Below are 57,671 nucleotides of genomic sequence, written 5' to 3'. Positions count from 1 at the left end.
TGTCGAGCTCGTCCCGCTCTATGAAAAACAAGAGGAGGTCGAAAGGGCCTTCGAACTGGGGCAATTTTATCGTAAACGAAGATTCGCTCATCGGTCCGGTCAAATTTTGGCAGTACAGCGACGAGTGACATTCATTTCTCAGGCTGCTGCATTATGGCTACATTTGGAGCTCCACAAAAGTAACAACTTTACTGCTGCTATGGCGAACAAAGGAAAGCTTTACCTCATCCCTACCCCGCTCGGGGAAGGGGCTGTCGAAACCCTGCCGCAACAGGTCATCGAAATCTTGCACAGCCTGGATGTTTTCATCGCAGAGCGGGCTAAGACGGCACGCCGGTTTATCAAAGCGACCAGCCCTGTAAAACCTTTCAGCGAGCTGACTTTCTACGAAATCACTAAACATACCCCGGCAGCAGAGCGGCAGCAGTTCTTGGCTGATGCCGATATGGGCAGGAACATTGGCTTGCTTTCCGAAGCTGGCTGCCCCGGCGTAGCAGACCCCGGCGCCATTGTGGTACAAACTGCACATCAACGAGGGATAGAGGTCGTACCTCTTGTTGGGCCCTCCTCCATCATCCTCGGGCTGATGGCCTCAGGCTTGAATGGACAGCACTTCTGCTTCCATGGCTATCTGCCCCCCAAGAAGCCTGAACTGCAGAAAGAGCTGAAGTTTTTGGAACAACGGGTTTTCAAACACAGGCAGACACAGATTTTTATCGAAACGCCTTACCGGAACACCGGGCTTATCGAAGCTGCTCTGCAGGCCCTTTCCCCTGATATGCTTTTCTGCATCGCAGCTGACCTGACCCTGCCCTCTGAATATGTACGCACCCTTACTATTGCCCAATGGCGGAAAACGCCCCTGCCTGACCTTCATAAACGCCCAGCTATTTTCCTGATTGGCAAGTAAAAGCTTCTGTACTTCGGCAAAACCAACCCAAACCTTTGCTACACAAGGACTACAAAACCCCACAAACAACTATAAATCAAAAGATTAAGTTATTTTCCATTTTTGCCGTTTTATTGGCTTATCTGCATCAGGCAACTTAACTTTACAATTGCAATACAACAGGTATCACCTTGCCTGCACCACTCCCCCCCCATCTGTTAGACGAGGTGACACACGAAAAGGTGGTTTTCCATCTATGATCGAGCGAGGTTGCTCTTTTGCCCCCAATTTGGGGGTGATGGCAGCTCATTCTGCTCATTGTATTGTGCCAGAAATCTAATATTCCCTTTCAAAATTGTCACCAACAGCATTGCTCCCTTGACGAGCAATGTCCTAGTCTGGCCGCATCAGGAATAATCAGTTGTAGAAGCCTGCCCCAAGCTTCTAGCACACTTGATTTTCCTAAGCCCAGCCAAGCTGGCCATCTTTTGCTTTGAACCCTCTCTACGAAGAGGCTATCATAAGTTCCAATATTTTGTGCATATGTGTGTTCCGCCGGGCAGTTCGGGCTGCCCGGCTTTTTTTTGCTACAAACAAGCCTTCCTACGTAGGGCAAGGCAACAGCTACAAAGCAAAACACCACTAAAAACAGGCCGCAAGAGCGCGCCGCCCATGGCAAAAGGGTCAACAGGAGTACCACAGATTACCACAAAAACTTGGTTAACAGATAATTAAGCAAAACCAACACAAGCTGTATTTCTTTGCAATATAGAAGCGTTGACACTTAACTTTGTAACAGGTAACACAGTATAACCCCAAAAAGCGAGGCGGTGCGCCGCCTTCTACAACTGAGCGTACCCCCAGAGATGTCGCAAGCCTTTAGGACAGACCGGCTATTGGATAGGATCGGCCTAGCGCTGCGAAGGGGTGGCCAGCCCGATAGGGCCGAGCGGATAGCGAGCCCCGGAGCATAGCGGCACCTGCCAGTCGGCAGGGGCAGGCCCCAAAACGACAATCTGGCCTACGCTCTTTCAAGGTATATTTTGTGCATATGTGTGTTCCGCCGGGCAGTTCGGGCTGCCCGGCTTTTTCCTTAATCTACAAGCAGGCGCATTTTCTTGGGGTAGCGCACAGCGTACTTCAGGCTGACCGTTTCCTGAGAACGTGGGGCAAGGGGCAATCGCCAAGTCAGCTGCCCAGTCTGCTCATTATGCACAGCCCCGCTGTGCCCCAATTGCACCACTTTAATCTCATCCTGCTGAGCCAATGGGTATTGATCTTCGATCTCTAGCTCGACACTATAATCATTGGTATTCCGTACCGTGATCTCCCAATGTTTTTCAACCGTTCGGGTGTTTCCAAGAAAAGGGACACTGCTTTTGCTCTCGGCCAACGCTCTTTTGATCAGAATGCCCTCATCCCGGCCCAGAGATACGGTGAGCGTATCACCTGTTTGGCTTAAATCGAGGGGCACTTTGCCTTGGTACCCTCCTTTGAAAAAGAGGTTGGCCTGCCCACTGAGGAGGTTGTACTGCTCCCAGTCTGGCAGCCCGGCAACCAGGTATGCATATTGCGAGCGCTTAGGGACAGCAGCAAGGTGATAAACCGCAGGCACCTCATGCTGCGCGAGCTGAACGTCATAAGGTTTATTGTCAGAAGGGATGGAATACGGCAGCTCGATATCGAAGGTTGTGCTGGTAGAATGCTTCTCTATGGCGACAGGCATGGCCTTAGGCTTGGCAGGTGCCTGCTTCCGGCTTGACTTTGACCTCATCCCCGTTACTACGATTTCATCTAGCAAGGCTGTAGCCCCCTGCATCGTTATGGTCACATTGGAGCCGGAGACTTGAACTTCCTGGCTCTCATAGCCTATATACTGCACTTCCAAGCGAGCAGTGCCTACAGGTACTTCCATTTGAAAACGGCCGTCAATCCCCGTCACAGCACCCTGATTGGTACCGGCAAGGACAATGCTAGCCCCGATCAGCGGCTCGTTGGCCTCTGCATCTAATACCAGGCCGGAAAGCTGCCGCGTAGCCCCGGAAATAGCAGGCTGGGGAGGTGGGGCATAATAATTGTTGAAGGTGAGGCGGTAAGGCGGCAGCTCTGGTTTGGCGTTGCTGATATTGGGGTTGCCCGTAGAAAGCGTAAGGGCTACCTTTTCCCAGTCTTCCCCTGAGCGCTGGTACACGTGTGCACGATAATCCAACATCAGTGGAGCTTCTGTACTGTGTGCCCTAAGGTTGTAAAAAGGCTCCCAACCGGCATCCGGTATGACATAAGACAACTCCAGCCTAGCCTGCATGGGCTTGGGGGCCTGCACCACTGCGATGGCCATTCGTTCCGGCAGCGCCTCCGTTTGTGCGTTCAGCTCCAACAATTGACGGCTGAGCCGGACGAGCGCCAACTTGAACTCCCGCCCCCGCAGCTGCAGCCTTTCTGTCTGGGCTGCGATATCCATAAGACGGCTGCGGTACAGTTCGGCACCCCGCTTCAGCTCTTCCACAGAAAGCCCGTTATTGCCCCCGAGCTCTTGGTTGCGGGCGAGCATTTCTTTTTCCGCTTCATAGACTTGCTGTTGCTGTTTCAGCCACCGGATGCTGTCTTGAAGCGCCAACTGTGCTTGCTTCAGTCCTGCGGCAAGGCTGTCTGCCTCCCCCTCGTTTAGGTAATCGACCTGCTGGGAAAGCGCGATCAAGAGCGCCCCTTCTGGCACCTTAAGCTGTATGCTGTTCTCATCGAGCTGATAGGGCAAAGGGCCGAGCCTTAAGGTTTGTACGCCCTCCTGCAGAGCAGCCTGTGCAGACCTGACCACCTGTGCCCCCTGCCGGTAAACCGCCACTTTAACAATCTCTGAAGGTACAGGCTCAGGCTGTTGGGCCAGGATAAAGAAAGGCAAGGAGAAAAAATAGAGCAATAAACATATTCGTTCCATAATCATTCAGGGGTAAAAAAAGCTGCACGGCCAGGCATGTCCCCAACCGTGCAGCTTATTCGGTACAGGCTACCTTAAACAAGCAGGGGCACCCCTGCCAGGCAGCAAATTAAGCGAATTATCCTCCGGCGTCAACCTTGTTCACGAATCCGATGACGCCTTTGAAGTAATTGTCTGCGTCGTCGTACATGGCCCAATGCGCGCCATTCGGGCAGTAGTGGTACTCCCCTTTGGGCAGCTTGCCAGCCATCATCTCCATGAAGCGAGGGTCCATTGTATCGTACTCCGCCCCAACGCTCAAGGTAGGCACGGTGATTTTCGCCAAATCTTCTGTACGGTCCCACTCTTTTAGCGTAGCATCGCCCACCACACCAAATTCGCTTGGCCCCTGCATCATCAAGTAGATGGAAAAGTTGAGGTTGCCCAAGGAGCGCACCACAGGGTCTGGCCATTCTTCCAAAGGCATCCGGAGGACGTGCTTAGGGTAATAGTGGGCTTCCACCAGCTCGAGATAGCGTGCATCCGTGTATTTGCCGGCAGCTTCCAGCTCCCGGATTTCCGCAAGGGCATCTTCCGGCAGGCCTGGCGCCAGTTGTTCTTCTGCGTACTTCACATATGCGGGTATGGAGGACATCATATTCGAGATGATCAGCCCTTTGAGGTTCTCTTGGTACTTTAGGGCATACTCTATGCCCAGTATCCCGCCCCAGCTGTGCCCCAGGATGTAGAAGTTGTCTTTGTTCAGCCCCAATGCTTTCCGGACCTGCTCTACTTCCTCCACAAACCGGGGGATATTCCACAGGGAAGTATCCTCCGGCTGATCGCTGAAGTGTGAGCCAAGCTGATCGTAATAGTAGTACTCTATGCCTTCTTGTGGGAAGTAACTGTCAAATACCTCGAAATACTCATGGGTTGCGCCGGGGCCGCCGTGCAGCAATAAGACTTTCTTGGTGGGGTTGTTCCCCACCCGCTTAGTCCAGACCTGAAAATCGCCTTTGGGCGTGCTGATGTTGATTCTCCGGGCACCGCCACTGATTTTATCCTCCATCCCATCATAATCCAGGTAAGACTCGCAGGGCGCAACCGTATTGGCTGCTGCCCCCTCGGGCGGAGCTTCGGCTGTACAGTTCCAGAGCAGTAGGGCGAGCCCAAAGAGCCAGATTGTGTTTTTCATTTTGTTGGTTGTTGAACTGTTCACGTCGCTAAACAATAAACAGTTGGTTAAAAAAAGGGAAGCACCCTGTTCGTTTGGCACCTTCCTGGTTTGCAGCTTTGAAATTAGTAAAATCCCCTTTGCTGCAAAATGTTCAACCTCACCCTTTCCTCCTGTTTGCTTTGGCTTCCTGCTTGAAGAAATCTGCCAACCGGTGCTTCCCATAACGGGGCGCCACATTGTCCTGCCCCATCATCGTTAGGAAAAATTCAATAGGCCCGTAGGTTTTGGGAGAAAGGGATAAGCGCATTGCCTTTAGCAACCCCCGCCGCTGTACATCGCCCCAGAAAATAATCCCGGACGTTTTGGCATCACCAGGCTCCTAACCGCTGCAGGTGGGCCTTCACCCGCTGACGGTAAGACTGGCTCACCGGCTCTTGAGCTTGCCGAAAACCGCAGCCCCGCCGCTTTCCATATCATCATTTAGCCAAGTGGAAGGGCAATACCAACCGTTGACGATCCGAAAAAACCGGCTCTTTGACTGAGCTGCTGCACCTGCCACAAGGATAGGGGCCTGCCCCTGCCTGAGGGCAGGTGCCGCTATGCTCCGGGGCTCGCTGTCCGCTCGGCCCCTCGCCCTACAGGCGTCGGGTCTGGCCTTCGGCCACCCCTTCGCAGCGCTAGGCCAATGCCAGCATAAAGCCCAAAAGCTTAAACGCCTGCGACATTTTGGCCTACGCCCATGCTCCACTACGTACGAAAGCCCGGTACCGCTTTAAAGCAGCACCGGGCTTTGCACACAAGGCCCTAAAGCCTCATCTATGATTTCACTGCACCAGGCAGGTCGTTTTCAGAAACGCGCTCAGCCTCATGCTTACGGACGATACCGTGCAGGTTCTGCCCCACAAAATCCTGAGGGAACTCCTCCACTCCAGGAAAGCCCAACCGGATATCTCGGCCGTTGAACGGAATGTATGCTGTCCCAAAGATATAGTCCCAGCAAGCCAGGGTGAGCCCAAAATTGACACCGTAACGGTGCTCTTCCGGCAAATCATAAGAATGGTGCCAAATGTGCATTTCGGGGCTATTGAAAAGCACTTTCATGACGGGCGCCAGTACGAGCGCGCCAACAGCTACGCTACCGCCAACAACCATGAGCTGTGTGCTAAAGGAAGGGTCCTGCAGCAAGCTTACCTCAAAACCGCTGGTAGCAATGACCAACCCGACCAGCAAGCCCAGCACACCTCCAGTCACATAACCCGGCACGGTGATGTTGGAGTGGTTGTAGTGGCCCACTGCCAGAGTGAAAATGTGGATGATGAAGAAGTCGTACAAGCCTACGCCCAAAAGCGCAAGCGGGATGTACTCCAGTGTACGGTAGACCACGTTTTCCATCCAGTGGTAGCGCAGGTGAGCCGCAAAGCCCATTTGCTCTACAGAGTGGTGTACCTTGTGGAATTCCCACAGCGTGTCGCTGCGGTGCAGCAGCCGGTGCACCCACCACTGCACAAAGTCGCGGACAACAAAGCCTACCAGCAGTACCGCCCACATTGGGGCTCCATTGAGAGGGTTGGAGCCCTGCAGGTCAAACCCGCCCGTAATGAACTTGATCCCGTCATTGAACAAGTTGACGACCACATCGGAGGCGGCGTTGTAAATGACCAATGAAAACAAAAAGAAGTTGAAAAACATGTAGAAGAAGTCCAGCCAAAAATCTTTGCGGAACTTCGGCTGCTCCTTGCGCCATGGCGTGACGACCTCCATCAGGAAGAAGAAAGCAGAAACGGCCAACAGCCAGTAAAAGTAATTGTGCCACCCCGGATGGGTGATCTCGTACCACAGGTAGCTAGCGTAGCCTTGGTACCCTTGGACAAAAATATCCCAGTATTTCATAACCATCAGAATTGATATAGTTTACCTAAAACATTAAATCTCATCATCATCAAATAATCGGCGAGCCTGCTATAAATCGAGGATGTACCACTCGATAGCATCCATATCCAAGTTTGCCCGCCGGCTCGATTCCTCCGGCGCGTAGTTGGCTGCCAGATAATCCAGGATTTCAGCTTCCTTATCGCCCAAATCCCATAGCCCCTGCGTTTCCTGCATCCATACGATCATGGTCTTCCAGCCATCGCGGGTAGCTTTGTTCTGTGTTACGAGCTTGGCAGAATGGCAGGCGGTACAGGTAGCCCGGACCGTCTCCCAGCCTTCCGCTGCGATCAGGCCTGTCTCTAGGTGCACGCCCCCTTCCACACGGTCTAGGTCGCTCTCCTTTTCTGCAATCCGGCGCTGAATCTCCTCGATAGGGATAGGCTCCGGCCCTTTGTCGAGCCACCCCATCATGGAGTGGCCAAAAATAGCGTATACAAACAAGCCCACTGCAGCAAAAAAGATGGCAGTAATGGCCTGAATAATCAGGGACATCGTGCCCAGCCAGTTTTTGCGGTAAGCGGCTTTTTGTTTCTCGTTCAGGTGGTCAGGAATGTCTAACATAGCTTAAACGACTTTTACTGCAATTCGGTGGCAAGCGTTGTTCAGATAGCCTTTCGGGTTCCAGCCCGGAAGGATCATAGGCTGAGCCCGGCCCTCGCTGTCGGTAGCACGTGCCCAGACTTCATAGTAGCCCTGCTCCGGCAATTGTACGCTTGCGCTAAAATGCTGCCATGCCGAGCGGTTGCTAGGCTTTTCTAAAGTGGCTGCCTGCCAGGTTGCCCCAAAATCCGTAGACACTTCCATCTTGCTGACTTCCAGGTCGCCAGCCCATGCATGCCCCCTGATAGGCAGCTTCTGCCCTTTTTTGAGGGTCGCCCCTGTTTTGGGGTAAGTAATCAACGACTTGACGGGCATCGCCTCGATGATGCACATGTCCTCGTCTTTGACTTTTTCGCCCGGCGCGACCGGCTTGCAAGGCACCCGGTATGCGGGCGCAGCCATCTTAGCGCCATCGTGCACCCGGTCGCGGACCAAAATCTTGGTCAGCCATTTCCCAGAACAAGAAGCGGGCCAGCCACCAAGCACCAAGCGGAGGGGGTAGCCATTTTGATGAGGGATAGGCTGCCCGTTCATAGACCAAGCGATCAGGCTCTCGTCCATCATAGCTTTATCCATTGGGACACCTCGGGAGATGGGCTTCTTATCCGGGTTGCCGCTCACGTGGCGGTCCATACCCTCATATCCTATATAAACCGCATTGGACTTGATTCCGACATCCTGCAGGACGTCCTTCAGCCGTACGCCTGTCCAGGCAGCACAGCCGACAGCCCCCACTTCCCACTGATTCCCCTTGGCAGGAGGGCTGAACTCCTTCCGGCCGTTTCCGCCGCACTCCAGCACCAGCTCATAAGTGTGGTGTTTGAATTTAGACTTTAAGTCCTGTATGGAATACGTTTTTTTCTGGCTGACGGATTCCCCTTCTATGGTCAATGTCCATGTATTGGCGTCAATTTCATCCATCTCAGGCGGGATGCCATTATTGCGGATGAAGAATTTATCCCCGGGCGTCAGCTTATCGTCCAGCAGATGCGCCGGCGTCTCCACATTGAGCGGCCGGTCGTTGAGGACGATCAGGTCCGGGTGCTTGCCCGGGATTTGAAACGGCTGATCAGAATTAGCCAGCCCGGCAGGGATCATGCCCGCAGGGAAATGACGCGCATGCACCATAGGCGCGCCCAAAGCAGCGCCAATGGCCAGCAGTGCCCCTTTCCTCAGGAAGCCCCGGCGCGTTTCCGGGTCGCTTTCGCGGCCCCAGAGCAGGCGGTCGGCCTCTTCAGGGCCCTTGGCGTACAGCTCGTGTATGCCGACCTTCTTCTTGTTGTCGTTATTTTCCATCATCAGCGTAATATCATCAAACAAATCAAATTTATTCTTCAGCTGCCAGTTTAGCTGCTGCTTCAGCCTGCAAAGCGGCTAAGCGGATTTGGTGCTCCGCTTCGTCTATTTCCCGCTCAACAGGTACGTCTCCTTGATTGACATACCGGTGGCTCCACTCTATCCAAGAGCCGTCATAATTGCGTACATCAGGGTAGCCAAGGAGTTCTGTCAGTACGTAAGTGGTATGAGCTGAGCGCACCCCCGACTGGCAATAAGCGATTATTTTCTTATCTGGCGTGATGCCCGCTTTTTTGAAGTTGTACTTCAAATCCTTAAGCGATTTGAAGCGGTGATCGCCGTCCAAATCTACCGCATCCGACCAGTTGAGGTGTTTGGCCCCAGGGATGCGCCCAAAGGTAAAGGCCCCCTTTTTGTAAGGATAACAAGCCCCTTTGTCTACATAAGGTACGCCCTGATATTCCTCCGGCTCCCGGGTGTCCAAAATAATGACATTGGTATCCTGCAGCGCCGCCACCATATCGTCGAAGCTGGCCAGTTTGGCCGTTTGCTCCGGCTGCTGAAAGGTATACAGCACAGGGGCCGCTTCAGGGGCCGCCTCTGTAGTCAGTTCGTACCCATCTGCCGCCCACGCGGCCTTGCCGCCGTTCATGATGGCTTTTTTGGAGTGGCCGTACAAATCTAGCATCCACATGAAGCGGATAGCATCCACACTGCCTTTGGTACAATAAACAAGGATGAAATCGTCCGGGCTGATGCCGTGGCTCCCAAGCAAAGCAGCCATTTCATCAGCAGAAAGGCGCATGCCGCTATATTCGTACCCCCCTCCTTCGTAATCTGGCCTCCAGAAATTGATGGCGCCAGGAAGGTGGCCTTTCTCGTATTTATCCGCTTTGCTGATTTCAATGACTTTGAAAGGCTCCCCGCTGTCGTAAAGCGCCTTCACTTCGGCCGGCTCCAGGAGATGCGGGCCTTTCACAGAAGCCTTGAGCGACTCGTCAACAGGGGCAGCAGTTGTTTCCGGGCTGGTTTCAGGCTTCTCCGCCCCGGGCGCCTCCGTTTGGCAGGCGGTAAAGAACAGTGCTAGGGATAGCCCTGCCCACGCCCATTTTTTGGTAAGGGTCAAAACGTTCATATCTGAGTTTGGTTTTTAAAAAATAGCGTTGAGCCCCAGGCCCAGCCAATTCCCGCGCCGGATGGCCCCTACGCCGCTTTGGCTGAAATACTGATTGACCGTTGCGCCATCGCCTGCTGCTCCCGGATCGCCATCGCGCCAAGTATAATGCAGGCTGAGTTTCAAGTTTCGTTTGTCGAGGTATAGGTTAAAGCCGAGGTCGTAAGTCGTTTCTGCGCCAGAAAAGGCACGCACAGCGGCAGCATTGGCCTGTTCTTCTGCCGTGGTACCTCCCTGAAAGCGCATAATCATGCCTGTAGGCTCCAGCACAAACCGCTTCAGGTCTATGTTGTAGCCGGCTCGGATGTGGCCCGTTTCCGACAGGTAGTCAAATTCTCCAGCATCCAGCCCTCCAGAGCGGGACATCCAAAGCCATTCGCCATCGAACGTCCATTTCTTCAGGTTGAGCAAGAAGCCTGGGCCGAAAGTCCAAGCCTGCTCAAAGATATCGGTCTGCCCCTGATAGGTAGCGTTGAGGTCGAGCGACAAGCCGGTACGGGAGCCCAGATAATTGCCCTGATAACCGATTTTATAGCTTTTCATTTCTGGCTCGCCCAAGTAAACCGTGGTACGCGCCGCAATCAATGGGGCATAATTGCGCCCTACGGTATTGGCGACATCCCCAGTGTACAATGGGTTGAAAACACCTAAGTTATAATTGAGCCCTACCTTTTCCCCTTGCAAAAGCCCTCCTATGTTGAGCCCGCTCGCCCGGCCGGGCCCAGTGCCCACCAAATGCCGCCGGAGATAGTTCTGGGACATCGATTTTTCAAAGGAGTTCACCGACCAAGCCGAAGTGATGCTCTCCCGCTGTATTTGAGGGCGGAACCACCCTCCTGTGAGCCAGGCTGCTTCGCTGCCCTTGATCAGCTGATACTGAAAGAAGGCATCCCATATGCCCAGATTGGGCTGAGAGGGATTTGCGCCGCCAACGCTAGCACTATAAACATCTCTGCCAGCCAAGTCATAGAAAAACACCAAATTGAACTTTAGCCGGTCGTAGGGCCGGGCTTTCATCAAAAAACGGGCGCGCCGTAAGTTGACGTTCAGCCGGTCATCTACTGCTTCATACTGCCCGAGCTCGCCGTTGTACACCTCTTGGTTTGTCGTGTACAAGGACCAGAGCTGCACCATCATGCCGGTCTCGATCTTGTAGTCCTTCTTTCGTTTTAGCCACTTTTCTTTTAAAGTAGCCGTTTCTGCATCTTGCTGCGCCATCAATAGAAATGGCAACAATAGGAACGGCAGGAGCCCTGTCCGCTTGATTGTCATATCTGAATCCTTTTTATTTGATTTTCTGTATGGTACACGCTAAAGGTAGCGCTTCCCAGCTTCGGCTTGAGTGACTCGGAGCACACAAGCCCAGCTTGGAAATATATGGCTTTCAGATATTGTCATGCAGATAGACACAAAGCTATGAAATTATGTTCATAAGTTTTATAAAGAATCTCGGCCATACCAGAATTAAATATCAAAAATACAGCATTATCCAAAAAAGTAAGCTGACAAGGCCACACGCCATGCTAAAAAAAGCTACCAAAAGGACATAATACCGAATAAACCTATTGAGTATATAGGCATTAGTTTATTCCCCTTTTAGCAGGTAGAGTTATTTGGATTTTACATACAATGCTACAAGCAGGGGCCTTCCGAGAGGATGGGGCCTGCACCTGCCGATAGGGCAGGTGCCGCTATGCTACGGGGCTCGCTGTCCGCTCGGCCCCTCGCCCTACAGGCGTCGGGGCTGGCCTTCGGCCACCCCTGCGCAGCGCTAGTGCCTTAAGTCATAAATCTCTGATACTTAAGTTGAAGTTATTTTCCGGCTAATCAAGGCGAAGGTTCGCGACTTTAGCCTGAGCTAAAGGAGCGGTTCTTTAACGAAGAGTAGGCGGAAAAAAACGAAACTTGGGGTGGCAAGGATTTATGGCTTGAGGCACTAGGCCAATGCCAGCCAAAAGCCTGAAAAATATAAATGCCTGCAATATTTTGATTTACGCCCTATTTATTCCACTTCGCGGAGGGTAGCATAGTAATCCCGGACAAGGGCCACCTCCCCTTTCTTTTTAACTTGGGCAGCAGCCCACTTGGTAGAGGGAGAGAGCAGCAAGGTGCGCTCTCCAACTTGCAGTCCGACGGGCATATCGAAGTGGCTGAGGCAATCTGCCCATCGGTACTCTAGTGTTTTCCCTTTGCCCCAGCGGTACTCGAGCACAGGTATGCGCACGTCGCGCAGATACTGATCCAATACAGGCTGTAGGGCCAGGCCGCTGTGCTCAATGAGGTAGCCTTCTATTTCCTGGGTCGTTACGGTTTTATGATAGAAAGTTTGATTGAGCCCTCTCAGTATACGGGCCCACTGCCCGTCATCCCCGATCAGCGTACGGATGGTATGCAGCATATTGGCGCCTTTGTAGTACATATCCCCGGAGCCGGCCCGGTTCACGCCATAATCCCCAATGATGGGGCGGTCGTTCATGACGTTGCGGCGGGTGCCAATGACGTAGTCCGCTGCTGCTTCTTTGCCAAAGTGATAGTCGAGGTATAAATTTTCTGAATAGGCCGTAAACCCCTCGTGCACCCACATATCTGCAATGTCCTTATAAGTGATGTTGTTGGCAAACCACTCGTGGCCAGACTCGTGTATGATGATGAAGTCGAACTTTTTGCCCCACCCCGTACCGCTAAGGTCCATGCCCCGGTAGCCATTCTGATAGCCATTGCCGTAGGTTACGGAGCTTTGGTGCTCCATCCCCAGGTAAGGCACTTCCACAAGCTTGAAGCCGTCTTCATAGAAAGGGTAAGGGCCAAACCAATGCTCGAAAGCTTCCAGCATCATAGGCACCTGCTTGAACTGCTCCTTTGCTTTTTCCAAGTTGCCCCGCAGCACGTAATAATCACAGGGCAGCTCGCCTTCCTCCCCGTCGTAGGTTTCTCCAAAGTGGACATAATCCCCAATATTGATGTTGACCCCATAGTTGTTGATCGGGTTGCCAACAAACCAGTGGAAGGTACGTGTGCCTGCGCCTGTATCCGAAATGCCCCTGAGCTGCCCATTGGACACCTCAAACAGCGTATCTGGCACGGCTACACTGATGAGCATGCTATCGGGCTCATCGTACATATGGTCTTTGCACGGCCACCATAGGCTTGCGCCTTCCCCCTGACAGGAAGTGGCCACGAAAGGCTTTCCGTTTTCATCTGTTTTCCAGCTCAGGCCGCCATCCCAAGGGGCCCTTACCGCTTCTCTTGGGTGCCCACTGTAATTCACCCTGACTTCATACACTTGCCCGGGCACCTGCACCTCATTGAGCTCTAGGTAGTATACGTTCCCCTCCTGTTCGAAGCTTACGGGCTGGCCGTTTTGCACTGCTGCGGTAAGCTGCATGGGCGGCTGCAAGTCTATCTGCATCCGCTGCCCGGGCTTGAGCACCCGGTACTGAATGGTATTAGCCCCTTCTATGAACTTCTGCCCGGGATCTACCCGGATATCTAAGTGGTAATAGGTCAAGTCCCACCAAGCGCGCTCGGGCGTCACGGAACCACGGAGGGTATCTTGCCGGGTATACTGTGCGGAGAGCTGAGCGCTGAAACTGATGGCCAGAAAGAGGGCCCAAAAGAGCCGGAGATGTGTCGAGTCCATTATAATGTCATTTTAGAGCTAAAGGAAGGGGTTGTGCTGTTTTTCGTAACCGATATTGGTAGCCGGGCCATGCCCTGGATAAACGGTGACATCATCGCCTAGCGGCAGCAGCTGCTCGGTGATGCTCCGGAGCAAGGTCCCATGATCACCGCCAGGCAGATCGGTACGGCCTATGCTGCCGAAGAAAAGGACATCTCCTGCGATCAGGAAGCGGCCGGCTTCACAGAAAAAGGACAAGCTGGCCGGGGAATGGCCTGGGGTGAAGATAGCCCGCAGTACGGTCTCACCGAAAGCGATGGTGTCCCCTTCAGCAATAAACGCTCCGGGCTCTGGAGATAGCTTACCCTCAGGCACTGGCAAACCGAACATCCTTGCCGAATCTGGCGCTGCCTGTAAGACAGGCAGCTCCCCTTTGTGTATCTCCAATGGCAGGCCATAGGTGTCTGCCACGAACTGATTGCCGAAAACATGGTCGATATGGCAATGGGTATTGATAAGGCGCACCGGCTTCAATTTGTGTTTGCCAATAGCTGCGATGAGCATCTGCTGCTCCTGCCCGGAAAAACAGCCGGGATCAAAAATCACGCACTCGCCAGTGCGATCATAAACGATATACGTGTTCTCCTGAAAGGGGTTGAACGTCAGTTTGAGTACTTCCGCCATTTTTTCTGCACAAGTTAGTAAAGCTCTGGTTGTATAAGGGGGCGGTGCAGGGGTTAATTCCTGTCAAGCTGGGCACAAACCAAAATATCATAGGCGTTTATGCTTTTCGGGCTTTCTAGCCTGGCATTGGCCTAGCGCTGCGAAGGGGTGTCAAGCCCGACAGGGCCGAGCGGATAGCGAGCCCCGCAGCATAGCGGCACCTGCCCTCAGGCAGGGGCAGGCCCCTCCAGAAAAAAAACGGCAACCGGGTTGGCGCACGTCAAGCTTGGGCTAGGAGGCAGGGCCTTTTGTCCTCAAAACGCCTAAAAGGGGAAATAAAGCCCCCGCCCCGGAATAACCGGCCTGAATATTAAACCCCGGCCCCGGGTCTGCTGTCTTCTTATTGGGCAAATGCGGCTGGCAGCCGGGCCCCTTCAACAGGATTTGCTTCGGCTGGCCCGCACAACAGCCAACCGAAAATCCGCCACGTCCAGCCAACAGCATATTTTCGTAAATACGTATATTACTCCAAATACGGCCTTAAAAAAAGCCCCTCCGGCACGTAGCCTGCAGTTTCTCCGTTCTACCTTGACTGCGGGCCGAATCCGGGACGGGGCCCCTTAAATTTCAATTCCATGCGCCTGTACCTACGACTTCTCCTTCCTCTCTTTTTGGCCGGTGGCCTGCACGCGCAGGGCATTCAGGTTGAGTTCGGCAAAAACCGAGTGCAATACCACGACGACTTTGCAGAATGGGCTAAGTATGAAAGTGATAATTTTATCACTTATTGGTACGGCGAGGGCCGGTTCATAGGTCAGGCCGTCGTGCAGCTGGCAGAACAAGACTCTAGGGAGATACAGAATGTGCTAGAGCACCGCATCAATGAGAAGATACAGCTCATCGTTTATACCGATATCACAGATGTCAAGCAGAGCAATATCGGCAGCGAGGATACCTTTATGAGCGCCGCAGGGCAGACCAAGATAGTGGGCAATAAGGTTTTTGTCTATTTTGACGGCAACCACCGCAACCTTAGGAAACAGGTCAGGGAAGGCATTGCCAGCGTGTACCTCAACGCCATGCTTTTTGGTTCGAACATCCAGGAAATTGTACAGAACGCCGTAATGATGAACCTCCCGGAATGGTTCAAGGATGGGCTGATCGGCTATGTAGGCGAACGGTGGAACCCCGACCTGGACAATGAGCTGCGCGATTACATCCTCTCCGAAAACTTTGATGGCTTTGAGGGGCTTGTCGCAAAAGACCCCAAACTTGCTGGCCATTCCCTTTGGTATTACATAGCCGAGAACTACGGCCGCTCACAGGTGTCCAACCTTTTATACCTTACCCGCATCAACCGCAGCATCGACAACGGCTTCCTCTATGTGCTCGGCACGCCTTATGAGCGGGTAGGCGATAGCTGGGCCATATTTTTCCGGCAGCGGTATGAGCAAGACGCCAGTCAGCGGGACAGCCTGGGCTCGGCCCCAGTCCCTTTCAAAAACAAACGGGGCCTTCCCGTCACTCAAGTCAAACTCAGCCCGAGCGGGCAGCAGCTTCTGTATGTGCTCAATGAAATTGGAAAATACCGCGTATACCTCTACGACTTGGCAACAGGCAAGCAGGAAACCATTTTCCGGCAGGGGTTCCGCAATGCTTTCCAAGCCACAGACTACAATTACCCTCATGTGGCATGGAACCCCAATGGGCAGCAGGTGGCGATTTTGTACGAAAAGCGTGATATAGCTTACTTGCGGCTTTATGAAGTGCGCAACGGGAAACATCAGGAAGAGCCGCTTTCCTCTGAGTACCAACGGGTATACAGCATGGATTTTGTCAACCCGATCACCATGGTTTTCACCGCAGCGGTACGGGGGCAGTCCGATCTGTTCCTCTATTACACCAATACCCGTCAGACCCAGCGCATCACCAATGATTTCTGGGATGACTTGGATGCCACTTACGTGGAAATCGATAACCAGAAAGGCATACTGTTCGCTTCCAACCGTCAGGATACCCTGATCGAGCCAGCTAAACTGGACAGTATCCTTCCTATTGATGATTTTGACATCTTTTATTACGATTTGGAAAACCGAAGCCGGGAGCTGGTCAGGATCACCAACACGCCCTATGCCAACGAACGGCAGCCAATGGGCGTAGACACCACTTGGTTCTCTTATCTCTCTGACCGGTCTGGCATTTATAACAGGGAGTCCGGTTATCTGGAAGAGTACCTCCATCATTACGACCAGCTCATTTACCTGGAGGACGGCTCCGAAATCCGCATGCACGCTGACTCTGCCCTAGAGTCATTGGACACCTCACTGATCGACACCATTATCCTAGAGCCCATCATAAAGAAACGGGCCATTACTCAGCCTAACACCAACTACGGCCGGAATATCCTGAGCCAGCATAAAAGCCGGATTGCCAACCGGGCGGTACAGCTTGCCCTTGTCAATGGGGAGCATCAGATCCACCTGTTCCAACCAGAGCCTGAAGAGCAGATTGCCGCACTGGGAGGCACCTCCTTCCAGGAAAAACGATCGGCAGAAATCAAAAAAGCAGTTGTGGTGCCCGATGACGGGCGGCGCAATGTGCAGCCGGAGCTTTCCTTGCTGCAAGAGAGCTCCCCCATCATCACCGTTGACACGGTACCTGTGAAAGAAGCTCAGCGGGATACTGGCAGGGTGGATATAGACAATTATCTCTTCCAAAGCGAATTTGACGACGAGGACGATGACCCGGCCATCATCATTGTAGAAGAGTCGGAAGAAGCTGATGCACCGCAGCAAGTCCGTGTCATTACCAACCCTAGCCAGATTTCAAGCGTACTGAACAGCAACCGCCCTTCCACTAAAAAAGCTTACGATTTCAACCCTTCCCGGATCACCAACTACCGTTTGGAATTCCGCACAGACTTCGTCACCACACAACTTGACAACAGCCTTTTGTTTGATGGGCTCAACAGCTTTGCCGCCAACCCGGATGGGTTCAACCTGCCCAACCCTGGCATTTTGCTCAAGGCTAACTTCAAAGACCTCTTTGAAGATTATGAGTTCGAAGGGGGTGTACGAGTGCCAACGACTTTCAATGGCACAGAGTACTTCATCACTTTTGCGGATAAAAAGCGGCGCCTCGACCGCCACTATGCTGTCTACCGTCGTAATCAGCGCTTTTCTTACGAAAGCCTATCTTTTGTGCCCAACCGCAATGAGGTGAACATCCTGCTCGGGCAATATGGGGTCCGATACCCCCTAGACATCTTCCGCAGCCTCCGGGCCACGGCCACCCTAAGGCGCGACCGGGTCACACAGCTTGCCACGGAGCGCGCTTCGCTGGAAGTACCAACTAGAAGCGATGAACGGGCTGGGATACGCTTGGAATATGTGTTTGACAATACGCTGGACGTGGCGCTCAATATCAAAAATGGCAGCCGCTATAAGGTCTATGTCGAAGGTGTGAAAAAGTTTGACATCAACCTCTCCGATGGCGCTTCTTTCGACCTTGCCCGGGGCGCTATGGGGATTATCGGGTTTGACGCCCGGCACTATCAGCGTTTCCTCAAGCATTCTGTCATCGCCTTGCGGGCAGCCGGGGCAACATCTTTTGGGTCTGAACGCATGATTTATTTCTTGGGCGGGGTGGACAACTGGCTCTTCAACAGCTTCAACAACGAGATCCCCATACCATCTGCTGGTGCAGACATCGCATTCCAGGCCCTAGCGACCAATATGCGGGGGTTTGACCTCAACATCCGCAACGGCAATTCCTACCTCTTGTCCAATATAGAGCTCCGGATGCCCATATTCAAGTACTTTTCGAACCGCCTGCGCTCCCCTTTCCTCAGGAATTTCCAATTGGTTGGCTTCTTTGATGTAGGCACAGCTTGGGAAGGGCGGGACCCATATAGCATAGAGAACCCGCTCAATACCTCTATCGTCGACAACTCTGGCTTAGTTTCCGTAAAGGTCAACTACTTCCGTGACCCGCTCGTAGCTGGATACGGCGCCGGAGTGCGGGCCATGCTATTTGGCTATTTTGTACGGGCAGATTATGCCTGGGGCATAGAAACCCGACAAGTGCAAGACCCTAAGTTCTACCTTTCGATCGGGACCGACTTTTAGCGGGCTGGGCACAGCGCCTTCTGCCATCTGCCGGCTTAAGGAACCGCCCAAAATTGAATAGCCCGGCAACCTTCAGAATGGTTACCGGGCTATCATTGTAGTGCCATTATGCTCCACGTACGGAGCAGCCCAAGCTGCTACGCGGTAGTCGTTACTTTAATTTTCTCTTTGATTGATTGTATGAGGGCGGGGGAAGGCTTCCGGCGATGTATTTTGCTCTTGATAAACTCCCGGAAGGATTTTTCCTGACTAAGGACTTTCAGGTAGGCGGGATTGGACTTGATCTCCATCAGTAGTTCTCGTTCAGCGCTCTCACTGAGCTCGTTGTCTAGGTACATCGTGACTTTACGGACGAGGTGCTGATAATTCTGATCTCTCATGGTCATGCGTTTTTTACCGTTCTGTATGCCCGCCCTATGCTTGCCGGGCATGAACAACAAAAAGGGATGAACGCACACCAACCACCATGCTGCAGACAGCGCTCTACAGCGCGAGTGCCTGTTTTCCAAGAGTTGTAGTAAACGTCAGTGCCCAATTTCCAGTTCATTATAGCCCTATTGTTTGATGGCCTCCCCGGCCAGGGCTGAAACACAATTGAATGCAGCAGACTGCGCGGTATGAGCACGCAGGCAGCAAGGGCAACAACAACGAAGCTGTTGCCATTCAATAATGTTTCATGGGATCGTACTACAGAACAGTAGTAGTTAACGAATTTACGATTGAGAAAGCCCGGTACATGCCCTGTATTCAGGTCATGACCGGGCTTAGCTCTTATTGACGATTGTCCTTGTAGCCCAAGGACTCAGCGTAAGTTTTCAGCTGCTCCTTGAGCAGGTTCCTTGCCCGGTACAGGCGCGAACGCACTGTGCCCAGCGGGATATTGACAATTTTTGAAATTTCTTCATAAGTAAAACCTTCCACATCACACAACAACAATACCACGCGGAAATCGACAGGCAGGCTATTGATAGCATTAGTCACTTCATCGCCCATCATCCCCTGAAACATCTCCTCCCGCAAGTCCATATAACTGGAGAAGTTGGTGTCTTCTTCATCGTGATAATTGACGATCTCTTCGTAGTCAACCTTGGTGGGCTGCTTGCTTTTTTTCCGGTACTGATTGATAAAGGCATTTTTCAGTATCCGGAACAGCCAAGCCTTCGCGTTGGTACCTGCGTGGTAGCTGCTGATAAAACGTACTGCCTTGAGGTACGTCTCCTGCACCAAGTCATTGGCATCCTCTTCATTGTACGTCAGGTGATACGCAAAGGTGTACAGGGCATCGAGATGCGGAAGAAACTCCTGCTCGAAAATCTGTTCCTGCTCTTTGGTCATACCTTTATGTTTCATCGTTTGCACCATGAAGATACTATTTTTTCCAGAATGCCAAGTAGTCAAACCAGGCAGGAACCGGGGTGAAGCAATAGAAGATAAGTTACTGTTAGGCAGCCAGATCGACACTCATGACGCGTCAGCTGCCAATCAGTACCCCCATCAACTCCCCGGCAGGAAAAATAGTTTCCTAGCGGCAAAAATAATTTCTGCGCGCAGCCTTGCTGCCGGCAAGCTCTGCCTAAACCATTTAGCACGGCCGTTGTTCCAAACCCGTCAGACAAAGCTGGGGGAATGGTCTCAAACCCAATTGCCGTCAGGGTGGGGCCTGCACCTGCCAGTGGGCAGCTGCCGCTATGCTCCGGGGCTCGCTATCCGCTCGGCCCTGTCGGGCTTAACACCCCTGCACAGCGCTAGGCCAATGCCAGCCTATAACCCAGAGCGCTTAAGCACCTGTGATATTTTGGTTCACGCCCGGGGAAATAGACAAGAAATATTGAATATCAGGCGCTGTTTCCTGTCAAAAACAAGAAATTTATGACCTTTACCAGCAAATCTGTAACTGTGGATACTTTGCCCCAATCGAATGACCCGACGGCTGCTGCCCGTAAGCGCGACCACATTGAACTGGCCTTCCGCTCACAGGTAGAAAGTGGCACGCTGGACAATCGTTTTTTTTACGAGCCGGTATTGGCTGCCCACCCTGAAAAAGGCAGCCTAAAAAAATTCCTATTCCTTGGCAAAACGATGACGGCGCCGGTCTGGGTCTCGAGCATGACGGGAGGCACTGAACACGCCAACACCATCAACCACAACCTTGCCCGGGCCTGCAAAGAATTTGGCATGGGCATGGGCCTGGGCTCCTGCCGGCCGCTCCTTTATAGCAATGACAGCCTCGCCGACTTCAATGTCCGCCCACTGATTGGAGATGACCTTCCGCTCTTTGCCAACCTAGGCATAGCCCAGCTCGAAGAGCTTATCGACAAAGGCGAGCTGTACAGGGTCCAAGACTTGCTCTCCAAATTACAGGCTGATGGGCTCATCATCCATATCAACCCCTTACAAGAGTGGCTGCAGCCGGAAGGCGACCGCTTTAAGCGGCCCCCTTTAGAAACCATACAACGGGTCCTTGAAAAAACTGAGGCCCCGGTCATTGTAAAGGAAGTTGGACAGGGCATGGGCTACGAAAGCCTCAAAGCACTGATGCAGCTCCCCCTGGCTGCTATCGACTTTGCCGCTAACGGCGGCACCAATTTCTCCAGGCTGGAGATGCTCAGGGGAGACGCCCAGAAAGCAGCAACCTACGAGCCCTTGGCTTATGTAGGCCATAGTGCCGAAGAAATGGTAATTTTGGCAAATCAACTACTGCTGGAGCTCGGCAACGCTGCACAGTGCCGGCAGTTCATCATCAGTGGCGGCGTACAGCACTTCCTGGACGGCTACTATCTGATCAATAAAATACAAGCCCCTGCCATATACGGGCAGGCTTCCGCATTTTTGCGGCATGCACGGGGCAGCTACGAAGCCCTGCAGGAGTACGTGGCCGCTCAGGTTGAGGGGCTAGAACTGGCCAATGCTTTTCTGAAGATAAAGCCCGTCTAATTGACCGGGCCAACATTCGACTTTGACGGTATGCAGGATAATATCATAACTGGTTTTTCCAGGTTCACTAAAGAGGAAAAACTCAATTGGGTCGCTGCGCGCTTTCTTCCCGACGCTCAATCGGATGCAGAAGCCCTGCGCTCTTTCTGGCACACAGATGAGGGGCAACAGCGTATCCTAGACGGCTTCAGTGAAAACACCATCAGCAATTACCCTTTGCCCTTTGGGATTGCGCCCAACTTCCTGATCGATGGGCGGGTTTATGCTGTGCCTATGGTCATAGAAGAAAGCTCCGTAGTAGCCGCCGCATCAAGTGCTGCTAAGTTTTGGCTCTCAAGGGGAGGCTTCCGCACGGAAGTGCTGGATACGGAAAAAATAGGCCAGGTGCACTTCAGCTGGCAGGGGGATGTAGCGCTGCTCCGTCAGCACCTCCCAGCTCTCAAAGCACAGCTCCTGGCAGATGCAGCCCACCTTACTGCCAATATGGAAAAACGTGGCGGTGGCGTAAAAGGCATTGAGCTCATTGACCTTACCGGGCAGGAGCCCGACTACTATCAGCTTCGGGTAGCATTCGAGACTTGTGACTCCATGGGCGCCAACTTCATCAACTCTGTACTGGAAGAATTTGGGCAGGGGCTGCAGCGCTACCTTAAAGCATCGCCCGATTTCCAAGGCTCCTCTGCCCGTGCAGAAATCATTATGGCCATCCTTTCTAATTATACCCCCGACTGTGTGGTGCGTGCCACAGTGTCTTGCGAGGTGGAAACCCTGAAAGGGGTTTGCCCAGATATGGCACCGGAAGAGTTCGCCGGGAAATTTGCCAAAGCAGTGCGTATTGCCCGCTTAGACCCCTACCGCGCAACAACCCACAACAAAGGGATTTTCAATGGTATTGACGCTGTTGTCCTGGCTACTGCCAACGACTTCCGGGCGATAGAAGCATGCGGGCATGCTTATGCTGCACGGGACGGGCAATACCGCAGCCTAAGCCAATGCACTGTTGAGGATGGGGCCTTTACCTTTTGGCTAGACCTTCCGCTGGCGGTAGGTACTGTTGGTGGGCTGACCCGCCTCCACCCGGTAGCCCGGCGTGCGCTCGACATACTAGGGCAGCCCTCTGCGCGTGAGCTGATGAGCATCATTGCCGCTACCGGGCTTGCTCAGAATTTCGCCGCAGTGCGCTCCCTTGTGACCACAGGCATCCAAAAAGGGCATATGAAAATGCACCTGATGAACATGCTCAACCACCTGCAGGCTACTTCAGAGGAGCAGCAGTCAGCCATTGCTCATTTCGAAGATAAAGTCGTTTCCTTTACTGCCGTCCGTGATTTCCTGGAGCGCGGCGGGAAGCACCTGGCTTCTTAAACCTCATCCCCATCGAACAAGCAATCCATACGAAAGGCAAACTCCTGCTAACCGGTGAATACGCCGTACTCGACGGTGCATTGGCACTCGGCCTGCCTACCAAGCTAGGGCAATGGCTCAGGGTAAAACCATTGTCTGAAGGGAGCCGCCACCAATGGCGCAGCCTACTCCCAGATGGCACCCCTTGGTTTGAGGCCACCCTTTCTTCGGGCGGCACCCTACTCAGCGCTACCCATCAGCAGGCGGGCAAGAGGCTTGAAGCCCTGCTAGCCAGCGTAGAAGCGCAGCGCCCGGGCTTTTGGTCGCATCAGCCTTTGCTGCAGTTCGAAACACAGCTCGAATTTGAAAGGGAATGGGGGCTTGGCAGCAGCTCTACCTTGGTAGCTGGGCTTGCCCGCTGGGCTGGCATAGACCCCTTCGAGCTCCTGCGGGGCACCTTTGGAGGCTCTGGCTACGATATCGCCTGTGCGCTTGCCAACAAGCCTGTGCTCTTCCAACGGCATCAACAAAAACCAGCCTACGTTGAGATACCCTATGCTCCTGCTTTTTCCAGCCATATCTGCTTCGCCTACCTAGGGCAAAAGCAGGACAGCCGGGCCGGCATTAAAGCGTACCGAGAACGCGGAGGAGCAGCCCCTGCTGAAATCCGTGAAACTTCGGCACTTACCCTGGCGTTTTTACAAGCCCGGACGGCAGGAGAGGCTATCTTGGCGCTTGAAGCACATGAATCTTTGATGAGCAAAATACTGGGGCAGCCTACTGTTCAGCTAAACCTTTTCCCCAACTTCCCGGGGGTCGTCAAATCGCTAGGTGCATGGGGCGGCGACTTCGTGATGGCCATCAGCGACAGGCCGGTGGAAGCTATACGGCAATACTTCCGGGTAAAAGGCTATCCTGTAACTTTTGCTTTTGACGAATTGGCGGCTTACTCCGGATAAGCCTTCAGGAAAAAGAGAAAACGCTCGGGGTATTTCCTTTTTCCTGCCCTCGTTCGTATTTTTGCCGTAAATAAATTTCTGACATGGAAGTGAACACGAATAGCAGCTCAGCAATGGATTGGATCCTTTTCCTAGTTTCTACCGCCGTCATGGTATTCATGCTGATTTATATGAATGAGTGGTTCTGGGTCGCATTGCCGTTCTCACTGACCTACTTGGTGAAAGCACTGCGCGCCATGTAACCTCCCCCTGCTAAAGCAGGCTTTAGATGGGCTTCAGCACTCAGTGCTGTTATTGCCCTGCTCAAAGAAATGAATAGCGGCAGCCGCCCGGCACTTGTCTGGCAGCTGCCCTTTCCATTTTATGCTATACCGAAACCTTGTGCGCTGCCTGCTGATCAAGGAACCAATGCAATTGCCCGTGGGCAGGCTTGATGTGTGCGGCAGGATACTGCTGTGCACGCTCCCCTCCTTCTCCCAAAATCTCCTGCAGCCGTTCCTGCTTGCTTTTGCCCGTAACCAAAAAAACGACGGTCCGTGCGTTGTTGATGACCGGGCCGGTCAGGGTGATCCGCTCCTGCCCGGACACCGGATGCTTTGCTAATGCGCAGATCTCCTGACTTTGCAACAGCTCCATTTGCCCGGGGAAGATAGACGCCGTATGACCGTCCCCCCCCATTCCCAAGATGATCAAGTCGAAAACAGGGAGGCCGTTGATGAGCGGCAGATTGTCTTTGAGCTCCTCCCCATAGCGCCCCGCCTCTGCCTCAGGCGGCAGCTCGCCCCTCATGCGATGTATATTGCAAGAAGGGATTTGCAAAGGGGAAAGAAAAAGGTCGTCGGCCATTTTGTAGTTGCTCTCCTCGTCGTCCGGAGGCACACAACGCTCATCGCCCCAATAAAAATGCAGTTGCTCCCAATCCATGAGGTCCGCAAATTCTGCAGCCCAGAGCCGGTAGAGCACTGCAGGGGTACTCCCACCGGATAAGGCGATGTGCAGGGGGCCCTGCTTTTCCTTCACCCAGCCTTCAAAAAACTCAGCAAAGGAGCGGGCAACTTGAGCAGGGCTGTCGGAGATATGAATGTGCATGCGCAGCGTATTTTAAGGTTGTGAAAGGGCAATATACTGGGCTTTCCAATACCACCCAGCAGCTTCAGGTACCGGGCTAAAGTTCGCAAAAATTTTGGGAGTCTGTCAAATTACGGCAAGGGTTGCGCCAGCTCACCCGTTCCCCTTCAATGAGGGCATCTGCCACTTCCGGGCCCCATGTGCCTGCAGGATAACCGAACAGCTTTATGTTTTTGTCCTCTTTCCAAGCCTTGAGTATAGGGTCCACAAAACGCCAAGCCTCCTCCACGCTGTCCCCACGGGAGTAGAGGGTGGCATCGCCCTTCATGGCATCAAGGATGAGGCGCTCGTAAGCATCGGGCACATCGGCATCGGTGAGGTCTGAGTAATGGAAATCCATCTCTACGTTCTTTACAACAAAACCAGCGCCCGGCACCTTCATGCCAAATTGTAGCAACAGGCCCTCATCTGGCTGAATCCGGATGATGAGCTGATTGTTGACATTCATCATGTTCTCGTGGCTTTGGAACAAGTGATGGGGCGGCGATTTGAAGTAAACTACAACTTCTGTGGCTTTGGTCGGCAGCCGTTTGCCGGTCCGGATATAAAAGGGGACTCCCGCCCAGCGCCAGTTATCGATATAAAATTTCAGTGCCGCATAAGTTTCTGTCATCGAGCCTTCGGGGACGCCCTCTTCCTCCCGGTAACCTTTGAGCTCTTCCCCCCTTACCTTAGCTTCAAGATATTGGCCGCGCACTGCATATTGCGCTACCTCGCTCCGCTGAATAGGGCGGAGGGATTTGAACAACTTCAGCTTTTCCCCACGGATAGACTCAGCATCTGCATTGATAGGGGGCTCCATCGCAATGTGAGCGACAATCTGCAGCAGGTGGTTCTGTACCATATCCCGCAAAGCACCTGAGCTGTCATAATAGCCGCCGCGGCTTCCGACCCCAATATGCTCAGCAGAAGTGACTTCAATGTGATGGATATAGTTCCGGTTCCATAGCGGCTCGAATATGCCATTTGCAAACCGTGTGACGAGCAGGTTCTGCACCGTCTCCTTGCCGAGGTAATGGTCTATGCGATAGATAGCCTCTTCTGGGAAGTACTGCTGCAAGGAACGGTTGAGCTCGACAGCCGACTCCAGGTCATAGCCGAACGGCTTTTCAATAATCAGCCTCCTGACCTGCCCCTCCCCCGTTTTGTTCAGCCCTACCTTTGCCAGGAAAGCCGGTATCTTAGTGTAAAGGCTTGGAGGGGTGGAAAGGTAAAATAGGTAGTTGCCATCGGTCTGTTGTGCCCCGTCAAGTTCCGCCAAACGAGATTTGACCTTTTCATAGCCTTCGGGCTGAAGGGTATCAATCGGTTCATAGAAAAGTTTTTCGGCGAAAGCCGGATCTTTCTCCCCTTTGATAAACTCATTTTCGGCAAAAGCCTCTTTACGGAAGGCCTCATCCGAAAACTCAGTACGGCTCACGCCCAACAAAGCAAAGTGCTCAGGCAGCAGCTGCTCCCGGTGGAGCTCGTAAATTGCAGGGATCAGCTTGCGCTTCGCTAGGTCGCCAGAAGCACCGAAAATGACAAATACCTGAGCTTTCATAGTTGTTGGTTTTCCAGTCCGTAGCGCACCGGGCCCAGCAGTGAATTGTAGTGGGCGGCAAACTCCGCCGCCGCTCCGCTGTTCTATCCAAAGTGAGGGCGCCTGATGCCCAATACTGTTTTTTTTGTATACTTTAGAAAGTGCAGCAAGCCAGCTAAAGTTTGGCCAAAGCCAAGAATAATTAGCCAAGAGGCCTGCTCAGCCCCTTAAATTATTGAACCGCTAAAACCGGATTCGCGCCAGCGGTGCTTAACTTTACCGCTGAAGGCACCGGCCGGCTCTAGCATTAATCACTGCCGGGGGAAAGCCCCGGCAAAATCAGCAAAAAAGGATGAACCAACAATATGATTTCGGCATGATCGGCCTCGGCGTGATGGGGCGGAATTTTATCCTCAACGTTCTGGACCATGGCTTTTCTGCAGCAGGGCTGGACCTGAACCACGAACAGGTAGAGGCTTTGAAACAAGAAGCTGAAGGCAAAACGGTCTTGAGCACCTCAGATACTGCTGAGTTTGTGAAAGCCCTGAGCACTCCCCGGAAAATCATGCTTTTGGTGCCCGCTGGCAAAGCAGTGGATACAGTCATTGGTTCTCTCCTCCCCTACCTTCAAGAAGGGGACCTCATCATTGACGGCGGCAATACTTTTTTTACAGATACCGACCGCAGGTTCAACAGCCTTAAAGAAAAGGGCATCCGCTTCATGGGGATGGGCGTTTCAGGGGGGGCAGAAGGGGCCCGCCGTGGGCCTAGCATTATGCCGGGCGGCGACCCCGAGGCTTATGATATCGTAGCCCCAATACTGGAAGCTGTAGCCGCCAAAGCGAAAGGGGAGCCCTGCGTGGCCCACTTGGGCAACGGAGGGGCTGGCCATTATGTGAAAATGGTACACAATGGTATAGAGTATGGCCTGATGCAACTCCTGGCTGAGGCTTATGACATACTCAAGCACGGAGCTGAGCTGAGCAATGAGGCTTTGGCAGAAACTTTTGAGGCCTGGAACAACGGAGCACTGGAAAGCTTCCTCGTTGAAATCACTGCTGCTATTTTCCGTCAGCCAGATGCACTGTCGCAAGGGAGCCTCATTGATAGCATTCTGGACAAAGCCAAACAAAAAGGGACTGGGAAGTGGACCTCGCAAAATGCAATGGACCTCGGTATACCTGTGCCAACCATTGATGCTGCAGTCACTATGCGGGGGCTTTCTGCCCTCAAAGCAGACCGCGCAAATACTGCCCCCAAATACTCGCGCAGCATTGAACAGCTGCCTCTATTGGACAAAGAAGCTTTGATCAACCAAATGGGGGAAGCACTGCACTTCGCATTCCTCATGACTTATGCACAGGGCATGCACCTTCTGCATGAGGCCTCTTCGGCATACCAATTTGGGCTCAACCCCGAAACCATCGCCAAGATATGGAGGGGCGGGTGTATCATCCGGGCAGAAATCCTCGAAGATATGCGGCAAGCCTATCAGCAAGAGCCCAGCCTGGCCAACCTCGTCAATTCTGAAATATTCCGCAGCCCTCTGCTTTACGGACAACGGGCTGTGCGTGAGGTCCTTAGTGCAGCTCATCAACTTGGGCGCCCAATGCTCGCTATGGCTTCTACCCTGCACTATTTTGATGCCATCCGCGCAGAGCGCCTCCCCCTCAACCTGGTACAAGCACAGCGGGACTATTTTGGTTCACATACTTATGAGCGCACCGACCGAGAAGGCTCTTTTCATACCGAATGGGGGGCCTAGCCCGGGCGCATTTCTGGGGCCTGCCCCTGCCAGCGGGCAGGTGCCGCTATGCTCCGGGGCTCGCTGTCCGCTCGGCCCTATCGGGCGTACCCCCCTGCGCAGCGCTAGGCCAATGCCAGGCTAAAGGCCGGAAGACTTAAACGCCTGCGGCATTTTGATTTACGACCCCTGACACCCTAATATCCTATTGCGATGCAGCCCATTCCATATTTATTTGATGAGCAATCTTCTTTCCCTAGGATTGAAGTAGAGGGGCAGTTTTTGTTTATCGAATACCGGGCCTACCAAGCTTCCAGCCGGGTACAAACTTGGTCGGAGCAGCATTTCATCGTGCTTGTCCTGCAAGGGCATAAAGAAGTGACAGCAGGAAGCGGGCACTTCCCCCTCAAAGCAGACGAAGCGCTTTTCCTGAGAAAGGGCGCTTACCTGATGTCGGAAATACCTGAAGGCAGAGGGCTGTATCAGAGCACTCTTTTTTTTATGAGCGAAGCCTTCCTGAAACGTTTCGCACACCGGCACGCCGACTTGCTGCCCAAGCCCAATCAGGCTAGTGCTGCGCCGGCTATCCACCTTCCCGAATCTGCGCCGGTTGCACAGTTTTACCACGCGGTGCTCCCCTATTTCAACACCCCTCTGCCCGAAGCACGCCGCCGGGCGTTGTGCCTCAAGTTTGAGGAGCTCCTGCTCAACCTCATTGCGGAGCCTGCCAATGCCACTTTTGCGCTTTTCCTGAACGGGCTGCTGCAAGACAAGCCCGCCATCGCTTCCGTTATGGAACAAAACTACCGGCTCAACGTGCCACTCCATGTTTTTGCCCAGCTGAGCCAGCGGAGCCTGTCGGCGTTTAAGAGAGATTTTGCCGCGGCATTCTCCATGCCCCCGGGCCAATGGCTTAGGGTACGCCGGTTACAGCATGCCGCCCACCTCCTGCAGTCCACGCCCTTCCCGGTCAGCCAGATTTGCAGCGAGGCCGGGTTTGAATCGCTTTCCCACTTCAGCCGGGCCTTCCACCTCCACTTTGGAGCAACCCCCACAGCTTACCGGGCTGCTGCCCAAACAGAATGAGCTGCTCAGGCAAACTGCCATACCCTTTTTGAAGTAACTTAAGGGGCACAAAAACCCGTTGCCCAATGACAACTCCCCCACCCGAAGATAGCCGCCTCCTGAGCCTGCTGAAATTATTCCGCTATTATAAAAAACTAGGCGAACAAGCTATGGCTCAGGTCCCCGAGGCCGAGCTTTTCCAAACAATTGCCCCCGGAGCCAACTCGATTAGCATCATCGTGGGGCACCTGAATGGGAACATGCGCTCCAGATGGACCGACTTCCTCAATACTGATGGGGAGAAGGCCTGGCGGCAGCGCGACCAAGAGTTTGAAGAACAGTACAACAGCCGGGAGCAAATCCTGGAAGCCTGGGAAACTGGCTGGCAGTGCCTCTTCAGCGCTCTTGAGGGGCTGGACAGCCAAAGCCTTACCCAAACGGTCTACATCCGGGGGCAGGCACACTCGGTTGAAGGAGCCATACACCGCCAATTGGCACATTACAGTTATCACTGCGGGCAGATCGTACTGCTCGCAAAATGCGCTGCGGGAAACCATTGGACTTCCCTGAGCATCCCAAAAGGCGGCTCCGACGCCTTCAACCAACAGCGTTTTAACGCTCCGAGAGCCGAGGGCCACTATACGGATAACCTGAAATAAAATATAGAACAAATAATTATACATGAACACATGAAGAAATAAGGGTTTATGCCCCTATTACACATTTCATTTATGTGAATATTTTTTTACTTTTGTAGAGTAAAACCGATTTTACTGCGGGAGATTCAAGCCCCCAATACTTTTTGGCACGGTATTTGGCATTCACTATAACGAATTTCCTTAATATGTAAAATGCCAAGACATGAGAAAACAAAAGAACGAAAGCGTAACACTCAATCAGGGCGACCAAGATATCAAGCTCGATTATGCCGAGCTGCGCAAAGCCGTTTTAGTGCTCCGGGCGATCAACCATAAGCTTCGCCAACGGATCATTAACCTATTGGAGGAAAGCGACAGCATGACGGTGACAGATATCTATATCAAACTCCGCTTAGAACAATCTGTTGCTTCTCAGCACCTGGCGATTCTTCGCCGTGCGGGGGTTGTCGATACAGAACGGCAAGGCAAATTTATCAACTACTCTCTCAACCGTGACCGGCTGGCCCAAATTTCCCGCTTGGTCGATGAGCTAGCCTCCTGATTTTTTCCGGGGGCGCTGCTCTCCCCTTCAAACCGCTTGTAGCCTAGCCAAAAAGCACCTTGCTTTTTCAGGTACGCTGCCGTGCCAAAAACTATGGCTTATCATTGCCGGGCTTTTTCTGAATATTACTTGCTCTAGGCTCAACCCTATCTGATGTCAGGCTAGAATGCTCGATATGTGTGGCTATAGAGCTAGATGGGAGCCTACCTTCGGCTACCTTAGGCTTTCCCTGGAAGATCATGAGCGGGAAGAAAGAGCCTCGGTCTGCCACCACCATTCCTGTCAGCGCTCTTTGTTGTGCAGGCGTACCCCTTGGCAGGGAGCGCTTGTAAGCCTTATACTGGGCATCACACAAAAAAATCGGTACCGAATTCCTTCGATACCGATTTTTATATATGGTAAAAGTCAAAAGGCTGACCTGCTACTTGTGGGTAGGCATCCTGCTCAAGAGGAGCAAGCCTAAACACCTATCAGTAGGTCCACAAGTCGTGCTCAAAGTTGAAAATCTCTTGGCGGATTTGTTCTGACTGCATCAGCAGATCGACGCCAGAAAGGTAATCTTCAAGGCGGCGGTCGAACACGTTAGATTCTTTATAGATATAGCTGGAGAAGAACCTGGCCTCAAAAAGGTCTTCATAGCTCATCGGGCTGGAATCATTGGCAATGTTAAACACCCGCTCCCTGGCCAGTACCTCACGTGCTTCCGGATAATAAACCCAGAACATCGGAGCTTCGTACTTGAAGTTGCCGTTGTCATCAAACTCCTCCAAAAGAGGCGCGATACCCAAGATACGGACCTGAAGGCTGGAAGACTCTTCATCGAAGAACCACACCTCTTTTACGCGGAAGCGTTTCACATCGAGCGGGTTGACCTCATTCCGTACAATCTGGTATACCTCTTCGTACGTTTCCGGGTCTACCGTTGCGACGGTATCCACGCTAGCCCCCATAGAAGCGACCTCATCGGGGGTAAGGGGCACAGAAAACTTATCATCTTCAGTGCTATAGACGGTAATCTCGCCTGCTTCTGCTGCTTCCATAAGGATGGTAAAGAAGGGGCGCTCGGGGTAAGCGAAAGCCAAGTTCATTTTCTCACGTACATCAATGACGCGCCAGATACGCTTTTCCCAAAAGATGTCCGCTTCCCGGATATGGTCATAAGGTAGCACACGCTTTTCCAAGGTGAGCCGTTTTTCTACGATGTCATCGAGCGGCTTATCTGTGTTCATCTCGCCCGACTCGGTCATGATAATATTGTCCGGAGTTTGGGCCAAAGCGGGCCCGGCGAGGCAGAACATCAGCAAAGCAAAGCTGAAAAATCTCAGAGCGATCTTCATGGCTGAATGTTTGATTTGAATTTTTAAACGAGAATTTGACCACGGCCAGAGCAAAACTTGCCCCGGGAGAGCGAAAAATACCCTTTTTATAGGAAGAGGCGAAACAAACCCACCGATAACACTTCGGTGGACAGGGAGTTTGCCTCTTCGGGCATCAGGCAACACCACGTTAGCCCTTCGCACTGCCATTTGACCGCAAAAATTGGGAAAGGGAGGAGAAATTCTTGGGAATATATTCCGGCTGAAAAAGATGTGCAATTTTCTCACTCCGCCCTTTCTCAAATTATCTGCTTGAATAACGAGCAGAGCGCCGAGGCTATTTTGCCCGGGCGCAAATTTAAGGCACTGCCAGCAGCTTAAGTTGTGCAGCGGTGCCTTTTTCAGGCAAAGCAACTGCCAGGCTGCTCATTTGCAGCCCGGCAGTTGCCTGCATTTTATCTGATGTTGAACACCATCGAGTTGATGGGGCGCCCAACTTTATCACCTGGGCAACGCGCTTTCACGTCGTCGAAGTAATAGATATCGCCGGGCTTAGCCTGATTGACCAGACGGCGGGCCTGATCGTTGTAGCGCGCGCCGGAATTGACCACAGGGATTGGGTCTTGGCGAGAAGCTACATAAACGAGCTTGAAACCTTGGATTGTGCAGTTGGCATCGAAATCGAAGCCATCGAGGTAAGCGCCTACACCACCTTGTGCTTTGAACTCTCCGTTGCCCATAGCACCGCCGCTGCTCTTAGAAAGGCGAGCGACAGGATCCGGGATACGCTTAACGCGGAAGTCGAAAGTGGTTGAAGGCAGGCCTCCGCCAGAAAGGATGATCTTGGCGTCTCCGGGGCGGTCTGCGGTTACCATATACTTGCCAGAAGCCCGGTTGACCGGCTGAATGGTACAGCCAGAAGCCCGGACAGTGAGGTCGTTGGAAGAAACTCCGGATGCAGAGACAGAAATGGGGTTTTCCACACCGATGTAGAAAACGTTCATTTTATCTGCGGAAACGGTTGCGGAGCGCGTACCTACCTCGTATTCGTAAACGCTTTCGCCCTCCGACACTTCGCCAGTAAGCGGGTTGCGGACTTCCACTTTCAGCTGCAGCTGTTTGTTGCCCGTGGAGGTCGTACGAGTAGAGTACTCTGCTTTTCCATCTTCGCCAACCGGTATTTTAGAGCCGTTCACGAAGACGTTGATGTCGTCAGGGTTGATCTGAGAGCTGTAAGTACCAACTGAGATTTTCGCATTGAAGGGGTCCCCTTTGATCACGTAAGCTTTCTCTGCCTGAACAACCGGGAAGAAGGAGTCGAACTCGACTACACGCCCGCCGGCCAGCTCCGCCATACTATTGACGAGTGCAGCCTCAGAGCTTTTGGCATCAGACTGCATTTGGCTCAACAGGGGGAGAACTGCAGCAATCGGCATTTGGCGGAATTTGAAATCTGCCCAGCTCGCTTTGTCTGTACCTTTCCAAGTTTCGTCATCAATGCCGAAAGGCAGGTTGTTCGCGATGTTCTTGATCCGGTTTTCGATTTCCGGCTTTTTGAGGCCGAAAGTTTCTCCATGCTGATTGAGGAGATCGGTGTAAATTTTAACAAGGGCTTCCTTGGTCTTGAGGATTTCCGCCTTGAGCTCCTCGCCCCGGCCTTCGTCCACCAGCATCCGGGTAGTAACGTCCTTGTTCTTTTTGCCTTTAGGCACACGCTTACCATAGCTTTCGATATAGTCTTCCTCGTTTACTTCACCGTCTTTGTTGCCGGATTCGTCGATGAGGTCGTCACGTAGTGTATTAACGTATGCATTGAAGCTGCTGATGGTAGAGCGCACTTGGTCTACAGCAGGCTCGATAGGCTTGTATTTCAACTTTGATTCTTCGGCCAGGAGGTTTTTCAGCCCTGAAACGGTTTGCTCAAGCTGCGACTCTACGGTCGCTATACTGGCTTTGTTACCATCATCAAGGGTAAAGAACGCGTTCATCACCTCCGCCGATACGTTAAGGGCAAGCAGCGCGGTCAGCACCAGATACATGAGGTTGATCATGAGCTGCCGCGGTTCCTTAGGTATTGACATGCTAAATCGCTTTTAATTTGTCAGAAAATAGATACGCAAGTGTGGCATTCGGGCTAGCGGCCAGCATTAGACATGGCAGAGATTACATTGCCATATACATTATTGAGCTGATTGTAAGTGTTGTTCAGCTGCCCGATGTTTTGGTTCAGCGCAGAAAGCTGATCCTTGTACTGCTTGGTATCTTCCAGAGAGTCTGACAAGTCAGCCATCGCTTCGTTGAGCTTGGAGTAGAAGTTGCTCATGGCTTTGATCTGATCGCTTGTCCCAGAGAAGTCGACCTCTTGCAGAGCTTTGAGCGAAGAAAGGCTTTTCGACATCGTCTGCAGCTCTGCAAGCATACCGCCAAGCTGCTGTTCCACTACTTCCCCGTTCAGAGGCTGTGAGGCCGGAAGGTTGGAGCCGCCGCCAGCTGTAAGCGGCTGCAAGTTGGATCCATAATCGCTAAGGCCAGGGTAGAGCTTGTCCCAGTAGTAATCGGGCTCTGGCCCGATCAGGCCGAGGAAAAGGAAAATGAGGGCCTCAACAGAAAGCCCGATGATCAGCATTTCAGATGCACCTTCCCAGCTTTCCAGCTTAAAGAGCGCGCCCATCAATACTGTTGCTGCACCGATACCGATGAACAGGTTCTTAACGTACTTAAAACCTTTTGACTTCAAGAAACTCATCTTGTTCTCTTTTAAAGTTTGGTTATCAATAATTCTTTCTGATTAGGCCAGAGCCTGAATTGACAACTGCCTTCGCAGGTCCAATCCTATAATACAGGGGGCAAAAAAAGTTACACCCCATATTTTAAAAATTCCTCTTCCCCAATATTTGCCCTCTTTTTGCACTTCCCCACCACTACAGCATGGCCTGCGCATGCGCAGACTGCCGTATGCTTCTCTATTGAACAATGGAAAATTGGATGGGGAAAAGCGGGGATAGCGGCTAGTGTGTACAAAGAGGGGAGGGGGCTTTTGAAATACGGAAAAGGATGCAGCTTCGAACGCTGCATCCTTTTCCGAAAGGGCGTTTACATTAGAAGTCGTTGAGCGAGCGGCCCAAGAAAGACAAGGCGCAACGGAAGCCGATATAAGACTTGGTCGTATCTTGGTACTCCCAGTGGCGCGTGCCAGTCTGTAGGAAATGCGCTACATCCTTCCAAGAACCACCACGGATGACCTTGCGCTTGTAAGCTTCGGGGTCGTCATCCTTTGCATCATAGCGGATGTCAGGGTTCAAGTCGTGGAGGAAAGAGTAAGCGTTATCATAATAGGCCGTCACTGTCCACTCCGAAACGTTGCCTGCCATGTTATACAGGCCATAATCGTTCGGGAAGTAAGCATCAGCACGGACGGTATACTGCCCACCATCTTCAGGGTAGTTGCCACGCCCAGGCTTAAAGTTAGCTAAGAGGCACCCCTTGGAGTTGCGGGTGTAATAACCGCCCCAAGGGTAGGGCGCCAAGTCGTGGCCACCGCGGGCAGCGTACTCCCACTCGTGCTCTGTAGGCAGGCGGAAATCTTCTGTATTGATACCGTCGCCCCGCGTTTGCTGATAGGTATTCCATAGTTTGGTCCGCCAGTAAGCGAACGCATTGGCCATGTGCCAATCCACGCCAACTACAGGGTAATCATCAAAAGCCGGGTGCCAGAAGTAGTTCCGCGTCATCGGCTCGTTGTAAGAGTAAGAAAAGTCACGGATCCAAACCAGCGTATCAGGGTATACGTTGACCTTCTTGCGCTGAATGAAGGCGGTACGTGGTGACCGGCCGTGATCGTGCGCTGCGCGCTGCCAATCGTACCATTCATATTCAAATACCATTTTGCTGGCATCCAGCTCTTTCTTACCGGCAAAGCGGTCATCGCCCTGATAGTAAAGGTCTTCCAGCGTCTCATCCTGCCAGTCGATCTCATACTCCCAATCGATCAGCTCCTGTCCGTCAGCCGTTTCCACGTAGTGGTCCAGGTAAGAGTGAGCTAAAGAATCCCGGACCCAGTACACAAACTGTCGGTATTCATTATTGGTAATCTCGGTATCGTCCATGTAAAACCCGGCGATAGAGATAGCTTTCTGACGCTGCACGAACGTATTGCTCACGTCTTGGTCAGATGGGCCAATGTGTAATGTGCCAGAAGGCACATAAACCATACCATAAGGATTGATCCCTTTCCAGTCCGGGCGGTCTAATACCCCCACGAGCTGACCGTTTTCACTGCTGCCGCAGGACGCAGCAACAAACACTAGCAAGACTAGTGAAATCTTGATGAATTGTTTCATGTTAACACCCTTGTTTTCCTTCAGAATATAATAAGGTCTAGAAAAAGCAATCGTAAATATAGGCCGTTTGCACAGCTTATCAAAAATTAATTTCCTGATTACCCGGCTGGCTGACAGATTACGCAGTCTTGGGCCAACGGGCAGGACAGAAGTTTACAGGTGACACCACACCACCCGCACCGTAGTACTGAAAGGGTACAGCCGGCTTGCACAAGCCCTCCCCTCTTCTAAAATCAATGGACAAAATTCTTTATAAAGACCGGGGGTTGTAAATGATTTTCGGCGGCCGCCCGGTGCCCAGTGGCTTATTGAGGTCATACCGGAGCATGATTTCATGTGAGCCGTTGCTCACCTGTGCGATAGCAGAAACAGTAAGATCATAAGCATATGCCACTGTGATTTTTTCGCTGAGCTTGAACCCTGCGATCAAGGCAACTGCATCAAGGCTATTGCTATCATATCCTCTTAACGAAGCCCCTCCCATTATATTGTCGTTGTAGTGAAAAAGGAGGGCTAGGTCAGTTTGAGTCTGCACCACATCCGAACGGACCAACAGAGCAGGGTGGAAACTTAGCACGGTGCTGAGGTCGAAGTGCCCTTGTGCGGAAAAGAAGTAAACGCGCTCCAACTTCATGCTAAGCTCCTCGCTCAGCGGGGCAGTAGGCGCGGTCAGGTGGCGGACGGACAGCCCAGCCTCGAATTTTTCTGTGAGCAGGTAAGCGCCTGCCCCATAAGTCATGACATTGCCAGAAATCCCAGTTGATGGCAGGAGGTCGTCATTGTGGAAGATGATGCCCGGCTCACTGTACTCTCCATCCGGTGTGCGCAGCAATTCTCCATTCAAGGTGCGCTGCATCATCCCTGCACTGCCCCCGATAGAAAGGACTGCCCGCTGCCCTAGCCCCATTTGGTAATTGTACATTAGTGTAGCCGACGACCGCTGCTGTGCGCCGAGCTCGTCGTTCTCCAAGTTGATGCCAAAGCCGCTGCTAATGATGTTTAAAGGCAAGTGGAGCCCAATATTCTGGGTAACCGGGTTGCCTTCAAGCCCCTGCCATTGAGAACGATATGCCCCGGTCACGACCAGAGAGTTATCCATGCCTGCATAGGCAGGGTTCCAGTTGAGCTTGTTCATCATGAACAAACTGTACTGCGCTGGCTGCTGAGCGTAAGCGGCAGCCGCTAGAAAGAGGCAGGTCAGTAGGGTGGAAAAGGATTTTGTCATGGTCTGGCAGCTTGAATTTTTAATGGGGAAGGCGCGTAAGGGACGTACAGACTGAGCTTTAGCCCAAAGTACACCTCGTAAAGTAAAACAATCTTGCTACCGCACCAAGACCTTTGAAGCCTTTAAGCTTGGCATAAAAGACAATAAGCGGTTGCCTTAAGGCAGTTCCGCCAAAAGGAAGCAAGGCGTTTGATGCACGCAGCCAAACAAATGAACGGAAAAATACTGCCCCTGGTTCATGTAAGAGCGCCCTATCCAACTACAAGTCAGAGCCTTGACAAAGCAGCTAGCTTTCCAGTATTTTCACAGCCTGCGCATGATGGTTCATTTTGGCATAATCTAATGGGGTATGCCCTTTTGCATCCTTCACGTTTTTATCCGCCCCTGCAGCGAGCAGTAGCTGCACAAGCTCGGCATGCCCGTAATGGGCCGCAAAGGTCAGGGCTGTAAAGCCTTGGCCATTGGCTTGATGAACATCGGCGCCGTGGCTGAGCAGTAGCCGCGCCAAGCCCTCATGTCCTTTAAACACAACCCCCATAAGCGCAGTGTTGCCAGATGCATCCCGGATATTCACGTCGGCCCCATGCTGCAGCAGCACTTCGGCCAGCTCCTCATTGCCCAGGTAGGTCGCTAAGATAAGCGGTGGAAACCCCCGCCCGTCAGGCTGATTGGCCAAGCCAGGGTCTTTGCCCAGTATGCTGACGATCAAATCAAGGTCTCCTCCGCGGATAGCATCAATCAAATTAGCCATAATATTTTTTTGTATCGGCAGTAAGCGGCCCACTGACCGCCCTTGAATTCCAAATGCTAGAAAGGGGAAGCAGCAGAGCGCCGGTTCCCCTTTCCAGTTTTATAGTTTACAAATGCTTGTCGCTTTGCTACAAATATGCGCACTGCAAAACTATAATCAAAAGTGATAATCGCTATAACCACATAGTCAAAAACTATGCGATAGCGTAAGAGGTCAGCCGGCACTTTACCTTGAGCAACTGACGCACCTCTTCGAGCTCTACCTCATAAGGCTTATATACAGAGCTATTGTCGGAAATCAACCGGAGGCTCGATACCTCGTCTCCGTCCCTCACCTGCTGTATGCGCTTTGCGACAACGGTGTCCGTAACCACTACATAGACGTGGTTGTCCCTCAGGGGCGTCCCGCGCTCTACGGGGTCGCAAACCACGACGTCCCCATTGGTGATCGTCGGCATCATGCTGTCCCCACTGATTTCAAAAGCGATCAGCTGCCCTTCCAGGTTAGGGATGCTGAATTTGCTCAGGCTATCTAGGTATTTGCTGTCCTGATGCTCTAGCGCATACCCGGCTAACGCGCGGTCTGGCACGAGTGTGATGTTGTCGCGAGGCCCGGATTGACGTTCGCCCATAGCACGCACCGGTATATCGCCGGGGAGCCCGTCCGGGAACATCTCATCAGACAAGCCAAAGAGGTAGTTGGCGTTCACGCTGTAGCTCTCAAAAAGCCGGTACAATTGGTCTACTGTTATGTTCCGTTGCCCTTTGAGGATGCTGTTGATCACATGATTGTACGTGCCCAAGTGCTTGGCAATATCCGATTTGCCCTTGATGAGCCCAATCTGCTCCAGCTCTTTGTACACTATGTTAAAGCGCTGATTTACAATATGGTCTGAAAAATCCGCCATTTTAAACAAAAATGTTTTTAAAATTACTTGCCTGTAAACAACTATTTGTTTTATATTTGTTCCAGACAACAACCAAAGTCATTCATTTCACCGATAAACATACAAAAGGTTTCGGTCAAATCCTAATTGTTATGCCTAGCTACACCAATACGCACTATAAAGTGAAGCACCGGAGCACCTTTCAAACTGCCCCGCAGGCCAACCGGTCAGAACAGCGCCCGCGCAAGGCCCCCCGCACTTCAGGGCCAGACTGGGAGCTTATCCTGGAACGCCTCGCCCATGGCCTACAAAAAATGAGTGTAGCGCTACGGTACCGCTTCCATCAGATTACCGGAGGCCAGCTGGAAGGGTTTTCCCTGCCCTGGTTCAAAATCGCCCTCGCTGCTGTCGCCTTTTTTATACTGACCCGCAAAAACATACAGTTTTCTGTCAATATGCAAGCACCAGCAGTCAGCATTTCCGATGACCGGGAAAGCCGTTCGGAGGCCACACAGATGGGCCTTTCTTCCCCCGTCGCCCTCCACTCTGCTCCTGCTGCCGCCTTGCCGAAGCTGCCTTCTGCAGACGCCGTGGGTGCATATATCGAGCGCTTTGGCAAAGTCGCCCAATCTGAACAAGAGAAATACGGCATACCTGCCAGCATAAAAATGGGCTGGGCCATCCTCTGCAGCTCAGCCGGGTCCTCCCCTGATGCATCCCAAAACAATAGCCATTTTGGCGAGAGCATGGGCAGCCAAACATTCGCCAGCGCATGGGAAAATTGGCGGGCCCACTCTTTGTGGCTAACCCGCAACTACCCTCAGCTTTTCCAACAAGACACCAACTACAAAGGATGGGCTAGGGCTATCGAACGCTCCGGGGCTGCCCCGGCCGGCTTTGGCCAACAGTTACTCGGCGTAATTGACCGCTACCAGCTTTACCAGCTCGATTAAGCTTAAGCGCTGTGTACGGGAACAGCCAAACAGCTACCTCTGCTGAGCAGCCGGCTGCACCATCTGGGCGCAAACCAAAACCCTGCAGGCTCTAGCGCTATGATGGCACCGGCCTAGCGCTGCGGAGGGGTGGTAAGCCCGATAGGGCCGAGCGAGGAGCGAGCCCCGCAGCATAGCGGCACCTGCTGTTAGGCAGGGGCAGGCCCCAAAAAAAACGGATAACTGTTTTTCGCCTGCCCAGCTCTGTTTGCCGCACCCAAAACCCAATGAGCCAACACCTTATTTACCAAGATCTCTCCTTAAGTGGTTTTCTCATGATTGAATACCGGCCGCCCCGTCTGAGGGGCGGTCTTTTTCATTTGTCCCCCTTGGGAAAGAAAAGCCCCCGGACAACCTTAAGCCATCCTTAACCGCTTTGCTAAAAACTTTAAAACTGGATCCTGCGTTGAAAAATATGGCTAAAGCTGCTCTGCCAGCTCTGGCAACCCTCACCCAAACCACGACCCAATGGCCATCAACTCAAGCATCAGCATCAGCTATTCCCCAGGTGTGCAAAGCATGCTGCCCATTTTGTACACCGCATGGGCAGACCGGGTGCTTTCCCCTCTGGAAATAAAACTGCTCCGGCAGGCTGCAGCCAATGCCAGCTTCCTTTCCAAAGAAGACCGCAGCCACCTGCTGCAGTGGGGGCAGCCGGACCGCCCGCCTTCGCCTCTGCTCTTCCGGTACTGGGAAATAGAACTGCAGAGAGCTGCTGCCGAGCTGCCGGCCGGTATGCCCAAAACCTTGGCCCATCTGGGCCTACAGATGGGCACCCGGGCTGGAGCAACTGCTTGGGATACTACTGAGGTTTTACGGCAGCTGCAGGAAATGGAAAGCGCGCTCGGGCAAATCAGCCTCGATACCCATCACCAGCTTTTCGGGACTTCGCCCCCAAAGGCGAAAGCAGGGCTCCCGGCCCGCAATGAGCTGGCCAGGCAACTGGCCCAGCTGCTCGATCAGCCTTTCCCCGACCTGCGGGAAAGAATGAGGAGCCTGCTCTCAGGCCCTGGTTTTGAATTGCAGCACTTTGAAGGCAAGGAAGACTATCGAAAACAAGTTTTGGAATGGCTGCTCCACCTGGCACAACAGGGGTTTGGAGCACTCGCCTACCCGTTTGCTCAGGGCGGCCAACAAGACATGGGCGCCTATGCAACGGTTTTCGAAATGCTAGGGTACCACGACCTAAGCTTGGCGGTAAAGTTCGGAGTTCAATTTGGGCTTTTCGGGGGGAGCATTCATCAACTGGGGACCAAACGGCATCATGAGCGCTACTTGGAAGCCATAGGTAAAGGAGAGCTGCTTGGCTGTTTTGCCATGACCGAAACCGGCCACGGATCGAATGTTAGGGGGCTGGAGACTACGATTACATTTGACCCTTCTACGGACGAATTTGTAGTACACTCCCCACGCGAATCTTCTGGCAAGGAATATATAGGGAACGCATTACATGCGCAATTGGCGACTGTCTTTGGGCAGCTCATCACTCATGGAGAAAACCATGGCGTACACGCAGTCCTTGTCCCTATCCGAGACATGGAGGGCAACGTATTGCCTGGGGTAAGGGTGGTTGACTCTGGGTACAAAATGGGGCTGAATGGAGTAGACAATGGCCGCATCTGGTTGGATACCGTCCGAGTGCCCCGGGAGAACCTGCTCGACCGCTTTGGGCAAGTGGACGCACAGGGCCGCTACCACAGCCCTATCCAAAATTCATCTCGGCGCTTTTTCACCATGCTGGGCACTCTGGTGGGCGGCCGTGTGTGTGTGCCCCGCGCCGGGCTGAGCGCTGCAAAGGCCGGGCTGGCAACAGCCATCCGCTATGGGCTTTCCCGGCGTCAGTTCTCCAGCCGCCCAAACAAACCAGAGACCTTACTATTGGACTACCCTAGCCATCAGCGCCGGCTGATGCCGCTGTTGGCAAAGGCCTATGCGCTGCACTTTTCTCTGCAGCAGCTCAGCCAGGATTATGTCGGCCATGATGGAGAAGACATGCGGGAAATAGAGACGCAGGCTGCTGCGCTCAAAGCTTATGCCACCTGGTTCACTACCGCATGCCTGCAAGAATGTAGGGAAGCTTGTGGAGGCAAAGGCTACCTTTCAGAGAACCGCATTGACCGGCTCAAAGCAGATACGGACATATTCACGACCTTTGAAGGGGATAACACGGTACTGATGCAGCTCGTCGCCAAGGGGCTGCTCACCAAATTTCAAAAAGCGTTCAACGAAGACGGCAACCGGGCGCTTTTGCGCTACCTTGGCGGGCGGTTCACCACAGCCGTTTCCGAGCTCAACCCATTTACCGTCAGGAATACCAGCCAACAGCACTTGCTGAGCGAGGAGTTCCACCTGGCTGCGTTCCGTTTCCGCGAAACCAAACTATTGCACAATTTGGGCGAGCGTATGCGCGGGCACATCAAAAATGGCAAAAGCGCCTACGAAGCCGGGCTAATCGTACAGCCGCACATGATTGCTCTGGGAGAAGCTTACGCCGAACGGCTGACTTTGGAGCGCTTCGTGGAAGCTGCCCGCCAATGCCCGGAAGGCGCGCCTCGCCAGGCCTTGCGAAAAGCCTGCCAGCTTTATGCCCTCCATACTATTGAAGCCCATAAAGGCTGGTACTTAGAAGCCGACTATCTGGCCGGCAATAAAACCAAGGCCATCCGCAGAGAAGTGGACGAGCTTTGCAGACAGCTCAGAGCCCTTTCTGCACCGCTGACGGACGCCTTTGGCATTCCGGATGCATTTGTCGGCATCAAGCCTTGATCAATGTTTGACCGAATAATGAACGGCCGCAAACCAAGTTGTTTTAGAGCGTGTTGGATTTTGGCCTTCTAGTCGGAAACTAGCAACTTTTTGATTAGACGAGACCCGAAAACCGGAGTTTAGCCAAGTCCCACTTTTTATGCACAAAAGCGGGAAGGATTTTCGGGGCGAAGTATAAGCGAAAAAGTGCCCCGCTGTCTAGCGGGATAGACCGATTACTAAAGCCCCAATACGCTCTTAAAGGTTCGCCGTTTTGCTGCTTTTGCCGTTTGAACTGTCAAACGCCTCAATAAGCCAGCTGCCAGAACTCACAATATCTATAATCTACAGTTGGGGTGGCCCCTCCATCCACCCTTACTTAAGGAGACAAACAGCTAAACTATGAAATCAATTGCTATCGGCATTCTCATTGCTGTATGTAGCGCTCTGTGCACCTTCTTTTTGCTGCAGCACCAATTGCAGTTGGGAGCTTTATCACAGAGCGCCAATGCATCGCCAGTGCTCACTTCTCAAAGGTCAGGGCCTGCCCCAGCCCCTGTCAACCTGAGCCCTGGCCCGCTCCGGCAAGCCCCGCTTGCTGATTTTGTGGCGACCTCCAAGCTCGTTACCTCTGCCGTGGTGAACATCAATACCCTCAGTGCCAGCGGGTACCGGATCGCCTCCGGCTCAGGCGTCATCATCGCTTCTGACGGGTACCTCATCACCAACCATCACGTCATTGAAGACGGCAGCACCTTTGAGGTCTCTATGTTCGACAAAAGGAAACTTGAGGCAGAGCTCATCGGCTCCGACCCTACAACAGACCTGGCCTTGCTGAAAATTGACGCCCGTGGCTTAAGGCACCTGGTCTACGGAGATTCTGATGGGGTAGAAGTTGGGCAGTGGGTCTTGGCCGTCGGCAACCCCTTCAACCTCTCCTCTACCGTCACTGCGGGGATTGTAAGCGCCAAAGCCAGAAATATCAACATTTTGCGCGGCTCCTACTCCATCGAATCCTTCATTCAGACCGACGCAGTGGTCAACCCTGGCAATAGCGGAGGCGCATTGGTCAATGAGCAAGGCGAGCTGATAGGCATCAACACCGCTATCATCAGCGAATCGGGCGGATATGAAGGGTACTCCTTCGCTATCCCCTCCAACTTGGTCCGGAAAGTCATCCGGGATATACGTGAGTTCGGAGAAGTGCAACGTGCGATCTTGGGCATCGGCATAGCAGAAGTAACAGGCGAACTAGCCCAACGGCTATCCTTGCCAAGCGTGGCGGGTGTTTATGTCAATAATGTGAGCCGGGGCAGCAGTGCTGCTGAAGCAGGGCTCCGGCAAGGCGATGTCATCATCAGCATCAATGCGGTGAAAACCAATTCTGTACCTCAGCTCCAAGAACAGATTGCCCTCTTCCGCCCCGGAGAGCGGGTTAGCCTGGAGTTTTACCGGGACGGGCAGAAGTACCGCCGGGACAACGTCGTCCTACAAAGCCTGACAGAGTAAATCAGCCCGGCAGGGTAGCCCAGAAGAGGTCCGCTGCCTCTATGGCCCGCAGCTTCAAAGCAGTGCCTGCGGGCCATAAAAAAGCCTGCCCCCTACTGAACTGCTGCCCCTCGCCTACTGCTACCTTGCCGCCTAATACGATCGCTATCCCGATATGCTTGGCAGAGCCGGTATCATACGTTGATGCTTTGCCGAGCTGAATCCGCCGGAGCTCAAAATCTTCCGCTGGAGTTTGGAAAACCTGCAGCGCCCCCTGTTCGCTGCCCTCGATAAGCTTTGGAGCAACCGGATCAAAAACCAAGTGGTTCATCAGTTCTGGCACATCAATATGCTTAACGGTCAGCCCGCCCCGGAAGACATTATCGGAATTGGCCATCAGCTCCATATTGGCGCCCTCTAAGTAAGCATGGGGGATGCCTGCCCCCTGATAAATGCCCTGACCGGGCGCTACGTACACCAAGTTGAGCAGGTAAACAGAAAAAACACCGCGGTCAAACCCCTCCCCTTCGCCTTTGGTATACTGCTGGAATGCCCGGTAAGCCCAAAAGTCAGGGTTCTCACGCCCCGATGGCGGATCAGCAGACAAAGCACGGTACAATGGCAATAATAATTGGTCTACCTCTGATTGGGGGCAGGCCATTAAATACTCGTATGCCTTGGGAAGCCCTCTGCTGGCAATCAACTCTCGGACAGGCCAAAGCGCTTCCCTGGAAGCGAGCACGGCTTCGAGCTGCAGAGCCGGACGGAACCCGTGCAGCAGCCAGAAATCGGTCAGGGCGACCATGACCTCCGGTTTGTGGTTGTCGTCTTTAAAATTGCGATAAGGGGCATCAATGGGGATGCCCGCCTGGTTTTCACGGGCAAAGCCGGCCTTGGCCTGCGCTTTGTTGGGATGGCTTTGTATGGACAGCATCTCTCTTACATCCAACACCTTGAAAAGAAAAGGCAGCTCGCCTGCAAAGCCCTTTACCACCTTAGGGCCTAGCCATTCTGGGCGTTCCCGGAGCAACTGCCCCAACGGCCGCTTCCCTCCATCAATCAGCACAGTGGCCTCCCCTCTGTTGTGCGCGCCCAGCCAATATTCTGCTGCAGGCTGTCCGCTCCTCGGAAAGCCGGTCAACTCAGGGATAAAATCATAGCCGCCCCAGGCATAATCCTGTACCACCCCTTCCAATAAGTATACTTGGTTTTTCATCTGCCAGTTCCTCTTGCGTGATTATACGGCCAAAATACAAATTGCCGGCAAGGCAACCCCTTTTGGCACAAGCCAGATGCTCATTTTTATGGGGCCTGCCCCTGCCGCAGGCAGGTGCCGCTATGCTGCGGGGCTCGCTATTCGCTCGGCCCTATCGGGCTTGCCACCCCTCCGCAGCGCTAGTCCTTACATGCCCTTGCATCGTGCAAGCCCTGTAGTGCCACCTTGCCCCTTTGGGCCTTTTTTGTCACAAAACACAACACTCTGCACTGCTCCACCCTGTATTCGATCGTGCTCATCCATAGGGACTACAAACAACAGAAAGTACTTTCCTCAGCCCTTTCAGCCTCTGTAAACGAAGAGAGGTTTGCTCTTTTCCGATAAGCCGTTGAGGCATGGAAAATGGAAAAATCAAAGAAAGGCTTTTAACCCTGTCATTTTTTTATTTTATAAATTAAAAAATGTGACATGCTTTTTGAAAAAAAGCCTATAAAGCACTGAAATTCATTCTTTTAACCCAAAAAAACAAATCAGTACTTAAATATAGCAAAAGCGCTACTTTTGCAATCAAATGCAACACAAACCAACCTACATGCCCCGCCAAACCACAACCTTAGCAACTCCTTACCTATTCTTTGAGCCACTTTGTCTTTTGACATTAGGAGCTCTCCTCACTAATCAAGGGTTTAACGATCCTCACATCACTGCCTTGAATGGCGAATGAACGAACAACACTTAGTAAAAAGCCCTTCAAGGGCTTTTTATGTTTCTTCTCCTTGCGCCTAATGAGCCCCTTGTGATGGCCATCACTGATATTGACCTCCAAACAGCCCCATATTTGTAAAAAAAACAACGACCATGTTTGGAATAATCAATCAGCTTTTCGGTTCAGGTGCAGATACGGCTAACATCAAAGCACAGCTCGATAATGGCGCTATGCTCTTAGATGTGCGCACACCAGGCGAGTTCAATAGTGGCCATGCCAAGGGAGCTGTCAACATCCCCCTACAATCTTTGCAGCAAAATCTGGAAAAAATCAAAAAATCGGGAAAGCCCGTTGTCGCATACTGCCGCTCGGGCAACCGTAGTGGAATGGCCGCCCAGATGCTAACGCAAAACGGCATAGAAGCTTACAACGCAGGCAGCCTCGGCCAGGTAGAGGCCATTATGAAAGGCTAACCCATCGGGGCAGAACTAATGCTATACCATGTGCCCGGCAGCTGCTTAAGCAGCTGTCGGGCTTTTCTTTGCAGCACTGCCCCAGCGCCATTCCCACACCCCCCATCCTGCAACAGCCAAGTACTCCAGTGCCACTACCGCCAGGTTCTCATGGTATACGCCCCCTTGATAATTGATATAGGTCAAAGGCACCAATATTGACCAGGCTACCGGAAAGCGAAACCGGGTAAAACAGCTCAACAAAAGAGGGAGCGCAACATACCAAGGGTGAACGGTAGGGGTGAACGCCAGGTACAGGCATATAGCAGCAAGCCAATACCCCATCCTCATCGGCTCCCCGCCCTGCTGTGCTTCTTTGTACGCCAAGAGCAGCACCCCAAAAAAAGTCCCTACCGCCAAGCTTGGCCCTATCCAGGCAATGAGGTTATAGCCGGCCCACTGATAGCCGGCCCACCGGAGTAGATAGTACACACTGGCATTGAACTCGAACCGCCGGAAGTAAAGGTCTAGGCTACTGCCGAAGCCATCAAAAAACGCCTGCCCCAGCAATGGGCCGAACAACAACAGCAGCACGGCCCCCATTAGGGCAAAATACCGGATGCTGCCCTTGATGCCCAGCAAACGGATCAAGAAAGGCATAAAAATCAAGGGCAGGAGCTTGGCTGCCACAGCCAGGGCCATAGCCAGTGCGCTCAAAGCCAACTTTTTCCGGTGAAGCCCCCATAAAGCAGCGACCAGGAAGAATACCATCGCCCCTTCGAAATGAAGGTTGCCCATCACCTCTACCAAGATCAATGGGTTCAAAAGGTACCAGAATGCAGCCCGCTCCGAAAGCCCAACCCGAGCCAACAATTTTGGCAGCAGCCAAATGCTACCCAGTTCAAAACAGAACAAAAACGCTTTCATGAGCATCGTACTGCCGTAGATGCTCTCTGGGAAAGCCAGGCAGGACAGCGCAAAAATGCCTTGGGCCACAGGGGGGTAGATGGTGAAGTACTCAGGAGAGTTCAGCCGGGCAAACAGCTCTGGCGTGATGCCATTGGGAAGTCTGGGCCATCCCATTAGCTCGGCCGGCGTTGCAGCAAATGGGTTGATGCCACTCAGGATAAGCCTCCCATCCCATAAAAAACGATAGATATCATCGGACAGCTGCGGCATCGCAGGCCAAAGGAGCAAACGGGCAAGAATGGCCAGGGCGAACAGATGTTTCACAGGCGGCCCTCCCTTGCTCATCAGGCCCAGGTAGCCCAAAAAAGCCAAAGTATAGCCTCCAGCAATATGCCAGAACTCGTGCTGTGCAGGCCACCAGCCTACCCAGGCGGCCCCTCCTGCCAAGCCAATACTCCAGCCCCAGTGTATTTTGCTGCCGGACATGGGCTGCTGCTGGTTTAAGCTTGGCTCCTATGCCGGAGCGTATAGTAGAAAATAGCCCCATAGCCCAAAGCGAGCATTAGGTGGAATACCAGGAAGGTCGTATTCTGAATATAAATACCGCCCACCACCGCTGCGGTGAAATAAAGGGCAAGGGCCCCTTCCAGGATGGTCGTCCAGGTCAGTTGCTGCGTAAGGTACTTACTGCTGCGGAAGCTATCGCCCATGCCTTTGATGTTGAACTTTGGGGTGCGGACAAAGGGAGACTGCTTGCCCCTCCAGCCTTCGATTACCGCGACGGTATTATGGAGCGCCAGCCCCATGGAAAGAGACAAGAACATAGGGAAAAGGCTGACGAATTTATACAAAGCCTTGCCATAAGAGTGCCGGTGTACCGGAGCCTGTACATTGGCAACGTAATACACCGCAATGATCGATAGCAGCCCTACGAGGAAATAAGCAAAAAAGTCTTTGCTGAAACCTACATGTATCAAATCTCCCAAAAAGAAGAGCAAGGGCACACTTGAAACGCCTGTGATGAAAACAAAAGCAAAAATAGTACTGGCCAGCAGATGGCTGGTCGCATGGATTTTCTGGTTCAGCGTCAAATTGGAAGACCAGACTGTAGGCAGCATCTTGCGGGCAGTCTCAGCCCCGCCCTTCATCCAACGGAACTGCTGCGACTTCAATGCGTTCATTTCTACCGGCAGCTCCGCAGGCGAGCCGACCTCTTCCCGGAAAAAGATTTTCCACCCTTTGAGCTGTGCGCGTATACTGAGGTCCAGGTCTTCCGTAAGCGTATCTGCTTCCCATCCTCCGGCATCTTCAATTGTCTCACGGCGCCACACCCCTGCCGTACCATTGAACTGTAGCAGATATTCGCCTGTCATTCGGCCCACCTGCTCTACTGTAAAATGCACATTGAGCTGCAACGCCTGTAGCTTCGTGATCAGGGAGTAATCTTGGTTGATGTGCTCCCAGCGGGTCTGCACTACCCCAATGACAGGGTCTTGGAAATAAGGGATGGTCTGCTTTAAAAAGTCTGGCCGGGGCAGGAAGTCTGCATCAAAAATAGCGATAAACTCCCCTTCTGCTATTTCCATAGCATCGCGAAGCGCTCCCGCCTTGTAGCCTTGCCGCTTCTTCCGCTGTACCTGCCGGATATTGACCCCCTGTGCCCGATAATGCGCTACCCGTTTGCGGACCACTTCCACGGTTTCATCAGTAGAATCATCCAGCACATGTATTTCAAAACGATCGCGCGGATAGTCAAAAGCGGCTACGGCATCGATGAGGCGCTCGATAACATAAAATTCGTTGTAAATCGGCAGCTGCACGGTCACAAAAGGATAAGCTTCGCCCGGCTCCTCTTCAAGTACGGGCGTGCCCCCCTCCAGCACAAGCTCCGCAGCCCGTGATGACACCGCCTTTGCCTTAGGCACAGAGGGCTCCCGCTGCAAGCCGAGTGCTACTTCGCGCTGATGCCGCTTGTAATGATATAGCAGGTTGAACTGCATCACGCAGTAGACCGTGATGTAGAAGAGGGAGATCGTATAAATAGCCAGAACCGAATAGGCGATTACTAAAGTCATTGCCAAGAAGGAATTTAATATGCACTAGAATTGGCGGCGCGGCAAGTACCGAACAGCCTTGCAGGAAAAGCCTGCCGCCAAGCTTGCACCTTGGAGGGCTAAGCGACAGCCCAGCCCACACGCAGCATTTGTTAAACCAATTTAAAAATCGTCCATAGGATTTTATAGCCCGCCAAGATGCTCCCCTTGACGGTGCCAGACACTTTAGACACCCCAATGCGCCGGCGGTAACTCACCGGCACCTCAGTGGCCTTCATTTTTTGTTTGGCTGCTTTGACCTGCATCTCGACCGTCCAGCCGAAATTGGGGTCTTGCATATTCAGTTCCAGCAATTTATCGTACCGGACAGCCCGGAAAGGCCCCAGGTCCGTAAAGTGGTAGTTGTAAATCAGTCGGATAAGGGTGGTAGCCAGCCAGTTGCCAAAAATTTGCTGGGGCATCATTGCACCAGCTTCCAGCTGCCCCAGTGCCCGCGAGCCAATGACCAGGTCGTAGCCTGCTTCGAGCAGTGGGGCTACAACTTTTGGCATTTCATCGGGGTGATCAGAATAATCAGCATCCAGAAAAACGACGATGTCCGGCTTTTCGCTGTCTGGGCGGGAAGCAATATGCGCCATCCCTTTCAGACAAGCGCTGCCATAGCCTTTCCTCAGCTCTGTCAGCACCGTTGCCCCGGCCTGCTCCGCAACTTCTGCAGTACGGTCTGTGCTCCCGTTATTGCAGACCAGCACTTCACGGGCCCAACCGGGCGGTATGTCAGCAATTACTTTTCCTATCGACTCCTCTTCGTTGAAAGCCGGTATGATGACGTCAATAACGGGTTTACTCAATGCATGCCAGATTTGCAGCAAAGGTAGCAGAAATATCTTCATAAAAGCTGTCCTGGGCATAACATTTCCCCCTTGACACATCTTACTATCCCGCTAGGATGAACGACTTAGCCCCGCATGCCCTGCTGCCTGCTATTCCAATATAAGCGGGGAAAAGCTAGGTGATTTGTCCGGGAAGCTGCTATTTTTGGCGCACCTAACCTGCCCCCTGAGCCGTTATAGTCCAGCAACTCAGGGTTTCGCTCCGCGTCTACTGCGTGGTGTGAAATTGTGGCGAAGCCATTTTTTTTAGCTCGCAAGGCGGAAAACGGAGGCGATGCCGGCGCGAAGCTTAGGTAAAGGAGGCCCCACGATGAAGCCGGCGAGGCTTTTCAACTTGCCTGCGGTGCGCAAGCAGCCGCAGCGAAGTGGACAGAAATCACAAATCTTAGGTTGCCGGACTATATCTATAACAAATACCTGACCGACGTATGAAAATGTACCTTATCGCCCTCATCGGCATAGCACTGTCCCTTCTTTTTTTCGCTTGCGACGACGATGAGGCCTTCCTTACCGGCGGCAGCTTCAACCTAGAGTTCTCTACCGATACCCTACGCTTCGATACGGTATTCACAGCCTTGGGCTCAGCTACCCTTTCCTTTAAAGTTTACAACCGAAATGACCAGCCTGTGCTCATCGACGAGGTCCGCCTTGGCGGCAACCCCAACGGGAAGTTCCGCATGAATGTCAATGGCTTCCCAGGCGATGAGGTAGAGCAGGTCGAAATCTGGCCCAACGACAGCATCTATGTTTTTGTGGAAGTGACCATCAACCCCGATGAAGACCTCTCCATAAGCCCTTTTGTAATAGAAGACCAAGTCGTATTCCGGACCGGGGAAAAGACATCGGCCGTACGCCTCGAAGCCTGGGGGCAAAATGCTAATTATTTCCCTAGCCGCTTCAACCGCGGGGTGCCTACCCTGCTCACTTGCAATGGGCAGACAATCACCTGGGACGACCCCAAGCCCTATGTCATATACGGGCAAATCCTAATTGACAGCTGTGCCTTGGAAGTGGCCGCCGGCACCCGGATCTATGTGCATGGGGGCATTGCCCAAAATGAGCTCTTTGGCACCTTCAACGATGGCATACTCTACACCCTCCAAAATGGCCGCATCGAACTGAACGGCACCCCGGATGCCCCTATCATAGTACAAGGGGACCGGCTCGAAGAGGCCTTCGCCGAAGAGCCCGGACAGTGGCAGGGCATCATCATCGGCAAAGGCAGCCGCGGCAACCGGATGTCCTATACCACGGTCAAGAACAGTATTTTTGGCGTGTACGTGGACTCCCTGGGCGAGCTCAACGCCCAAAACTCAAGATTTTACAACACCAACAACAGTGGCATCATCGGCTTCCACAGCACCATCAATATGGAAAACTGCCTGGTGTACAACAACTTTGGCAACTCTGTCCAGCTCATACAAGGCGGGGACTACAACTTTGACTACTGCACGGTAGCCAGCTATGGGGTGGACGCCTCTGCCATCGCACTCTCTAATTTCTTTTGCTATGATTCCCCTTTGACTTGTGAAGTGAGAAGGGACTACCGAATGCGCGCCCGGTTCCGCAACTCTATTTTCTTTGGGTCTAGCAGGGATGAGCTCCGCTTTTCCGACATCAGCGGAGGGGACGCCCCCTTTCTATTCGATGTCCGGTTCGAAAACTGTATCGTGAAAGTGGACCAGCTGCTTACCCAGCAGGACGGCCTTTATGCAGGCTTCTTGGAATCAGGAGATTGCAGCAACTGTATCAACGCCAGCCGGGAAGATGCCCTTTTTGCAGCACCAAATGAAGACAACTACCTGTTGGACACCCTTTCTGTGGCAGAAGGCATGGCCCTGCCGCTTCCTGGCATTACGACCGACTTAGACAACAACCAAAGGGATGCCCAGGCTCCGGATATCGGTTGCTACGAATACCAATATTGACCTCCTTTTTACGCGCACTAACCAGTTACATAAAACCAATACGACATGCCAACTTTCTACCTCGGCCAAGACCACCTGACGGCCGGAAAAGCGCTCGACATTTGCCAGGGCCGCACCACAGCAGCCCTATCTGCTCATCAATGGGAAAAAGTAGAGGCCTGTGCCCGTACCGTGGCGCGTATCGCCCATGAAGAAGCTGCCGTCTACGGCATCAACACCGGATTTGGGCCCTTGTGCAGCACAAAAATTTCTACTTCAGATACCGCCCGGCTACAACACAACCTCCTGATCAGCCACAGCGTTGGCGTTGGGCAGCCCATTCCCGAGCACACCGCCCGCCTCATGCTCATCCTGAAAGCACATGCCTTGGCGCAGGGGTTTTCGGGCATCTCCCGGCCCACCTTAGAGCGCATTCTATGGCACATTGAGCACCACATTACGCCTGTGGTGCCAGAGCAGGGCTCTGTCGGGGCTTCGGGCGACCTTGCCCCCCTTGCACACCTTTTCCTCCCGCTGATCGGGGAAGGGCAAGTGCTTTACAAGGGGGAAAACACCCCTACCGCCGCCATGCTTCAGGCAGAAGGGATGGCCCCAATGCAACTGCAGCCTAAAGAAGGGCTCGCCCTCATCAATGGCACACAGTTCATCGCCGCTTTTGCCGTTGAGACGCTCGACCGCATGCATGCCTGCCTCAGTCATGCCGACCTCATCGGTGCACTGATGATAGAAGGGCTGCTGGGCTCCGCCTCCCCTTTCCATCCTGCCTTGCACGACCTGCGGCCTTTTGCAGGCTCCCGCCATGTGGCCGCCCGCATACGGCAAATGCTTGAGGGCTCCGAAATTTTATCCTCCCACACCCATTGCGACCGGGTGCAGGACCCTTACTCCCTGCGCTGCATACCACAGGTGCACGGCGCATCCCGCAATGCATGGCTCCACCTCAAGGGCCTCTTGGAAACTGAACTGAATGCAGTGACGGACAACCCGGTCATCCTCAATGAAGACCTTTCCATAAGCGGGGGCAATTTCCACGGCCAGCCTATGGCACTGCCGTTAGACTACGCTTGCCTGGCCGCCTCTGAAATTGGGAATATCTCTGACCGGCGCTGTTACCTTTCCCTGACTGGGATAGATGGGGCGGTGCCCAAGCTGCTGATGAAAGACACCGGCACCAATTCGGGCTTTATGATCTTGCAGTACACTGCAGCTGCGCTAGCTAGTGAAAACAAAGGGCTCTGCTTTCCAGCCAGCGCCGACAGCATCTCCACATCCCTAGGCCAGGAAGACCACGTCAGCATGGGGTCTATTGGTGGGCGGAAAGCCCTTAGGGTGGTAGAGAACCTAGAAAAAATCTTAGCTATCGAGCTGTTGTGCGCTGCACAGGCTTTTGATTTCCGCCGCCCGCTAAGGTCAGGCGCAGTCTTAGAAGCTATCCATAGCCGGGTACGCGACAGCATAAGCTTTGCTACAGAAGACCGGATATTTGCCGATGACATTGAACAAGCCCGGCAGCTGCTCTTGGGCCGAGACCTGCTGACGATCAGCAAGGGGATACAAACACCCTTGGATGGACAATTTGAGGTGTATTAGCAAGCGCGTGGCACGGGCAAGCCATCTACCACAATCAGCCGGTCCAAGCGGATGGCTTGCCCGGTGCTCAACAGCAGGTATTCTGCTTTCTCGCGGATAAAAAAGTCTTGGATCACCCCTTCCGCCCGTTGTAGCCCCCCGCTCTCGTCACGGTAGGTAATCTGGCATAGCCTGCGCAGCGTGGCACGGGCTTCCAGTTCGTCATAGAAGGAACAATTGATCGGCTGGTACTCCATTGTATGAGAAGATTAAAGCCTGCATAGATAAAATGAAGGCCAAACTGCAAACCAGGCTTTGCTGGCAAGGTTGTACCTTTGAAAAGCCCTCGGCGGGCATTTTGTCCCGGCGCAAAGGCAAGGTATGCGAAAACCTCCGCTATGAAAAATAAAAAAATCCTGAACGACCCGGTCTATGGTTTTGTCGGGATCCCCTACGGCCTAATTTTCAACTTGGTAGAACACCCCTACTTTCAGCGCCTGCGCCGCATCAAACAAACGAGCCTGACCCACCTGGTCTACCCTGGTGCACTGCATACGCGCTTCCACCACGCCCTCGGCGCCCTGCACCTGATGCAGCAGGCCATAGAAGTGCTGCGCTCTAAAGACGTACACATCACGCCTGAAGAGGCAGAAGGGGTCTGCATCGCCATTTTGCTACATGATATTGGGCACGGCCCTTTTTCTCATACCCTCGAACATACCTTGATGCAAGTGACCCATGAAGAAATTTCTGCCTACTTCATGGAGGAGCTCAATGAGGTATTTGATGGCCGGCTGCAGCTGGCCATACGGATATTCAATGGGGAGTACCATAAACCATTCCTTCAACAGCTTGTCTCAGGGCAGCTCGATATGGACCGGATGGACTACCTCAACCGGGACAGCTTCTTTACTGGAGTACACGAGGGGGTCATTGGCTATGACCGCATCATCAAAATGCTGTCGGTCCGCAATGGGGAGCTTGTTGTAGAAGAAAAGGGCATTTACTCTATCGAAAAATTCTTGGTAGCCAGGCGCATCATGTACTGGCAGGTTTACCTCCACAAGACGGTCCTCTCGGCAGAACGGATGATGATTGCTGCGATGAGCCGGGCCAAGGCCCTTGCCAGGGCAGGGGCTGAACTGCCGGCCTCCCCTGCACTCAGCTTTTTCCTCCACCACGAGCCCGGCGAGCAGGATTTCAAAGCGCACAGGAAAGAATTGTTGCAACGCTTTGCCCAGCTCGATGACTTTGACATCATCTCAGCCCTGAAAGTCTGGCAAGGGCATGAAGACCCCCTGCTCTCTTTTTTAGCACAAAGCCTGACCGACCGCCGGCTATACCGGTTGGAATTCAGCCTTGAGCCTTTTTCTGAAGCCTATGTGCAGCGGGTAACGGACCGAGTCATGGCATGGAGCGGATTAGGAGAATGGGCCCTGCCCTATCTGATTATTAGAGGACAAGAAAGCAATGCTGCTTACCGCAAAACCAAAGACGAAATTAGTATCTTAAGGAAAGATGGGAGCGTAAAACCTATGTCAGAAAGTATGGACCACTTCCTACAGTCTCAGGCTGTAACCAAATACTACCTCTGCTATCCCAAAACCGAGCGGACATCCATTGCTCAGCGCTAGAAACCAGCCTGCTGCTTAGCGGGCCTTCAAAAAAAATCCCACCAAGTATTCACCCAACCCCTGCTGCGCAGGAGCGCCCTTAACAGCAGCAGTAGCATCATAACGCCCAAGAGCCAGGCCCATGTAGGCAGGCGGCGGGAGCTGGAATTCAAAGCTTGCTGATAAGCAATATCTTCATAGTCGGCTTCCCGGAAGTCTTCTTCCACTGAAGCCGCCTTTTGATGGTCTATCCGGGCGAACACTTGGGCTGCTGCTGCCAGGTCTGCTTCTCGGACATGCAGCCCTATCTGCCCTCCGCCTCCAAGAGGGAGGGCAGACATAACGTTGGTGTTGGAAATATAATGCGGGATGCCCGCCTGCCGAAGGTGGGCAGCATACATTCGGGCTTCCGGTTCTAGGAAGAAATACCGTGCCGCAACAATCTGCCCTTCGCCCGCAAAACTGCCCATCGGCCCGCTTATGTCCTCCCAGCCTTCCAATTTAAGCCTCTTCCGCTCCTTCGGCTGCAGCCGCCATCGCATTTACCTTTTCTACCTCCATATCGATGTAGTATAAGCTCTGCGGACCGTCGCCGATGAGCTTGAGCTTATCCAAGATAGAGCGCATCAAAGCTTCCTCTTCGCGCTGCTCCTCCACGTACCACTGCAGGAAATTCAGTGTGGTATGGTCATTCTCCTCGTAGCCGATTTTCAGCAATCCGTGGATAGAGGCCGTCACCTTCTGCTCGTGCGCGTATACCTCTTCGAACAGGGCCTTGACAGAGTCAAACTCGTGAGGCGGCTGTGCTATAGCCGGGGTGAGCGCATGCCCATCCACCTCGCTGAGGTAATAAAAGATTTTCAGCATGTGCATACGCTCCTCCTCTGACTGCCGGTGCATAAATTTGGCACACCCTTCCAGGCCTTCCTTATCACACCAAGATGCCATCGAGAGGTAAAGGTAAGAGGCATAGCCTTCCAGCGCAATTTGCTTATTCAGCGCTGTTTCCATTTTTTCTGAGATCATAGTACTCTTTATTTTCGATGCGAAAATAGCACTTTTCAGGCAAGGGGCTCCTAAATAGCCCCATCAATAAGTGGAAGCCTGACGCAAAACTGGCCATCTGTTTGCACCACTTCCACCTTCCGGTTGGAAAAATAAGCATAACGCCGGCTGATGTTCTCGAGCCCTACGCCTGTAGAGTCTGCTACTTGCTTTTTGGGCTGCAGCGTATTGCAGACTTCTGCCCATTCCCCCTTTGCAACAACCCGTATAACAAGTGGCTGTGCTTGGCTGATGATGTTGTGCTTGATCGCATTCTCCAACAGCATTTGCAGAGAGAGCGGGGCCATAGACTTAGATAAGGCCTCTGGCGCAACCTCCAGCCCGATCTGAAGGTTGTCCTCGAACCGCTCCCGGACCAGGAAGCGGTAAGCCTCCAAAAAAGACAGCTCTTCCTCCAAGGTGACCAGCTGCTTGCCTCTTATCTCTAAAATATACCGGTACACTTTGGACAAGTGCTGTACGAAGCGGACCGCCCTAGCCTCATCCTCTGGTATCAGGTAGGCAAGGGTATTGAGGCTATTGAACAAGAAATGCGGGTTGACCTGGCTTCTCAGCCCTTCGAGCTGGGATTCTGCTTGTGCCCGCCTGAGCTGCTCGGCTTCTAACAGGGTTTGTTTCCAGTTGTGATAAAAGTAGACCGCCTCGTAGATGCTGCCTGTCAGCGCCAATATCAGAAAGGAGCCCACCGCCATATCGAATTCGCTGACGGCCACCTCGCCCATGTCGTTGAGGAACGATACACAAAGCCAGCCCAACAGCAGATTGACCAAGAAAAAAACAGCTATCATGGTGCCCCAAGTGCGCAGCACGCGGCGCTTGGTCTGCCCCGCGCCAGGATGGCGCTTACGGAAATAGATGAACACCGTCCGGGCAGAAAGCCAATACGATGCCGTATAAATGCCAGAGACCAGCCATTTGGGCCAGTAAGCAGACAGCCCTTCCGACAGGGTAGCATCAAAAAGGAGCAGTGGAATGGAGAAGCTGAGCAATGGGATACCGAGCAGCAAAAGCCACCGGTCATCAAACCCCAGCCATTTCCAAGGCTGCTCCTTCAATTCTTCTTGCATTTGTTAAGCTGATTTTTGGTGCCCAGGCCGCTCCCTAAAGATAGCAAACAGCCGGGAGCACCCCTAGCGGGCGCAAACCAGATTGCCGTTTTTTGGGCCTGCCCCCTCCGTAAGGATAGGGGCCTGCCCCTGCCTGATGGCAGGTGCCGCTATGCTCCGGGGCTCGCTG

Annotated in this window: 46 protein-coding genes (1 of these 46 running past the window's edge); 17 read left to right on the top strand and 29 right to left on the bottom strand. The window is 52.9% G+C overall.

Annotated features, from left to right (window positions below):
- Nucleotides 1-91, bottom strand: partial view of a segregation and condensation protein A gene (locus FRY97_RS09875; RefSeq protein ID WP_147167344.1) — the 5' end (the start) only. 680 nt of this gene lie to the left of the window's left edge; only the first 91 of its 771 coding nucleotides appear in the window; the start codon lies at nt 89-91; the stop codon falls past the left edge of the window.
- A gap of 108 nt (nt 92-199) precedes the next feature.
- Between FRY97_RS09875 and FRY97_RS09870 the strand changes: the two genes are divergently transcribed.
- The gene (locus FRY97_RS09870) at nt 200-910 is read left to right on the top strand and encodes an SAM-dependent methyltransferase (protein WP_147167342.1); all 711 of its coding nucleotides are present in this window, start codon (nt 200-202) and stop codon (nt 908-910) included.
- A 1,072-nt stretch (nt 911-1,982) separates the two neighbouring features.
- Here the strand turns inward: FRY97_RS09870 and FRY97_RS09865 are convergent.
- The 9 genes from FRY97_RS09865 to FRY97_RS09820 form a co-directional block, all read right to left on the bottom strand.
- Nucleotides 1,983-3,824 (bottom strand): DUF4139 domain-containing protein, encoded by a 1,842-nt coding sequence (locus tag FRY97_RS09865; protein WP_170254574.1) that lies wholly within the window; start codon nt 3,822-3,824, stop codon nt 1,983-1,985.
- Nucleotides 3,825-3,942: 118 nt separating this feature from the next.
- Entirely contained in the window at nt 3,943-4,998 is a 1,056-nt protein-coding gene (locus FRY97_RS09860; RefSeq protein WP_147167339.1) for a proline iminopeptidase-family hydrolase, read from the bottom strand.
- A gap of 798 nt (nt 4,999-5,796) precedes the next feature.
- Complete coding sequence (locus FRY97_RS09850) at nt 5,797-6,870, bottom strand: sterol desaturase family protein (protein WP_147167338.1); 1,074 nt, start codon at nt 6,868-6,870, stop codon at nt 5,797-5,799.
- Nucleotides 6,871-6,939: 69 nt separating this feature from the next.
- A complete protein-coding gene (locus FRY97_RS09845; RefSeq protein WP_246141657.1) occupies nt 6,940-7,473 on the bottom strand; it encodes a hypothetical protein in 534 nt (177 codons plus the stop codon).
- 3 nt (nt 7,474-7,476) lie between these two features.
- Nucleotides 7,477-8,808, bottom strand: coding sequence for a sulfite oxidase (locus FRY97_RS09840; protein ID WP_147167391.1), 1,332 nt, complete (start codon nt 8,806-8,808; stop codon nt 7,477-7,479).
- A 31-nt stretch (nt 8,809-8,839) separates the two neighbouring features.
- Nucleotides 8,840-9,943, bottom strand: a complete 1,104-nt coding sequence (locus FRY97_RS09835) for a sulfurtransferase (RefSeq protein WP_147167336.1) — start codon at nt 9,941-9,943, stop codon at nt 8,840-8,842.
- A 15-nt stretch (nt 9,944-9,958) separates the two neighbouring features.
- Complete coding sequence (locus FRY97_RS09830; RefSeq protein ID WP_147167335.1) at nt 9,959-11,254, bottom strand: porin family protein; 1,296 nt, start codon at nt 11,252-11,254, stop codon at nt 9,959-9,961.
- A 730-nt stretch (nt 11,255-11,984) separates the two neighbouring features.
- Nucleotides 11,985-13,622: a M1 family metallopeptidase gene (locus tag FRY97_RS09825; RefSeq protein WP_147167333.1), complete on the bottom strand. Its 1,638-nt coding sequence runs from the start codon at nt 13,620-13,622 to the stop codon at nt 11,985-11,987.
- 18 nt (nt 13,623-13,640) lie between these two features.
- Entirely contained in the window at nt 13,641-14,285 is a 645-nt protein-coding gene (locus FRY97_RS09820; protein WP_147167332.1) for an MBL fold metallo-hydrolase, read from the bottom strand.
- A 614-nt stretch (nt 14,286-14,899) separates the two neighbouring features.
- On the opposite strand from FRY97_RS09820, the gene FRY97_RS09815 reads away from it, so the two are divergent.
- Entirely contained in the window at nt 14,900-18,391 is a 3,492-nt protein-coding gene (locus tag FRY97_RS09815) for a hypothetical protein (protein WP_147167331.1), read from the top strand.
- Between the two features lie 137 nt (nt 18,392-18,528).
- Here the strand turns inward: FRY97_RS09815 and FRY97_RS09810 are convergent, their stop codons facing one another.
- Nucleotides 18,529-18,771, bottom strand: coding sequence for a hypothetical protein (locus tag FRY97_RS09810; RefSeq protein WP_147167329.1), 243 nt, complete (start codon nt 18,769-18,771; stop codon nt 18,529-18,531).
- A 391-nt stretch (nt 18,772-19,162) separates the two neighbouring features.
- On the bottom strand, nt 19,163-19,753 hold the full coding sequence (locus FRY97_RS09805; protein WP_211356839.1) for a sigma-70 family RNA polymerase sigma factor: 591 nt from the start codon (nt 19,751-19,753) through the stop codon (nt 19,163-19,165).
- Between the two features lie 507 nt (nt 19,754-20,260).
- Here FRY97_RS09805 and FRY97_RS09800 point away from each other — a divergent pair.
- The 4 genes from FRY97_RS09800 (at nt 20,261) to FRY97_RS22330 (ending at nt 23,870) form a co-directional block, all read left to right on the top strand.
- Nucleotides 20,261-21,325: a beta/alpha barrel domain-containing protein gene (locus tag FRY97_RS09800; RefSeq protein WP_211356838.1), complete on the top strand. Its 1,065-nt coding sequence runs from the start codon at nt 20,261-20,263 to the stop codon at nt 21,323-21,325.
- 30 nt (nt 21,326-21,355) lie between these two features.
- The gene (locus tag FRY97_RS09795) at nt 21,356-22,690 is read left to right on the top strand and encodes a hydroxymethylglutaryl-CoA reductase (RefSeq protein WP_147167389.1); all 1,335 of its coding nucleotides are present in this window, start codon (nt 21,356-21,358) and stop codon (nt 22,688-22,690) included.
- Between the two features lie 5 nt (nt 22,691-22,695).
- Nucleotides 22,696-23,628, top strand: a complete 933-nt coding sequence (locus FRY97_RS09790; RefSeq protein WP_317131903.1) for a GYDIA family GHMP kinase — start codon at nt 22,696-22,698, stop codon at nt 23,626-23,628.
- 83 nt (nt 23,629-23,711) lie between these two features.
- Nucleotides 23,712-23,870 carry a hypothetical protein gene (locus FRY97_RS22330; RefSeq protein WP_170254573.1) on the top strand — a complete coding sequence of 53 codons (159 nt, stop codon included), beginning with the start codon at nt 23,712-23,714 and terminating at the stop codon, nt 23,868-23,870.
- A 124-nt stretch (nt 23,871-23,994) separates the two neighbouring features.
- Here FRY97_RS22330 and pgl read toward each other — a convergent pair whose 3' ends face one another.
- Both pgl and zwf read right to left on the bottom strand, forming a co-directional pair.
- On the bottom strand, nt 23,995-24,717 hold the full coding sequence (pgl, locus tag FRY97_RS09785; protein WP_147167324.1) for a 6-phosphogluconolactonase: 723 nt from the start codon (nt 24,715-24,717) through the stop codon (nt 23,995-23,997).
- A gap of 76 nt (nt 24,718-24,793) precedes the next feature.
- On the bottom strand, nt 24,794-26,299 hold the full coding sequence (zwf, locus tag FRY97_RS09780; protein WP_147167322.1) for a glucose-6-phosphate dehydrogenase: 1,506 nt from the start codon (nt 26,297-26,299) through the stop codon (nt 24,794-24,796).
- A 331-nt stretch (nt 26,300-26,630) separates the two neighbouring features.
- Between zwf and gndA the strand changes: the two genes are divergently transcribed.
- From gndA to FRY97_RS09760, 4 genes are all read left to right on the top strand, one after another.
- On the top strand, nt 26,631-28,043 hold the full coding sequence (gene gndA, locus FRY97_RS09775) for an NADP-dependent phosphogluconate dehydrogenase (RefSeq protein WP_147167320.1): 1,413 nt from the start codon (nt 26,631-26,633) through the stop codon (nt 28,041-28,043).
- A 192-nt stretch (nt 28,044-28,235) separates the two neighbouring features.
- Nucleotides 28,236-29,108: a helix-turn-helix domain-containing protein gene (locus FRY97_RS09770; protein WP_147167318.1), complete on the top strand. Its 873-nt coding sequence runs from the start codon at nt 28,236-28,238 to the stop codon at nt 29,106-29,108.
- A gap of 65 nt (nt 29,109-29,173) precedes the next feature.
- The gene (locus tag FRY97_RS09765) at nt 29,174-29,746 is read left to right on the top strand and encodes a DUF1572 family protein (protein ID WP_147167316.1); all 573 of its coding nucleotides are present in this window, start codon (nt 29,174-29,176) and stop codon (nt 29,744-29,746) included.
- 202 nt (nt 29,747-29,948) lie between these two features.
- Nucleotides 29,949-30,287, top strand: coding sequence for an ArsR/SmtB family transcription factor (locus FRY97_RS09760; RefSeq protein WP_147167314.1), 339 nt, complete (start codon nt 29,949-29,951; stop codon nt 30,285-30,287).
- A gap of 470 nt (nt 30,288-30,757) precedes the next feature.
- Here FRY97_RS09760 and porN read toward each other — a convergent pair whose 3' ends face one another.
- The 7 genes from porN to FRY97_RS09725 all read right to left on the bottom strand — a co-directional run bounded on the left by porN (nt 30,758) and on the right by FRY97_RS09725 (nt 38,826).
- Nucleotides 30,758-31,624, bottom strand: a complete 867-nt coding sequence (gene porN, locus FRY97_RS09755) for a type IX secretion system ring subunit PorN/GldN (RefSeq protein ID WP_147167312.1) — start codon at nt 31,622-31,624, stop codon at nt 30,758-30,760.
- Between the two features lie 434 nt (nt 31,625-32,058).
- The gene (gene porM, locus FRY97_RS09750; protein WP_147167310.1) at nt 32,059-33,684 is read right to left on the bottom strand and encodes a type IX secretion system motor protein PorM/GldM; all 1,626 of its coding nucleotides are present in this window, start codon (nt 33,682-33,684) and stop codon (nt 32,059-32,061) included.
- A 53-nt stretch (nt 33,685-33,737) separates the two neighbouring features.
- Nucleotides 33,738-34,349, bottom strand: a complete 612-nt coding sequence (locus tag FRY97_RS09745) for a GldL-related protein (RefSeq protein WP_147167307.1) — start codon at nt 34,347-34,349, stop codon at nt 33,738-33,740.
- 352 nt (nt 34,350-34,701) lie between these two features.
- Nucleotides 34,702-35,943: a T9SS ring complex lipoprotein PorK/GldK gene (gene porK / locus FRY97_RS09740; RefSeq protein WP_147167306.1), complete on the bottom strand. Its 1,242-nt coding sequence runs from the start codon at nt 35,941-35,943 to the stop codon at nt 34,702-34,704.
- A gap of 250 nt (nt 35,944-36,193) precedes the next feature.
- Entirely contained in the window at nt 36,194-37,168 is a 975-nt protein-coding gene (locus FRY97_RS09735) for a PorP/SprF family type IX secretion system membrane protein (protein WP_147167304.1), read from the bottom strand.
- Between the two features lie 286 nt (nt 37,169-37,454).
- On the bottom strand, nt 37,455-37,919 hold the full coding sequence (locus FRY97_RS09730; protein WP_147167302.1) for an ankyrin repeat domain-containing protein: 465 nt from the start codon (nt 37,917-37,919) through the stop codon (nt 37,455-37,457).
- Nucleotides 37,920-38,112: 193 nt separating this feature from the next.
- The gene (locus FRY97_RS09725) at nt 38,113-38,826 is read right to left on the bottom strand and encodes a LexA family transcriptional regulator (protein ID WP_147167300.1); all 714 of its coding nucleotides are present in this window, start codon (nt 38,824-38,826) and stop codon (nt 38,113-38,115) included.
- A 131-nt stretch (nt 38,827-38,957) separates the two neighbouring features.
- Here FRY97_RS09725 and FRY97_RS09720 point away from each other — a divergent pair, with 131 nt between their 5' ends.
- The 3 genes from FRY97_RS09720 (at nt 38,958) to FRY97_RS09710 (ending at nt 44,051) form a co-directional block, all read left to right on the top strand.
- Nucleotides 38,958-39,758: a glucosaminidase domain-containing protein gene (locus FRY97_RS09720; protein ID WP_170254572.1), complete on the top strand. Its 801-nt coding sequence runs from the start codon at nt 38,958-38,960 to the stop codon at nt 39,756-39,758.
- A 507-nt stretch (nt 39,759-40,265) separates the two neighbouring features.
- Nucleotides 40,266-42,563, top strand: a complete 2,298-nt coding sequence (locus FRY97_RS09715) for an acyl-CoA dehydrogenase family protein (RefSeq protein ID WP_147167296.1) — start codon at nt 40,266-40,268, stop codon at nt 42,561-42,563.
- A gap of 381 nt (nt 42,564-42,944) precedes the next feature.
- Nucleotides 42,945-44,051 (top strand): S1C family serine protease, encoded by a 1,107-nt coding sequence (locus tag FRY97_RS09710; RefSeq protein ID WP_147167294.1) that lies wholly within the window; start codon nt 42,945-42,947, stop codon nt 44,049-44,051.
- A 1-nt stretch (nt 44,052) separates the two neighbouring features.
- Here FRY97_RS09710 and manA read toward each other — a convergent pair whose 3' ends face one another.
- Nucleotides 44,053-45,246, bottom strand: coding sequence for a mannose-6-phosphate isomerase, class I (manA, locus tag FRY97_RS09705; RefSeq protein WP_147167292.1), 1,194 nt, complete (start codon nt 45,244-45,246; stop codon nt 44,053-44,055).
- A gap of 858 nt (nt 45,247-46,104) precedes the next feature.
- On the opposite strand from manA, the gene FRY97_RS09700 reads away from it, so the two are divergent.
- On the top strand, nt 46,105-46,425 hold the full coding sequence (locus tag FRY97_RS09700) for a rhodanese-like domain-containing protein (protein WP_147167290.1): 321 nt from the start codon (nt 46,105-46,107) through the stop codon (nt 46,423-46,425).
- Nucleotides 46,426-46,470: 45 nt separating this feature from the next.
- On the opposite strand, the gene mptB is transcribed toward FRY97_RS09700, so the two are convergent.
- The 3 genes from mptB to FRY97_RS09685 all read right to left on the bottom strand — a co-directional run bounded on the left by mptB (nt 46,471) and on the right by FRY97_RS09685 (nt 50,260).
- Entirely contained in the window at nt 46,471-47,799 is a 1,329-nt protein-coding gene (gene mptB / locus FRY97_RS09695) for a polyprenol phosphomannose-dependent alpha 1,6 mannosyltransferase MptB (RefSeq protein ID WP_147167288.1), read from the bottom strand.
- 14 nt (nt 47,800-47,813) lie between these two features.
- Nucleotides 47,814-49,388, bottom strand: a complete 1,575-nt coding sequence (locus FRY97_RS09690; RefSeq protein WP_147167286.1) for a cellulose synthase family protein — start codon at nt 49,386-49,388, stop codon at nt 47,814-47,816.
- Between the two features lie 131 nt (nt 49,389-49,519).
- Complete coding sequence (locus FRY97_RS09685) at nt 49,520-50,260, bottom strand: glycosyltransferase family 2 protein (protein WP_147167284.1); 741 nt, start codon at nt 50,258-50,260, stop codon at nt 49,520-49,522.
- Between the two features lie 428 nt (nt 50,261-50,688).
- Here FRY97_RS09685 and FRY97_RS09680 point away from each other — a divergent pair, with 428 nt between their 5' ends.
- Both FRY97_RS09680 and hutH read left to right on the top strand, forming a co-directional pair.
- Nucleotides 50,689-52,188, top strand: coding sequence for a right-handed parallel beta-helix repeat-containing protein (locus FRY97_RS09680; protein ID WP_147167282.1), 1,500 nt, complete (start codon nt 50,689-50,691; stop codon nt 52,186-52,188).
- 45 nt (nt 52,189-52,233) lie between these two features.
- Nucleotides 52,234-53,778: a histidine ammonia-lyase gene (gene hutH, locus FRY97_RS09675; protein WP_147167280.1), complete on the top strand. Its 1,545-nt coding sequence runs from the start codon at nt 52,234-52,236 to the stop codon at nt 53,776-53,778.
- Here hutH and FRY97_RS09670 read toward each other — a convergent pair.
- Entirely contained in the window at nt 53,775-54,014 is a 240-nt protein-coding gene (locus FRY97_RS09670) for a hypothetical protein (RefSeq protein ID WP_147167279.1), read from the bottom strand. The two genes, hutH and FRY97_RS09670, sit on opposite strands and share 4 nt — an antisense overlap.
- Before the next feature lie 141 nt (nt 54,015-54,155).
- Between FRY97_RS09670 and FRY97_RS09665 the strand changes: the two genes are divergently transcribed.
- The gene (locus FRY97_RS09665) at nt 54,156-55,391 is read left to right on the top strand and encodes an HD domain-containing protein (RefSeq protein WP_147167277.1); all 1,236 of its coding nucleotides are present in this window, start codon (nt 54,156-54,158) and stop codon (nt 55,389-55,391) included.
- A 26-nt stretch (nt 55,392-55,417) separates the two neighbouring features.
- Here FRY97_RS09665 and FRY97_RS09660 read toward each other — a convergent pair whose 3' ends face one another.
- The 3 genes from FRY97_RS09660 to FRY97_RS09650 are packed head-to-tail and all read right to left on the bottom strand — an operon-like array spanning nt 55,418 to nt 57,502.
- Nucleotides 55,418-55,840 carry a putative signal transducing protein gene (locus FRY97_RS09660; RefSeq protein ID WP_147167275.1) on the bottom strand — a complete coding sequence of 141 codons (423 nt, stop codon included), beginning with the start codon at nt 55,838-55,840 and terminating at the stop codon, nt 55,418-55,420.
- A 31-nt stretch (nt 55,841-55,871) separates the two neighbouring features.
- Nucleotides 55,872-56,396 (bottom strand): ferritin, encoded by a 525-nt coding sequence (locus tag FRY97_RS09655; RefSeq protein WP_147167273.1) that lies wholly within the window; start codon nt 56,394-56,396, stop codon nt 55,872-55,874.
- A gap of 50 nt (nt 56,397-56,446) precedes the next feature.
- A complete protein-coding gene (locus tag FRY97_RS09650; RefSeq protein WP_147167271.1) occupies nt 56,447-57,502 on the bottom strand; it encodes a sensor histidine kinase in 1,056 nt (351 codons plus the stop codon).
- Nucleotides 57,503-57,671 lie beyond the last annotated feature (169 nt).

This window comes from Phaeodactylibacter luteus, assembly GCF_007993045.1.
Lineage (GTDB): Bacteria > Bacteroidota > Bacteroidia > Chitinophagales > Saprospiraceae > Phaeodactylibacter > Phaeodactylibacter luteus.
Note: the sequence above shows the minus strand (reverse complement) of the source record. Positions and strands in the feature narration are given on the sequence as shown.

Excerpts from the sequence above, each read along its gene's own strand:
- FRY97_RS09685 (WP_147167284.1), bottom strand. The coding sequence starts at position 50,260 with ATGAAGATATTTCTGCTACCTTTGCTGCAAATCTGGCATGCATTGAGT.
- mptB (WP_147167288.1), bottom strand. The coding sequence starts at position 47,799 with ATGTCCGGCAGCAAAATACACTGGGGCTGGAGTATTGGCTTGGCAGGA.
- FRY97_RS09710 (WP_147167294.1), top strand. The coding sequence starts at position 42,945 with ATGAAATCAATTGCTATCGGCATTCTCATTGCTGTATGTAGCGCTCTG.
- FRY97_RS09770 (WP_147167318.1), top strand. The coding sequence starts at position 28,236 with ATGCAGCCCATTCCATATTTATTTGATGAGCAATCTTCTTTCCCTAGG.
- FRY97_RS09670 (WP_147167279.1), bottom strand. The coding sequence starts at position 54,014 with ATGGAGTACCAGCCGATCAATTGTTCCTTCTATGACGAACTGGAAGCC.
- FRY97_RS09720 (WP_170254572.1), top strand. The coding sequence starts at position 38,958 with ATGCCTAGCTACACCAATACGCACTATAAAGTGAAGCACCGGAGCACC.
- FRY97_RS09805 (WP_211356839.1), bottom strand. The coding sequence starts at position 19,753 with ATGGTGCAAACGATGAAACATAAAGGTATGACCAAAGAGCAGGAACAG.
- FRY97_RS09820 (WP_147167332.1), bottom strand. The coding sequence starts at position 14,285 with ATGGCGGAAGTACTCAAACTGACGTTCAACCCCTTTCAGGAGAACACG.
- porM (WP_147167310.1), bottom strand. The coding sequence starts at position 33,684 with ATGTCAATACCTAAGGAACCGCGGCAGCTCATGATCAACCTCATGTAT.
- FRY97_RS09865 (WP_170254574.1), bottom strand. The coding sequence starts at position 3,824 with ATGGAACGAATATGTTTATTGCTCTATTTTTTCTCCTTGCCTTTCTTT.
- FRY97_RS09660 (WP_147167275.1), bottom strand. The coding sequence starts at position 55,840 with ATGGGCAGTTTTGCGGGCGAAGGGCAGATTGTTGCGGCACGGTATTTC.
- FRY97_RS09850 (WP_147167338.1), bottom strand. The coding sequence starts at position 6,870 with ATGAAATACTGGGATATTTTTGTCCAAGGGTACCAAGGCTACGCTAGC.
- FRY97_RS09760 (WP_147167314.1), top strand. The coding sequence starts at position 29,949 with ATGAGAAAACAAAAGAACGAAAGCGTAACACTCAATCAGGGCGACCAA.
- FRY97_RS09795 (WP_147167389.1), top strand. The coding sequence starts at position 21,356 with ATGCAGGATAATATCATAACTGGTTTTTCCAGGTTCACTAAAGAGGAA.
- FRY97_RS09715 (WP_147167296.1), top strand. The coding sequence starts at position 40,266 with ATGGCCATCAACTCAAGCATCAGCATCAGCTATTCCCCAGGTGTGCAA.
- zwf (WP_147167322.1), bottom strand. The coding sequence starts at position 26,299 with ATGAAAGCTCAGGTATTTGTCATTTTCGGTGCTTCTGGCGACCTAGCG.
- FRY97_RS09655 (WP_147167273.1), bottom strand. The coding sequence starts at position 56,396 with ATGATCTCAGAAAAAATGGAAACAGCGCTGAATAAGCAAATTGCGCTG.
- FRY97_RS09735 (WP_147167304.1), bottom strand. The coding sequence starts at position 37,168 with ATGACAAAATCCTTTTCCACCCTACTGACCTGCCTCTTTCTAGCGGCT.
- FRY97_RS09870 (WP_147167342.1), top strand. The coding sequence starts at position 200 with ATGGCGAACAAAGGAAAGCTTTACCTCATCCCTACCCCGCTCGGGGAA.
- porN (WP_147167312.1), bottom strand. The coding sequence starts at position 31,624 with ATGAAGATCGCTCTGAGATTTTTCAGCTTTGCTTTGCTGATGTTCTGC.
- FRY97_RS09725 (WP_147167300.1), bottom strand. The coding sequence starts at position 38,826 with ATGGCGGATTTTTCAGACCATATTGTAAATCAGCGCTTTAACATAGTG.
- FRY97_RS09665 (WP_147167277.1), top strand. The coding sequence starts at position 54,156 with ATGAAAAATAAAAAAATCCTGAACGACCCGGTCTATGGTTTTGTCGGG.
- FRY97_RS09845 (WP_246141657.1), bottom strand. The coding sequence starts at position 7,473 with ATGTTAGACATTCCTGACCACCTGAACGAGAAACAAAAAGCCGCTTAC.
- FRY97_RS09840 (WP_147167391.1), bottom strand. The coding sequence starts at position 8,808 with ATGGAAAATAACGACAACAAGAAGAAGGTCGGCATACACGAGCTGTAC.
- FRY97_RS09690 (WP_147167286.1), bottom strand. The coding sequence starts at position 49,388 with ATGACTTTAGTAATCGCCTATTCGGTTCTGGCTATTTATACGATCTCC.
- FRY97_RS09830 (WP_147167335.1), bottom strand. The coding sequence starts at position 11,254 with ATGACAATCAAGCGGACAGGGCTCCTGCCGTTCCTATTGTTGCCATTT.
- FRY97_RS09730 (WP_147167302.1), bottom strand. The coding sequence starts at position 37,919 with ATGGCTAATTTGATTGATGCTATCCGCGGAGGAGACCTTGATTTGATC.
- FRY97_RS09810 (WP_147167329.1), bottom strand. The coding sequence starts at position 18,771 with ATGAGAGATCAGAATTATCAGCACCTCGTCCGTAAAGTCACGATGTAC.
- FRY97_RS09860 (WP_147167339.1), bottom strand. The coding sequence starts at position 4,998 with ATGAAAAACACAATCTGGCTCTTTGGGCTCGCCCTACTGCTCTGGAAC.
- pgl (WP_147167324.1), bottom strand. The coding sequence starts at position 24,717 with ATGCACATTCATATCTCCGACAGCCCTGCTCAAGTTGCCCGCTCCTTT.
- FRY97_RS09800 (WP_211356838.1), top strand. The coding sequence starts at position 20,261 with ATGACCTTTACCAGCAAATCTGTAACTGTGGATACTTTGCCCCAATCG.
- manA (WP_147167292.1), bottom strand. The coding sequence starts at position 45,246 with ATGAAAAACCAAGTATACTTATTGGAAGGGGTGGTACAGGATTATGCC.
- FRY97_RS22330 (WP_170254573.1), top strand. The coding sequence starts at position 23,712 with ATGGAAGTGAACACGAATAGCAGCTCAGCAATGGATTGGATCCTTTTC.
- gndA (WP_147167320.1), top strand. The coding sequence starts at position 26,631 with ATGAACCAACAATATGATTTCGGCATGATCGGCCTCGGCGTGATGGGG.
- FRY97_RS09835 (WP_147167336.1), bottom strand. The coding sequence starts at position 9,943 with ATGAACGTTTTGACCCTTACCAAAAAATGGGCGTGGGCAGGGCTATCC.
- FRY97_RS09680 (WP_147167282.1), top strand. The coding sequence starts at position 50,689 with ATGAAAATGTACCTTATCGCCCTCATCGGCATAGCACTGTCCCTTCTT.
- porK (WP_147167306.1), bottom strand. The coding sequence starts at position 35,943 with ATGAAACAATTCATCAAGATTTCACTAGTCTTGCTAGTGTTTGTTGCT.
- FRY97_RS09745 (WP_147167307.1), bottom strand. The coding sequence starts at position 34,349 with ATGAGTTTCTTGAAGTCAAAAGGTTTTAAGTACGTTAAGAACCTGTTC.
- FRY97_RS09700 (WP_147167290.1), top strand. The coding sequence starts at position 46,105 with ATGTTTGGAATAATCAATCAGCTTTTCGGTTCAGGTGCAGATACGGCT.
- FRY97_RS09815 (WP_147167331.1), top strand. The coding sequence starts at position 14,900 with ATGCGCCTGTACCTACGACTTCTCCTTCCTCTCTTTTTGGCCGGTGGC.
- FRY97_RS09765 (WP_147167316.1), top strand. The coding sequence starts at position 29,174 with ATGACAACTCCCCCACCCGAAGATAGCCGCCTCCTGAGCCTGCTGAAA.
- FRY97_RS09825 (WP_147167333.1), bottom strand. The coding sequence starts at position 13,622 with ATGGACTCGACACATCTCCGGCTCTTTTGGGCCCTCTTTCTGGCCATC.
- hutH (WP_147167280.1), top strand. The coding sequence starts at position 52,234 with ATGCCAACTTTCTACCTCGGCCAAGACCACCTGACGGCCGGAAAAGCG.
- FRY97_RS09650 (WP_147167271.1), bottom strand. The coding sequence starts at position 57,502 with ATGCAAGAAGAATTGAAGGAGCAGCCTTGGAAATGGCTGGGGTTTGAT.